The sequence below is a fragment of the Brucella pseudogrignonensis genome, from assembly GCF_031454375.1.
Taxonomy (GTDB): domain Bacteria; phylum Pseudomonadota; class Alphaproteobacteria; order Rhizobiales; family Rhizobiaceae; genus Brucella; species Brucella pseudogrignonensis_A.
Window position 1 is genome coordinate 401,837 of the sequence record NZ_JAVDQT010000001.1, and the last position, 56,381, is coordinate 458,217.

The following is a 56,381-nucleotide window of genomic DNA, read 5'->3' on the forward strand; positions in this document are numbered from 1 at the left end:
TTGAAACGATTTGCCGAGACACATCCGGGCGTCACGGTTGATGTGGTGATTGATCAAAGCACCAATCTGCGTAAGCGTCTGGACGAGCGGCGTTTGGACGTCACACTCGTTAACCTCTCTCATACTGTTCCAAGCAAAGGCGACATTGAAGTTTTGCTTGATGAGGAGCTCGTCTGGGCGGGTGCGAAATGTGGAACGGCCTATCGTCGCGATCCTTTGCCGCTTTCAATATGGGAAGAGGGCTGTGCATGGCGCGGCAATGCGTTGGAAGCACTCGAGAGTTCGGGCAGGCAGTATCGCATCGCCTACATGAGTTCGCACTCAACGGGGCAGCGTGCGGCAATACAAGCGGATCTTGCGATTGCGCCTTTTGGTAAGACGCTGCTTGGTGAAGGCATTGTCGCCCTTGGCCCTGAGCATGGCTTGCCGGAATTGGGACGCTATCAGCTCGGAATGATCATTCGTCCTGATGCAAGGCAGCATATTCAGGTTGTGGCGGATCATCTTCGCAATGTCTTTGAATCTTATCGCCGCAGCGGTCGCTTTGAAACATTGCGTTCAGGTTGGGGCAGCGTCGCAGTTGCGTGTGGTTGAGCCGCGCTCTTGTCGAGAAAAAATGCTGCGCTAGATGTCTAATATGACAGCTGTAAGAACAGCTTCACCACCAGAATTCCGAGCAGGGCGGGCCGGTTTTTTAGGAGGTTTACTCGTTACACTGCGACCTCAATGGAGAGCCCCTATGAAGCTATCTCGTATCGTTCCTGTTGCTATTGTACTTTGCGCTTTCACGCTAGCTTCCTGTGCCAATACGGTTCGCGGTGTGGGGCGCGACGTAAAAAGCACGGCACATGCTGTTCAAGAAACAGTTGAGTAAATAAAAAAGGTCCGGGTTTCCCCGGACCTTTTTTACTTTTGCAGAAAATAACTAACCGTGAGGTGTTTATCTGGTCGCGTTCGATAAATAACGGTTGTCGTGTTTACGCCGTTCTCCGGTATTGTGATTTTTGCTTGATTTATGAGGTTGGTTACGCGCTCATTCGGTGATGCATCGCCAAACCACATTATAAGCGCAGGTCTTTCAGCGTTAAACGCTCCATTTGGTGTTTCAGGATGGATCACTTGAATGGATGGTTCAAAGATTCTGAAATTTCCGGCGATTTGCGCATTGTCAGTCAGAATTGTTTTGAAGTCTCCATCGTGACGCATTTCCTGATAAAGACTCTGGTAATCCAGCTGACCATATGGCGGATTGCCCGATCCATAGATGAGATAATACGCAAGTACCGGCGGTACGATCAGCGCAAAGACAATGCTAACGGCTGAAAACTGTAAAAGTGCGCGTGAATGGCGACGGTATTCTGAAAATAAGCAGGCTATCACTGCTGGTGTGAGAAAAAGTACAGGTTGCAGCCAGCGATCTTTGATGTTGCTGACGCCCGCAACGATTACTCCAAGCAATACGATTGAGATTCCCACGATGAGAATACGCCGCATGAAAGTTTCACCCACCGTAATCGGTTGGCTTGGTACTGTGCGCTTGGCAGAATGAATGCGCGCTACGATAAAAGCTATACTGATGACCAGAACGGAGAAAAGAAATGTAGCTTCAATGAAGCTGCCAACGCCGTGTAGTCGATCAAAAAACAGATTACCAGACGCACCAATCTGAAGCTTTTCCGATCGTGCAACTACACTTGATTTATGCGCGAGCATCCAATTTGCAGTTGGGGCAAAGCAGATTGCAAATGCACCTACCGTTAGAAGAGTTATCTTCGATAGTAGCACTTTTCTGTATTCAGTTACTGAAAGTCCGGTAACGATTAGCATTAATATAAATATAGACGCATTAAATTTACCCAGGACGGCGGCAGCCATTGTAACGCCAAGCGCAACTGCAGCTAACATGCTTTTATCTCGCATATACCAAGCGAAGGTGAGAAAAGCCCAGCCGCACCCTGCTGTCCCGGCAATGGAATGTGTCAGTGCTCGCTGAGATTCCCAGCCTATTTGCGGAACGAGAAATAGTCCCAGCATTGATGCCGAAGCGACAGTTCGCGAGAAGCCTAAAAGCCGCATTGCGCCAAATACGCTTAAGAATAGGCTTGCGAGCATGCTGAACTTGACGATTTGAAGCGTCAGCATTGATGTGCCAAGTACGGACGCTGCAATATTCGTTATCCAAGTATAAAGAGGTGGCTGTGAGCCGCCATATCCCCAGTCGAGATAGCCGATATTAGCGAGTTGCTCTGCGTCGTCCAAGCCTGCGCCGTTAGAGACGAATGTCACAAGGATAGCCTGAAAGGCAAAATAGCAAATTACGAAGACAACTGCCATTGGGAAGCCAAAGAAGGATTTATCTGCGCTTTCCGCAGTTGTCGCTTTCAGGGTGGTCAAATTACTATTCCAAGATTTGATCGTACTCAGAAAATACGATGCTTAATTCGCTCATAATTGGCGCATTCGTTTGTTTCGCTTGGCGAAACGCTGCTCCAATAAAATATCTGTCACAGGATTATGGCTTGATTTCAATCTTATAACTAAAAACTGAAAGTATCATCACGTATAATTTATAAGCGGGAAAAAATGGCAAAAAACCGCGCTGCCTCGTCAGGTGCACGGTCTTGCCAAATACGCATGGCGCTTCCACCAAACAATACGCGGTGGAAGAGACTGAAGCTCCGGTACGCAGTACCAAATCCGGAGCCAGAGAAGAACTCAATCGTCTCTGGCTCCTTTTTAGCGCAACATCGTTACCGGACAGTTATCAGATACTTAAGCAAATCTAAACAACGTCAGTTTTTTGCTATTTATAGAATAAATTACTGACTTTACGCTTTTGCCGAACGTAAAAAATTGATGATTCCGGAAAAGTCTTCTCCACCATGTCCATCATTACCGAAGCGTTCGTAGATCTCCTCTGCATGAGCACCCAATGGGGTGGCTGCGCCTGTACTTTTTGCAGCTTCTTGTGAAAGCTTGAGGTCTTTGTGCATGAGTGCCGCTGCAAATCCGGGCTGGTAATCACGGTTGGCAGGCGATGTTGGCACTGGGCCGGGCACCGGGCAATAGGTTGTCAGCGACCAGCATTGACCAGAAGAAGTGGAAGCCACATCAAATAGTGCCTGATGCGACAGGCCGAGTTTTTCTGCCAGCACAAATGCTTCGCTCACGCCGATCATCGAAATGCCGAGAATCATGTTGTTGCAAATTTTTGCAGCCTGTCCTGCGCCATCACCACCGCAATGCACGATCTTACCAGCCATTGGCTGAAGAAGTGGTTCAGCCTTTACAAAGGCATTATCGCTGCCACCCGCCATAAAGGTGAGGGTGCCAGCTGTCGCGCCCCCAGTGCCGCCTGAGACTGGCGCATCGACTGAGAGGTGACCGTGATGGGCCGCGATCTCGTGTGCTTTGCGTGCCGAATCCACATCAATGGTTGAGCTATCAATGAAAAGTGAGTCTTTACGAGCCTTAGGAGCGATGTCCTCATAAACAGAAAGAACATGCTTGCCCGCAGGCAGCATGGTAATTATCGCATCGACATTGCTTGCAGCTTCTGCAGCACTTGCCGCGATTTCAAGCCCGTTGGCTTTCGCTTCTTCGAGATGTGCAGGCAGCAGATCAAAGCCTATGACCTTGTGCCCGGCCTTCACCAGATTGGCGGCCATTGGCCCGCCCATATTGCCGAGGCCGATAAAAGCGATAGTGGCCATGGTTTCCTCCCATTTTATAAATGTATCAGCGTCCGATCAGTTGGCGGGCAATGATGACGCGCATGATTTCATTAGTGCCTTCAAGAATCTGGTGAACGCGCAGATCGCGGACAAGTTTCTCGATGCCGTAATCATGAAGATAGCCATAGCCGCCCAAGAGCTGCAGCGCATCATTGGTGACGTCAAAACCGGTATCTGTCACAAAACGCTTGGCCATGGCCGACCATTTGCCTGAATCATGCGTTTTGCGGTCAAGCTTGCTCGCAGCAGTGTAAAGAAGCTGTCTTGCTGCCGAGAGCTCGGTCTCCATATCTGCGAGACGGAACTGCAAAGCCTGAAACTGATCGATTGTCTTGCCGAAAGCTTTACGCTGCCCCGTATATTCAAGCGCTTTATTGAGTGCAGATTGTGCGCCACCCAGCGAGCAGGCGGCAATATTCAGCCGTCCACCGTCAAGACCTGCCATTGCGATTTTAAAGCCAGCGCCTTCTTCTCCCAAGCGATTAGCAATTGGCACGCGGCAATTGTCGAAAATCACTGTTCGGGTGGGCTGCATATTCCAGCCCATTTTGTGCTCATTGGCGCCAAACGACAGGCCGGGCGCATCTTTAGGCACAACGATGGTAGAAATTCCTTTCGGACCGTCCTCGCCGGTACGCACCATTGTTACATAAAGATCGGTGGCGCCCGCACCGGAAATAAATTGCTTGGTGCCGTTGAGTATATAATGGTCGCCATCGCGCTCTGCGCGGGTGCGAAGTGCGGCGGCATCCGAGCCTGATCCGGGTTCGGTCAGGCAATAGCTGGCAAGCCATTCCATCGACGCGAGTTTAGGCAAAAATGTCTGACGCTGGCTTTCATCGCCAAACGTATCGATCATCCATGCTGCCATATTGTGAATGGATATAAACGCCGAAAAAGCTGGGCAAGCCTCGGCCAATGCCTCGAAAATAAGGACGGCATCTGACCGTTTGAGTGCGGATCCGCCAACGTCTTCGCGAACATAAATACCGCCCATACCGAGCGGTCCTGTTTGTTTAATGACGTCTATAGGAAAATGCTTGTCGTGATCCCATTGCAGGGCATAAGGCGCAACAAAATCCGATGCGAAGCCACGCGCCATATCTTGAATGGCGAGTTGATCTTCATTGAGTTCAAACTGGTTCTGGTCGGCAGTATCCATGGTTTCCTCCCTATGAGCACCGCGCCTCCTGATGAGACTAGATCACAATGGCGCGTAGCTGCCAACGCTCCATCGGAATAATGTTGCTTACTTTTGTAATAAACTGATGCGCATTTTTACATATAAGGTTGCCGCAACCGCTGGCGATTGCCAGTCACATGAAGTTGGGATAGGCAAGCTCGCATGACACGCGCAATCATGTTTCAGGGGACGGGTTCAGATGTCGGCAAAAGTGTTCTTGTTGCCGGACTTTGTCGCGTTGCACGCAATCGCGGACTAATAGTTCGTCCATTCAAGCCGCAAAATATGTCTAATAATGCAGCCGTTAGCGATGATGGTGGCGAGATCGGGCGCGCGCAATGGCTTCAAGCTTTGGCTTGTGGCGTGCCATCATCGGTGCATATGAATCCGGTTTTGCTAAAACCGCAAACCGATATGGGCAGTCAGGTCGTTGTTCAGGGGAAAGTGCGTGGCGAGGCGCGTGGTCGATACTATCAGCAGTTGAAGCCGCAACTGATGGCAGCGGTGATGGAATCCTTTGATATTGTCAGTGAAGGCGCCGATCTGGTGTTGATCGAAGGTGCCGGGTCGCCTGCAGAAATCAATCTGCGCACTGGCGATATCGCCAATATGGGTTTTGCCACACAGGCTAATGTTCCTGTCGTATTGGTCGGAGATATTGATCGCGGTGGGGTGATTGCTTCACTGGTCGGCACGCACACGATCTTGTCCGATGAAGATCGTGCTATGGTGCGTGGCTTCCTGATCAATAAGTTTCGCGGCGATGTTTCGCTGTTCGATGACGGGCTGGAGGCGATAACCCGCTTCACGGGCTGGCGATCATTCGGTGTTGTGCCTTGGCTGAAAGCCGTGTCGCGATTGCCTGCGGAAGATTCGGTTGTTCTGGAACGCGCTACGCGCGGCGATGCCAAAGCCTTAAAAGTAGCAGTGCCAATGCTACCGCGCATCGCAAATTTTGATGATCTCGATCCGTTGAAGGCCGAAGATCAGGTGGAAGTTGTGATGGTTCCGCCCGGACGGCCTTTGCCGCATGATGCTGGTCTTGTGGTTATACCGGGAACCAAATCCACAATCGCCGATTTGATTGCCTTCCGAGACAATGGTTGGGAGCGCGATTTGCACGCGCATGTGCGACGTGGTGGGCATGTCCTTGGGATATGCGGCGGGTTTCAAATGCTCGGAAATCGCATCAGTGATCCTCATGGCATTGAAGGGCAGGTGCGTGAGATCGATGGCTTGGGCCTACTTGATGTCGAGACTATTATGGAGCCCGAAAAAATCGTCCGCAATGTCGATGCTCATTCGCAACTCTATGATGCAGCACTTGATGGATACGAGATCCATATAGGGCGAACATATGGTCCCGACGCTATCCGCTCATTCTCGCGGATCGGCGATCACGATGACGGGGCAGTCTCGGCGAACGGTCGGGTGATGGGCACCTACCTGCATGGTGTTTTTGGTGCGGATGAGTTCCGTCGGCATTTTCTTGCAACGCTCGGCGTGAGCAGTTCAGGCGAGAATTATCGTGCTGGCATTGAAATGGCACTTGATGAGCTGGCTGACGGCTTAGAACGCTGTCTGAATATCGATGCGTTATTCGCACTCGATTGACGCCGCATTGGCGAAAGCCTAGTGTCAATTTACACAACAGGTTTTGCCGGGACGAATCCCGGCGATACCAAAAGGGAATGCGACGGACGGACCCAATCCGGGCGTCTTTATCGCAGCCGACCCCGCGACTGTAGAGCGGAGAGGGATGAGGCAAGCTGGATAACCGGCAGCCACTGGAAACTAAGCGTTTCTGGGAAGGCGCTTCAAACCCTACGACCCGTGAGCCAGGAGACCTGCCTGTAGTGTGAAGGGCATTTTGTCCGCACCCCATGGGAGGTTTTCCCTGCTGCCTACACGGAGGTTGTCATGGCTGCGCGTACCCAAAATTCTGTTCCCGACACTTTAGCTATGCCGCTCGCAACGCGTCTTGCGACTGCGGTCGTTTCGCTGCTTCTTGGTGCATTTCTGATTTACGGCGTGGGTCTCGCCCATTCCGATACGCTGCACGATTCAGCGCACGATACCCGTCATTCATATGGGTTTCCCTGCCACTAAGCCGATTAGCTTTTTGAAATAGGAAATGAGCAACGCTTGATGGTGGACGGCCATCTGCGAATAATTGCTGTTGAGGGAATAAAATGTTGATCCGTTATCTTCTGGCCACGCTTGCTGCTGGCCTGTTGGCAGGGCTTCTCGTGACGCCTGCTATGTATTTTAAAACCGTGCCGTTGATCATTCAAGCGGAAACTTATGAAGACGCTGGTGGCGGTCATAGTCATGGTGATGCAGCCGAAGCGTCTGCACCGCACGACCATGCCGCAGTTGCGGCCAGTGAAGGTGAAGAAGAGGAAGGCGCTGAGCTACCTTTTGGTCGTCTTGGCAATACATTGCTTGCCAATCTCGTAGCCGGTGCAGGCTTTGCTTTGCTTTTAGGTGGTGTTGCTCTGTTGCTCGGCCGTCGTATTACGCCGCAGAACGGCATTTTCTGGGGTGTGGCCGGTTTCTTTGCGGTCGCATTCCTGCCAGCTCTGGGGCTTTCGCCGGAACTGCCTGCGATGCCTGCCGCTGATCTGGCACAGCGTCAGCTTTGGTGGATTTCGACCGTGGTGTTAAGCGGCGTTGGCATTTATCTGCTGGTTTTGCGTGGTGAGATTATCTCAAAGATCCTTGGACTTGTGCTTATTATCGCACCACACCTTTATGGGGCGCCGCACCCTGAAGATATTGCATCGCCAATTCCGTCGCTGCTTGCCTCGCAATATGCTGTCGCATCGCTTGCAACAAATCTGTTCATGTGGGCCGTCATTGGTCTTGCGCTGGGCTGGTTCATTCAGGCTTATGCGAAGTCAGATATTGAAGGCTGATAGGCATGGCTCTGCCCCGAAATGAAAATGCAAAAATCACGTTCGTTCTTGGCGGAGCCCGCTCTGGTAAGTCGTCTTATGCAGAAAAGCTGGTTGAGGACTTAGGACTTCAGCCAGTTTATCTCGCTACCGGTCGCGCATTCGACACAGAAATGGAAAACCGTATTTCCATTCATCGCGACCGTCGCGGGAGTGAATGGCAGACGGTGGAAGAGCCGCTCGATCTTGTAGGAGCGCTTCAAAAACACGTGGGGCATGACCGTTTCGTGCTGGTCGATTGCCTGACGCTCTGGATCACCAATCTGATGATGGCAGAGCAGAATATCGCTACTGAAACTGCGACACTGATAGCGGCGCTGCGTCAGCTTTCAGGTCCGGTTGTTTTCGTTTCCAACGAAGTTGGCTTGGGCATTGTGCCGGAAAATCGGATGGCGCGGGAGTTTCGCGATCATGCCGGTTTTTTGCATCAGGCCGTAGCATCCGTGGCGGATGAAGTTTATTTCATGGCGGCAGGTCTGCCGCTCAAAATGAAAGGTTAATTTTATGCAGGGACAGAAAATTCCAGCAACGGTAATCACCGGTTTCTTAGGTTCCGGCAAAACGACGTTGATCCGCAATCTGCTGGAAAACGCCAATGGCAAGCGTATCGCGCTCATCATCAATGAGTTTGGCGATCTGGGCGTCGATGGCGGAATTCTTAAAGGCTGCGGTATTGAAAGCTGCCGTGAGGAAGACGTGATCGAACTCAACAATGGCTGCATTTGCTGCACCGTTGCCGATGATTTCATTCCGACGATGACCAAGCTTCTGGACCGTGCGGATCGTCCTGATCATATCGTGATCGAGACTTCAGGACTGGCGCTGCCACAGCCGCTGGTCGCCGCGTTCAACTGGCCTGAAATCAAGACGCAGGTAACAGTCGATGGTGTAGTGACGGTTATCGATGCCGCCGCCGTTGCTGAAGGCCGTTTTGCTGACGACCACGACAAAGTGGATGCTCAGCGCGCAGCGGATGAATCTCTTGATCATGAAAGCCCTTTAGAGGAACTTTTTGAAGATCAGATTCATGCAGCTGACCTTATTGTTTTGAACAAGGCCGATCTCATTGATCCATCGAAACTCGATGGCGTGAAGACCGATGTGGCTGCACGCTCAACGCGTCGCGTCAACATGGTGCCAGCAAGCTTTGGCAAGCTTGGTGCGGATGTCCTGCTCGGTCTTGGTGTGGGTACGGAAGATGATATTGCCAACCGCAAATCGCATCATGAAATTCATCACGCTGATGGCCACGAGCATGATCACGATGAGTTTGAAAGCTTTGTAGTGGAAGCAGGCTCGGTTGCTGATCCAAAGGCATTTACCGAGAAGCTCAAGGCTGTGATCGCGGAACATGACGTTCTGCGTCTCAAAGGCTTTGTTGATGTGCCGGGCAAGCCGATGCGTCTGGTTGTGCAGGCCGTTGGTCCGCGTATTGAGCATTATTTCGATCGCCCATGGGGCAAGGATGAAGTGCGCAATACGCGTCTTGTTGTCATTGGTCTGCATGAGATCGATGAGCAGGCAATCACCAAAGCCGTGAAAGACGCTGTCTCGTAATGCATCTTTTACTTGCCCAGAAAGGAACGATAAGCGACGGCAATGAGGCCGTCGATCTCGGCCAGACGCCGGGCGATATATTGTTCCTTTCCGCTGCCGATACGGAGCTGGCAAGCCTTGCTCAAGCACGTAAGCTTGGGCAAAGCGGGCCAAGCCTCCGACACAGTGTGCGACTGGCCAACTTTCTAAACCTCACACATCCCATGTCGGTCGATGCTTATATCGAGCGTACGGCAAAGCATGCGAAGCTTATTGTCGTGCGGATTATTGGTGGCGAGACCTATTGGCCTTATGGGCTTGAGGCGCTTAATGCCTGTGCGGTTTCACACGGCATCAAGATCGCTGTGCTGCCGGGTGATGATAAGCCCGATTATGGGCTGACAAGGTTTTCAACCGTGTCAGCGCAAGAGCGGGATGCTCTCTGGCAATATCTGATTGAGGGCGGGGCTGCCAATACGTCTCGCTTTCTCGATTATTGTTGCGCATTGATTGATGACAGCGAAAAGCCGGAAGAGGCTGCACCGCTTCTAAAAGCTGGGCTATGGTGGCCCAATATGGCCGCGCCTTCTCTTGATCTCATTCGCCAGCAATGGAAGGTCGCTGATGCGCCAGCTGCCGCAATCATTTTTTATCGTGCGCTGGTGCAGAGCGGACAGACGCAGCCAGTAGAAGCACTGATCAGTGCATTGCAGGCCAAGGGCTTGAACCCGGTTCCGGTTTTTGTTTCCAGCCTCAAGGATCGGCTTTCGGCGGCGGTTGTTGATGGCCTGTTTGAAGACTGTCAGCCGGATATCGTTCTCAATGCAACTGGCTTTGCGATTTCGTCGCCGGGTGCCGAGCGTAAACCTACTGTGCTTGATAAGCGCGGCAATATGGTTTTGCAGGTGATCTTTTCCGGTACGCCAAAAGCGACATGGCAGGCATCACAGCAGGGGCTGCTGGCGCGTGATCTTGCGATGAATGTGGCGCTGCCCGAAGTGGACGGTCGTGTGCTGTCGCGTGCGGTATCGTTCAAATCGGCAAAGCAGTTCGATAGCACCGTTGAAGCCAACATCGTTACCCACGAACCGGATGCCGGTCGCGTGGCTTTTGTCGCGGAACTGGCGGCAAACTGGGTGCGCTTGAAGCGTAAGAAGCCAGAAGAACGCCGCATTGCGTTGATCCTCGCCAATTATCCGAACCGCGATGGCAGGCTGGGTAATGGCGTTGGGCTTGATACGCCAGCCGGAACTGTGGAAGTGCTGCGGGCTATGAAAGGCGAGGGCTATCAGGTCGGCGATGTGCCTGCCGATAGTGAGGCCTTCATGCAGCTTTTGATGGCGGGTCCGACCAATGCTGCGAATGATGGGCGCGAAGTCCGCGAAGTCATTTCTCTGAATCAATACAAGACGTTTTTCAAAAAACTTCCCAATGTGATTCAGCAGGAAATTGAAACGCGCTGGGGTAGTCCGGAGAATGACCCATTCTTCGATAGTGAGCTTGAAGGTTTTGCTCTACCGCTGATGAAGCTTGGCGAAACCATTGCCGGTATTCAGCCAGCACGCGGCTATAATATCGATCCGAAAGAAACCTATCACTCACCTGATCTGGTTCCGCCGCATGGCTATATCGCGTTCTACGCTTATTTGCGTGACGTGGCCAAAATCGATGCCATCGTGCATATGGGCAAGCATGGCAATCTGGAATGGTTGCCCGGTAAAGCCTTAGCGCTATCGGAAAATTGCTATCCCGAAGCAGTCTTCGGCCCTACGCCGCATGTCTATCCGTTTATCGTCAATGATCCGGGTGAAGGCACGCAAGCGAAGCGCCGCGCGGGTGCCGTGATCATCGATCATCTTACACCTCCGCTGACGCGCGCCGAAAGCTATGGCCCGCTCAAGGATCTGGAGGCGCTGGTTGATGAATATTACGAAGCATCGGGCGTCGATCCGCGTCGCCTGTTGCGGTTGAAAGCACAGATTCTTGATCTTGTGCGCGACATTGGGCTTGATCGTGATGCGGGCATTCACGACCATGATGATGAAGATATGGCGCTGCAAAAGCTTGATGCCTATCTCTGCGATCTCAAGGAAATGCAGATCCGCGATGGGCTGCATATTTTTGGTCTAGCCCCTGAAGGGCGTTTGCTTACCGATTTGCTGGTAGCACTGGCACGCGTTCCGCGCGGCATTCCTGTTGCGCTGGGTGGTTTGTCGGGCGAACAAAGCCTGCAACGTGCTATCACAAAAGACGCAGGCCTTGGCGAAGGATTTGATCCGCTCGATTGTGCGATGGCCGATCCATGGACCGGGCCGAAGCCTGCACTGCTGGTGGCTGCAAGCCCTGCAAGCTGGCGTATTGCTGGCGATACAGTTGAGCGTATCGAATTGCTTGCCGCACAGTTTGTTGAGGGCGAAGTCGAGCTCCCTGCAGATTGGACGCAGACCAATGCTGTATTGCAATCGATCAACGATCATTTGCGCCCTATGGTGACATCCTGCGGACCTTCGGAGATTGAAGGCTTTCTGTCAGCTATTTCAGGGCGTTTTGTGCCGCCGGGACCATCGGGTGCGCCGACGCGTGGACGGCCAGACGTCTTGCCGACCGGGCGCAACTTCTTTTCATCTGACAGCCGTGCTGTGCCGACACCTGCGGCATGGGAACTGGGTCGCAAGTCGGCAGAACTGCTGATCACGCGCTATACGCAGGATCATGGCGAGTGGCCGACCTCGTTTGGTCTCACCGCATGGGGAACCTCCAACATGCGCACCGGCGGCGATGATATTGCGCAGGCTTTGGCGCTGATCGGTGTGAAGCCGGTCTGGGATATGGCTTCGCGCCGTGTCACCGGCTACGAGATCGTACCGATTGCCAAGCTTGGACGCCCGCGCGTTGATGTGACTTTGCGTATTTCTGGCTTCTTCCGTGATGCTTTCCCCGAACAGATTGCACTGTTTGACAAGGCTGTGCGTGCTGTGGCTGCGCTTGATGAAGAGGCGGAAGACAATCCAATTGCTAACCGCATTAAAGTTGAACAGGCACGGCTTATCGCAACAGGCGCTGATGCAAAGACTGCCGAACGTCGCGCGGGCTATCGTGTGTTTGGATCAAAACCCGGCGCATATGGTGCTGGATTGCAGGCGCTGATTGACGAGAATGGCTGGGCCGGTCGCAACGATCTGGCGGAAGCTTGGCTCGTCTGGGGTGGTTATGCCTATGGTGCAGGCGAAGAGGGGCAGGCAGAACGCGGGCTTCTTGAAGAGCGGCTTCGTTCTGTGCAGGCAGTGGTGCAAAATCAGGATAACCGCGAGCACGATTTGCTCGACAGCGATGATTACTACCAGTTCGAAGGTGGTATGGCCGCTACGGTTGAAAATCTGACTGGCGCGATGCCGACCGTCTATCACAATGATCATTCACGGCCCGAAAAGCCGGTTATCCGCACACTCGAAGAAGAGCTGGCGCGGGTTGTGCGCGGCCGTGCGGCGAATCCTAAGTGGATCGCTGGTGTGATGCGCCATGGCTATAAGGGCGCTGCCGAAATTGCAGCCACTGTTGATTATCTTTTCGCTTTTGCAGCAACGACTGGCAAAGTTGGCAATCATCACTTCGAGGCAGTTTATCAGGCCTATATCGCTGATAGAGCCGTGCATGATTTCATGCTTGAAAAGAACCCGGCTGCACTAAGTGAAACCGCTTCAAAGCTCAACGATGCAATTGAACGTGGCTTCTGGGTGCCACGTTCAAATTCAGCACGCTTTGAGCTCGAAAACCTTATGAAATTGAATTCCGGCGCTTGATCCCGAAAAGTTGCAGACTTTTCGGATAAGATCACGCGTTAAAAAGGAGGCATTAAATGGCTGAGAAATCTGCGAAACTTCTTTCGATGACGGAAGAGGAATTGAATGCCCGTCATGCGGATAAGATGCGCAAGAAGAAAGCCGCGCGTGACAAGATTCAGGCCACCAAGACCGACGAGAAAGGCCTTGTGATTGTCCATACGGGTAAGGGCAAGGGTAAGTCGAGCGCCGGCTTCGGTATGGTTTTCCGCGCACTTGGTCATGGTATGAAAATTGGCGTTGTTCAGTTTGTCAAAGGCTCATGGGATACTGGCGAGCGCTGGGTTCTCGAGAAGTTTCCGGAGCAGGTGACGATCTCGGCCCTTGGTGAAGGCTTTACATGGGAGACGCAGGATCGCGTGCGCGATATTGAAATGGCGCGTGATGCATGGGAACAGGCGAAGGCCCTGATCCTCGATGAAAGCTACGATATGGTTCTATGCGATGAGCTCAACATCGTGCTGCGTTATGACTATCTGCCGGTCGAGGAAATCATCGAAGTGCTTGCCGCCAAGCCTGAGATGAAACACGTCATCATAACTGGCCGCAATGCTAAGGATGAGCTGATTGAGTTTGCTGATCTTGTCACCGAGATGGAAATGATCAAACATCCCTTCCGTTCGGGCGTGAAGGCGCAAAAAGGAATCGAGTTCTGATCATGGTAGCGAGCTGGCAATTCTGGGCGTTGATGTCGGCAGTTTTCGCTGCGTTGACGGCGATATTCGCCAAGGTCGGCATCCAAGGCATCAATTCTGACTTTGCCACGTTGGTTCGTACGCTGGTGATCATCGGCGCGCTGTGTCTGTTTCTGACAGTGACGGGCCAATGGCAGAAGCCCGGTGAAATTTCTGCAAAGTCGTGGGTGTTTCTTGTGCTTTCCGGCCTTGCGACTGGCGCGTCATGGCTTGCCTATTTCCGCGCGCTGCAAATTGGCGACGCGTCACGCGTCGCCCCTGTCGATAAATTGTCAGTCGTATTGGTTGCGCTTTTCGGCGCAGCATTCCTTGGCGAGCGTATGTCTACGATCAACTGGCTTGGAATTGCACTGATCGGCTGTGGCGTCGTGCTGGTAGCGTTACGCGTTTAAAACCCGATCATCTGCCGGATAGGGTTGCTTGGCTCCAGCAGCAGCCGCACGGCAAGCGCGAGGCTCACGACAATCAGCAGGGGCTTGATGATGCGTGAGCCAATTTTCATGGCAAGGCTTGCGCCAATCTGAGCGCCGATAAACTGCGCTATTCCCATGCAGATGCCGAGTTTCCAGTTGATCGTGCCAACAAGAGCGAAAGTGGCGAAGCCGCCGATATTGGAGGCGCAATTGAGCAGCTTGGTATGAGCGGTCGCTTTCAGTACACCGTAGCCTGCAAGCGCGACGAATGCCAGCATGAAGAATGAGCCGGTGCCGGGGCCGAAAAGTCCGTCATAAAAGCCAATCAGTGGAACCAGTGTGACGCCAAATAGGAATGGTCCTATCCGCCGTGCGCGATCCACGTCGCCAAGGCTTGGCTTCACCGCAAAGTAAATGGCAATCGCGATCAGCAAAATTGGCAGAGCGGCCCGCATGATATCGACAGGCAGGACGGTTGCGAGAAGCGCACCGAGAACGGAACCGACCAGCGATGCAATGGCTTCGGGCCATTGTTCCTTGATGTTCACATGGCCTTTGCGCGCATAAGCAATTGTTGCAGAGGAAGAGCCGAACAGGCCTTGCAACTTGTTTGTGCCAAGCGCTTCGACAGGTGGCACACCTGCCAGAAGCAAGGCGGGAATTGTAATCATACCGCCTCCGCCTGCGATAGAATCGATAATGCCCGCAATGAAAGCGGCCATGGTCAGCAGAAGCGTTAATGTATCGAAAAATTCAAGCATGGAGGGGTCCGGCAAAAGTTGATGCAACATAAAGCAGACAATCGCATTGCGCCAGACGGCTATTTGCGGAACCTTATTAAGGCTGACGTTGTTTTTCGGTTCGTGCACCATTATCAATGCAGGTCTGTTCGGTATCAGGAGACAGTCATTCATGAGCGAAAGCTTTTTCGAACGTATTACTGCGTTTCTCAGCAAAAAGAGTGCTGTGCAGCGTGTTGCCGAAGACCCGGCACTCGCCTCGGAACTGCTTCTTCTGCTTCATGTGGTTTTTGCCGATGGTGATCGTCATCCAGCAGAAATTGCTGCGTTCAGGCAGATCGTTTCCGAGAATTTTGGAATTTCGGCGGAAGAGTTGCCGGAAGTGACGGAATATCTCAAAGACTTTGGTTATGAGACGACCACCAAGCAGGCGGCTTCGATGCTGGCTGAAATGGCACCTGAACGCCGTGCTTCACTGCTGCGCGATCTGGTTCGGATCGCGCGTGCGGACGATCATGTTGATCAGTCGGAAACAGCGATGATCAAGCGTATTGCAGATATTCTCGGTGTCACATCAGAAGACATCAGAGAAGCGCAGCAACCGGCGCCTCGTGCTGTCTAACTGTAATTTTGTTGCTCTTGGAATCGGCTGCTCCTCAGGCGTAAGTCTTAAGGAGCTTATTTTGCTGGCTGATAAAGTGCTGGCAAGTGCCGGAGTGGAGCGACCTGCGGTCATATCAACGATTATTACCAAGCAAGGTGACCCGGTCTGGGGTCAACTCTCTCAGCATTATGATTGCGAGCTGCGCTTCTTTGATGCTGCTCGGCTTGAACAGGAAACGCCAAATCTAAAGCACCCGTCGGACGTGGTTTTCGCTTCAGTTGGCTGCCATGGCGTTGCAGAATCTGCGGCTCTTGCGGCGGCTGGCGTTGGTGCGGAATTGGTGGTGGGAAAGACGACCGGTGAACGCGCCACCGCAGCAATTGCGGTGACGCGAAGCATATGAGCTAAGCGATCTTCACTTTGCGACGTTGCACGATATAGGTTGCAACAGTGGCAATGATCAGGAGGATTGCTGCTGCAACAATGACCGCCACATAGGCATTTTCGAATGCCTGTGATGCGAGGCTAATCAAGGCATTGGCATCAGCTGCGGGCATCGATTGTGCAGCAAGAAGTGCTTCATCAAGACTGTCGCGCACAATAGGCGGAATGTTTGAACCGGCAGGCAGGACAAAACTGGCTGTGTAGAATGCCGACAAAATGCTGCCGAAGATTGTTACACCCAGCGCATTGCCAAGCTCGAATGAAACCTCTTCGACCGAAGCGGCCATGCCAGCCTTCTCAATTGGTGCGTTGCCCATGATCGCGGAGGATGCTGCTGTCATGACTGCGCCAACGCCAAAGCCGAGAATTGTCAGGCCCGTGATGTAGAACATCGGTTCTTTTTTATAGGTCAGACTATAAATGATAATACCAGCTGCCGTAATACCCAGCGATGTCCAGAGGACCTTGCCCGCACCAAGACGTGGCAGCTGAATACCGGCAAGCGGGCCAGCCACGAAAGCTGCCAGAGGAATTGGCAGAATCATCAATCCTGCCTGTAAGGGTGATAAACCCTCGATTAATTGCAGGCGCTGACTGAAAACCAGTTCCATACCCGTTAGTGAGCCTGATGCGACCAGAGCCGCAAATACGCCGGTCGAGAATAGTCTGTTGTTAAACAGCGAAAAGTCGATCAACGGTTCATTGCTCGCAAATTGGCGTCGCACGAAGATGGTCGTTGCAATGAGACCTATAATCAGGGCTCCGGCAAAGACAGTCATTGATGCATCGCGCTTGGCCAGTTCTTTGACTGCATAGGTTAGCGCGATCAGGCCAATCATGATCTGGATCGAGCCGACCAGATCCCATTTGCGCTTAGAGCCAAGCGGACGGTTTTCGAGGTTAAAGGCTGAAAGTGCCAACGCCACCAGAACAACGGGCACGTTGATCAGGAAGACCGATCCCCACCAGAAATATTCGAGCAAAACGCCGCCCGCGACAGGGCCGATGGCAGCGCCACCCGAAGCAATTGCTGCCCAGATGCCAATGGCAAGCGAGCGTTCCTTTTCATCCGTGAAGGTCAGCCGAATGATCGACAATGTGGCAGGCATCATCATCGCTGCACCGCAAGCGAGGAGTGCGCGCGCTGCGATCAGCACTTCAGGATTTGGCGAATAGGCTGCGCACAGCGATGCAACACCAAACACCACCAGGCCATTCATGAACATGCGCTTGTGGCCGAGCTTGTCGCCCAGCGTGCCAAGACCCGGAAGAAGACCTGCCACCACCAGCGGGTAGATATTCATGATCCAGAGCTTCTCGGAAGCACTCGCCGCCAGATCATGGGTGAGGCGCGGCAGCGCTGTGTAAAGCACTGTCATATCCACAACGATCAGAAACAACGCGCTGGAAACAATTGCGAGAACGAGCCAGCGATTTTGCGGCAACATCGGATCACACCTTTTCAATACGAGCGTATTCAAACTTGTCAGGGTGGCTGACATAATATAAATCCGTCCGTATGGAAAGTAAGAAATTGCAGAAAACTGGTCGTCCACGCTCAATCGACCGTGACCATGTGCTCGACATGGCCGAGAAACTGGTTGCCGAGGGTGGTATCCTTGCGTTGACGATGGATGCGGTCGCGCAGGCCTCTGGCGTCACCAAGGGTGGCGTTCAATATTGCTTTGTTAATAAAGACGGGCTGATGAAAGCCATGATTGAGCGATGGGGCGACCGCTTCGACGATCTTGTGACGGCACGCAAACAGCATAGGCAGGATGCGATTTCGCATATTGCAGCGCATATCGCTGTCACGCGTGAGAGCGATGCCGAAGATGATTCTCGATTTGCTGCGATGATGGCGAGCCTTATTCCCAACTCGCATTATTTGGATGAAACCCGGGCCTGGTATCGCAAGCAGTGGGATGGTCTTGATGTTTCGACGCCTGAAGGCAGGCGCGCTCGGCTGGCGTTTATTGCCAATGAGGGCGCATTTCTGCTCAGAAGCTTTAACTTCTTCGAGCTGACACCGGAAGAGTGGCAGTCGATCTTCAACGATATTGAAGCGCTCTTGCCTGAAAAAGATTGACTCTTCTGCCACCTGACAGGCATTCGAAACGCCTGAACAGAGGAAGAAAACGTGACAGTTCATTTTATTGGCGCTGGTCCCGGTGCGGCCGATCTTATCACTGTGCGCGGTTTGCGACTGATCGAGAGCTGTCCTGTCTGTATTTACGCAGGATCACTGGTGCCGAAAGAAGTCGTTGCGTCTGCACCAGAAAATGCGCTGCTGATTGATAGCTCCTCGCTCACGCTTGATGAAATCATTGCGGCGATTGAGGCTGCTCATGCCAAAGGGTATGATGTTGCGCGGGTGCATTCAGGCGATCCGTCGATTTATGGCGCGATGGCCGAGCAGATGCGCAGGCTTGATGCGCTCAATATTGCTTATGATGTGACGCCAGGGGTTCCGGCTTTTGTTGCTGCTGCGGCTGCGATGAAGCAGGAGCTGACCATCCCAGAGGTTAATCAGAGCATTGTTCTGACGCGCACTTCGGTCAAATCTTCTGCCATGCCGGAAGGCGAAGAGCTTACAACCTTTGCAAAGTCGGGGGCGACGCTGGTCATCCATCTTTCCATTCGCAATCTTGCGAAGATCGAGGCAGAGCTGACGCCATTTTATGGTGCTGATTGTCCTGTGGTTGTTGCCTATCGCGTCGGCTGGCCAGATGAGCAGATTTTGCGTGGAACACTGTCTGATATTGCGGAGAAAATCGAACTTTCAGGTGTTAAACGAACTGCGATGATCTTTGTCGGGCGTGGCCTTGATCCGAAGAACTTTCGTGACTCAGCGCTTTATCATGAAGCGCACAGCCATGTTGCGCGCTCAAAATCTTAAAACGGAACGCGCATATTCGATTGCTTCGTCCACTGTAGCGACAATCGTTTTGGCCGAAACTTGCGGGCGGCTGATCATCATGACCGGGATGCCAAGATCACGGGCCGCTTTGATCTTGGCATAAGAGATGCTGCCGCCGGAATTACGGCTGACGATCAACCCGATTTTGCGTCCGCTTAGGAACTGCTTTTCGGCGTCATAATTGCCGGGCTTTGCCAAGACGATCTCGCAATCGTGCGGGAGGCTTACTTCCGGCGGGTCGATCATCCGCATAAAGAAATGCACATCGTTACGTTCGGCAAAGGGCGCAATGTGCTGTCGTCCTAGTGCGAGCAAGACGCGTTCACAGGCGGGGATAAGGTTCGCGGCTTGCGCTTCACTCACGACATCAATCCAGTTGTCGCCATTTTCCTTTTCCCATGCTGGGCGTTCAAGTCTAAGCAGAGGGATATTTGTGATTTCAGATGCTTGCACAGCATTTTGCGAAATGCGTGTTGCATAGGGATGTGTCGCGTCGATCAGGAGATCAATCTTCTCATGCGCCAGATACGTAGCAAGACCGTCTGCGCCACCAAAGCCACCTGTTCGGATTTTACCGCTGATTGACGTCGGGTTTGCCGTCCGGCCTGCAAGTGAGGTGATAGATTCAACGGGCAGGGGGACGAATGCAGAAGCAAGTTTTGCTGCTTCTGCTGTGCCGCCGAGAATGAGTATTTTAGAGACGTGCAAGGATATTGCCTTTGCGATCCGTGACGATGATTTCGACGTCAACGGGCGCGCCGCGCAAGGTTGCAAGTGCTGTTTCTTTTGCCTTTTGCGCAATGGGCGTTGCCATGTCGATGCCAAGGCCTTGAGTCAATTCAAGCACTTCGAGCGCAGTGTTCGCAAAAAGAATCCGGTCCTTAATGTCGCTTGGCGCGCCAGCTTTTTCGGCGATTTTCCAGAGGAAGCTTTTGTCGACCTGCGAGCGTGCTGAGTGGAGATCGAGTTCCCCTTGTGCAAGCTTTGTCAGTTTAGCAAAACCGCCGGCAATTGTGAGCTTGTCGATTGGATGCTCGCGAAGATATTTGAGAACGCCGCCTGCAAAGTCGCCCATATCGAGAATGGCAAAGTCCGGAAGATCATAAATGGCCTGAGCCGCATCTTCGGACGTTGAACCGGTGGCGGCGAGTACATGTTTTTGCTTTTCAGCACGTGCCACATCGATGCCGCGATGGATCGAATGAATCCATGCTGAGCAGGAGAAGGGATGCACAACGCCTGTCGTGCCTAAGATGGAAATGCCGCCGACGATGCCAAGGCGCGGGTTCCATGTTTTCTGTGCAATTTCTTCGCCACCCGGAACCGAGATCGTAATCACCAGATCAGCAGGCAGTCCATATTCAGCGCAAATCTGCTCGCAGATTTCTGTCATCATGCGACGCGGTGTTGGATTGATTGCCGCTTCGCCCGGCTGAATTTGCAGGCCGGGTCGGGTTACTGTGCCGACACCTTCACCAGCCTGAAACACAATGCCTGTGCCGGGAGGGGCCGGGAAAACCGTTGAGATGATTGTCGCGCCATGCGTTACGTCAGGGTCGTCGCCTGCATCCTTGACGATACCGGCCATTGCATAGCCTTCACCCAGTCCTTCATATTCAAGCTGAAAATAAGGAACTTCACCTTTGGGCAGGATGATGCCGACCGGATCGGGAAACTCGCCGGTAATGAGCGCAGTCAGGGCAGCCTTGGTTGCGGCGGTAGCACAGGCACCTGTCGTCCAGCCGCGACGCAACGGTTCTTGCCCGCCAATTTGCGTTTTTTCCTTGCGGGGCGTGGTTTCGTCGTTCATGGATGCCTGCGGATTTATCTGGTGACACATTACAAAATGACTGAAAATACTCAACCGAACATTACCCCATCTGGTGCTGACAGGATAGCTTTGCCTGCAATAGAGCCCGGGCATGTCTGGTTGGTTGGCGCCGGTCCCGGCGATCCGGGTTTGCTGACGCTTCATGCGGCCAATGCCTTAGGTCAAGCCGATGTGATTGTCTATGATGCTCTGGTCGATGAATCCTGCCTTTCTCTGAGAAATGCCACAGCCGTGTTGGAATATGCCGGTAAGCGCGGTGGCAAGCCTTCGCCAAAGCAGCGCGATATTTCGCTGCGTCTGGTTGAACTTGCAAAGCAGGGCAAAAAGGTTCTGCGCCTTAAAGGCGGCGATCCTTTCGTGTTCGGGCGCGGAGCCGAGGAAGCGCTGACGCTCGTAGAACATGGTGTGCCGTTTCGTATCGTACCGGGCATTACAGCGGGCATTGGTGGCCTTGCCTATGCGGGTATTGCGGCCACGCATCGCGATATCAACCAATCGGTCACATTCCTCACAGGCCATGATGCAACCGGGCTGATGCCAGATCGTATTAATTGGGAGGCGATTGCACAGTTTTCTCCGGTTATAGTGATGTATATGGCGATGAAACATATCGACCTCATCACAGAGCGCCTGATAGCTGCGGGGCGGTCACCAGATGAGCCTGTGGCGTTTGTCTGTAATGCCAGCTTGCCTGAACAGGTGGTTTTGGAGACCACGCTGTCACGTGCGGTTGCCGATGTCGAAGCATCGGGTCTTAAGCCACCGGCAATTGTGGTTGTGGGAGATGTCGTGAAGCTGCGTTCCGGGCTTGATTGGCTTGGTGCGTCTCAGGGACGTAAGCTGACAAGTGATCCGCTTCATCTCAACAAGGAGAAGCGCGCATGAATGGCTTCATGATTGCAGCACCTGCCTCCGGTTCGGGAAAGACAACTTTAACGCTTGGATTGCTGCGCGCTCTAAAGCGGCGTGGCGAGGCACTGGCACCGGCAAAAGCTGGCCCCGATTACATCGATCCTGCCTACCATAAGGCTGCGAGCGGTGTGGATTGCTTCAATCTTGATCCATGGGCCATGCGGCCAGAGCTTATAAGTGCTATTTCATCCCGTATGACTGAGGGCAACAAGCTGCTTGTTGTTGAAGGCATGATGGGGCTTTTCGACGGAGCGCTTGATGGAAAGGGTTCGTCGGCAGATTTGGCGCGTATGTTGGATCTGCCAGTCGTTCTGGTGGTCGATTGCGCCCGCCAATCCCATTCCATTGCCGCACTTATTTCAGGTTTCAGCCAGTTTCGCAAAGATGTGCTGATTGCCGGGGTCATCCTTAACCGGGTTGGTAGCGGCAGGCATGAGGCCATGCTGCGCGAAGCGATCAAGCCGCTCGGTATTGCCGTTTTGGGCGTAATTCCGCGGGATGAAGCGCTGGTTTTGCCTTCAAGGCATTTGGGTCTCGTACAGGCGGGTGAACATGCCGATCTGGAGCGTTTCCTTGAGCACGCTGCGGATGTGGTTGATGCGCATATTGATTTAAGCGCATTAGAGCATATCTGGTCGCGGCCAAAGCATCATGAGGCTATGGCGAATGTTCCTCGCCTCACGCCGCTTGGAAACCGCATTGCAGTCGCGCGAGACGATGCCTTTGCCTTTGCCTATGCGCATCTGCTCGCAGGCTGGCGCAGGCGTGGTGCGGAGTTTTCATTCTTTTCACCGCTTGCTGATGAAGCGCCCGATGAAAGCGCTGACGCCATTTATCTGCCGGGCGGTTATCCTGAGCTTTATGCCGGAAAACTGAGGCAAGCGAAGCATTTCCAGCAGGGCATGAGACGCGCTGCGGATCGTGGCGTACGCATTTACGGCGAGTGTGGCGGCTATATGGTGCTGGGTGAGACGCTGGAAGATTCGTCTGGTGTGAAGCATCCTATGCTTGGATTGCTTCCGCTTGAAACAAGCTTTGCCAAACGCAAAATGCACCTTGGCTATCGCAAACTGGAACCTTTGTCGGGTTCGCCATGGTCGTTGCCGCTTTCGGCACATGAGTTTCACTATGCCAGTATTGTGCGCGAAGGGGATGCCGAGCGCCTGTTCCGCGTCCGTGATGCGTTGAGTGAGGAGCTGGGAGAAGCGGGGCTGCGCGTCGGTTCAGTTGCTGGCTCCTTCATGCATGTGATTGATTTTTCCGGAGAGAATGCCTGAACATGACTATTGAGCATGGCGGAGGGCTGGATAAAGCTATTGCGCGCTTTGGCGGCAAGGCCGAAGACTGGCTTGATCTTTCAACGGGTATTAATCCCGAACATTTTCCTCTGCCAGAACTGGCTGCGCCCTTGTGGAACCGTTTGCCGGATGAGGGGCTATTGTTACGGGTTCTGACTGCGGCGCGTTCGTATTACGAAGCAGGTCAGAATGCGCCAATCGTTGCCAGCCCGGGCACGCAGGCGCTTATTCAGCTTATTCCGACAATGCTTGAACCTGCGACGGTCGCCATTTTGGGCCCGACCTATCAGGAACATGCGGCAGCTTTTGAAGCGGCAAACTGGAATGTGATCGAATGTGCGACGCTCGACGACATCCCAGAGGATGCGCTGGTGGTCACAATCGTCAATCCGAACAACCCGGATGGGCGGGTTGTTGCGCGGCCCGATTTGCTGGGGCTTGCGCGAAAGCTCGGCGAGCGCGGTGGTTTTCTGGTTGTGGATGAGGCTTTTTCTGATCCGCATCCGGAGGTGAGCATTGCAAGACATGCTGCAAATGCGCCGCTGGTCGTGTTGAAATCCTTTGGCAAGTTCTTTGGCCTTGCAGGAGTTCGGCTTGGATTCCTGCTTGCAAATGATGCGCTTGTGAAGCGCGTTGCAGACAGGCTCGGTCCATGGGCCGTGGCGGGGCCAACGCTCGCGATTGCACTCCATGCTTTTGAAAGCGGTGTTGAGCTTGAGGCATTTCATAGCCGCATTGATACAAGACGGGCAGAACTTGCCGCGACGCTCGCGCGGTGTCAGCTCGTGGAAGTCGGTGGCACAGCTCTGTTTTCGCTGGTGGAACAAGAAAATGCTCATCCAATTTACGATGCACTTTGTGAGCGGCATATTCTTGTCCGAAAGTTTGCCTATGCACCAAGCTGGCTGCGCATTGGACTAGCGCCTGATCAGGCGGCCCTTATGCGATTGGAACAGGCACTGCGGGATATTCTCCGCTTAAAAAAGTGATTCAGGAAAGCGCATCAAGTCCATGGAAATAAAGCTGATTATTCTTGCTTTAGCGCTTATTCTGGACCGTCTGGTGGGTGATCCGCCCCAGCTCTGGCAGAAAGTTCCGCATCCGGTGGTTCTGTTTGGCAAGGCAATCAGCTGGGGTGAAAAGCGTCTCAACGATCACAGTCTTTCCGTCAAAGCACTGCGCAGCAATGGCATGTGGCTGATAATCGGGCTGGTGATTTCCTGTGTTGTGGTGGGGTTGGCGCTAGACTATTTGCTGCCCTATCTGGGTACAGCAGGTGCGCTGGTCGAGATCGTCATCGTTGCGGTGTTTCTTGCACAGAAAAGCCTTGCTGATCATGTGCAGGCGGTGGCCTCTGGATTGCGTGAAGACGGTATTGAAGGCGGTCGCAAAGCGGTTTCGATGATTGTCGGACGTAACCCGGATCAGCTCGATGAAGGCGGGGTCAGTCGTGCGGCGATTGAAAGCCTTTCCGAGAATGCATCGGATGGCATTATTGCACCAGCATTCTGGTTTCTTGTGGGCGGATTGCCGGGGCTATTCGCCTATAAGCTCATCAATACTGCCGACTCAATGATCGGTCATCTCAATGACAGCTATCGTCATTTCGGACGCTTTGCGGCTCGTCTTGATGATGTCGCCAACTATATCCCTGCTCGATTGACCGGATTGTTCACAGCAATTGCTGCTGCATTCACGGTCGACAAAAAAGCCGGGAAAAGAACACTCAGAGTGATGTGGCGCGATGCGCCATTGCATCGTTCGCCCAATGCTGGCTGGCCGGAAGCAGCCTTTGCGGGTGCGCTTCAACTCGCACTTGCCGGACCGCGTCAGTATGGAACTGAAAAAGTGGAAGCGCCGCTGTTTTATGGCGAGGGTAAGCGCGAAGCTGATGTCACCGATATTGACGCGGCACTTTCGCTGTTCTGGTCAATGATGAGCGTGATGACAGGGCTGGTTATTGTGGCAAGTCTCATTGGACTTATCCATCGGCTGGTATGAAACTCGTGCCATCATAACGTTGCAGGCGGTTCGGATTGTCTGTTCGATTGCCATTGCCATCAAATTTCAGCGTGCCAATTGCAGTTTCAAACGAATTATTTCGTAAGATATCAATGACGGACAGCTGTTGTTCCTGCGCTTGTTTTATCGCCTTAGCTGCGAGTTCAACTGTAGCAAAGCCCATGACGGCATAGGCTTCCGGTAAAATGCCCGCCTTGCTGATGGCGTCTGTTGCAGGCTTTGCCGTTGAAAGATCCTGTGCCCTTAGCGGAGCAACCATAAGGGTTCCATCGCTTAGCTTTTGTGGGCCGGGAGCAGCATTCAGGACGCTGCCGCCTGCGATAGTCAGCGGATATTTAAGCGCCAGAGCACTCGCTCCAATGGCGGCAATATCATCACGTTCGCCGCCAACATAAACATGGGTTGCACCGGCGCGACGCAAACGAGAAACAAGTGCATTCTGGTTTTCGAGCCCGGGCCGGTAGGTATCGGTAAAGACGGGCTGCAATTGCTGATCTTTGAGACTGTTCAACACATGCGCCGCACGCTCGCGACCTTCAATGGTGCCGTCATCGATAATAGCGAAGGGCTGCGCGCGCCACAGACTGCCAAGAAAACTGCCTGTCGCTCGCGTTTCCTTGTCGAGCGACGTTGTCAGACGAAAAACAGCCATTGTTGGTAATGCGCGTTTTTCGGTCAGTGTGGGTTCGCTTACGCCTGAGGTGATGACAGGAATATTGTTTTGGGCGAGCAGAGGCAGCGCTGCTTCAAGCGCTTCGGAGCACAAAAAACCAGCAGCTATCTGCACTTTTTCCTGAATAAAACTTTCGGCTGCTTGCTTGCCGCCTTCTGCATCACAGCGATCATCTGCGATTATAAGCTGTGCATTTGCCGTTGTAGCAGCCACATTCGCGCCATCACGAAGCTGATTGCCCAATGCTGCAAAGTTGCCGCTCAAGGGTGCAGCAAAGCCGATACGTATATCGTTTGTATTGTCCTGTGCTTTGGCGCTTGCATCAAGCATTGTGCAAGCCGACAGAGCGATCAGCAGCAGCTTTAGATGCTTACGCCCATGCAGTCCGTTGCGGAAAACCGCTGTATATTTTTCTGGAAACTGCTTTGGCGTGATCACAGAGGCGGTCTTCTTCAAACATTTCATGACAAATTCAACGAAAAGTGGGTAGCGGTTTCCTCGCCTTTGTGCAATGCCCGTAAGCAGATACAGGTAAACGGAGAGACATCTGCGCTAACCTGACAGTCAATACGGATAGTTGCTCACGTGCAAATGCAAAATAATGCTTCCCCCGATGCTGTTTCTGTTGAGCCAAAGACTTATCGCGATGCGATGAGCCATTATGCTGGCGCAGTTCAGCTTGTCACGACTGCTGGTTCGGCTGGCCGCCGTGGTCTTACATTGACCGCTGCTTGCTCGGTTTCGGATAATCCGCCGACTGTGCTGGTCTGCTTGCAGAAGTCGCATCCGGAAAATCATCTTTTCATTGAAAATGGTGTTTTTGCCGTCAATACTCTCGCGGGAATCCATGAACAGCTGGCCGATGCTTTTTCCGGTCGCTTGGGGATGACGCAGGATGAGCGTTTTGAGCTTGCAGAGTGGGACGTGCTTGGAACGGGCGCACCAACATTAATTAACGCACTTGCGGTTTTTGATTGCCGCGTAACCAGCGTTCAGGAACATTCAACCCATCATGTGCTCTTTGGCGAAGTGGTCGGCTTGCGTTCAAATGCCGATGAAGAAGCGCTGATTTATCTCAATCGTCGCTATCATAAGCTGGAACTCTGAACGTGTTTGGGGGAGGGAAAATGATTAGGCACGGTGGATTGGTTGCAAGTTTGTTGCTGTTGACTGCAACATCTGCTTTCGCCCAAGGACCGATTCCTCCCTTCAAAGATGACTATTTTGCTTATCCAGGCGTGCTTAGCAGTGCCGATAATGGCGATTATAAAATCATCGATTACAATGAAATGCGCGATATTAATGGCCGCGATGCCGTACCGGAAAAGCGCGCCAAGGATGCCTATGTTTCGTTAAAAGCGCGGGCCTATCAAAAAGATATAGTCTTTCAGACTGCAGCGGGGCCAGTAAAGGCTATGGCTGCGGGCAAGCAGAAAGACGCTTCGTTCATTGTTATTTATTTGCATGGACGCGGCGGCAATCGCCTGCAGGGGATGAATGATTTTACATTCGGCGGTAACTTTAACCGCGTCAAAAATCTGGCAGCTCTTAATGGGGGGCTTTATCTGACGCCGGATTTTAAGGATTTTGCCGCAACTGGCGAAGAACAGATTGCTGGGCTCATTGAAGCTGCGAAGGCAACGTCGCCATCCGCACCACTTATTTTGGCTTGCGGGTCGCAGGGTGGGGCGCTTTGCTGGCGCATCGCCTCCAATGTAAAAGCTGGCAATCAGCTTGCAGGTCTGATCCTGATGGGTTCACTGTGGGACGAAGGTTTTTTCAAATCTCCAGCGTTTAAGAAGCGTGTGCCGGTGTTCTTTGGCCATGGCAGTCGGGATCCGGTTTTCGCAATTGATAAGCAGGAGGGCTTCTATCGGGAAATCCGCAAGCGTTCGCCCGGTTATCCTGTTCAGTTCCGTCGTTTTGAAAGTGGCAACCATGGGACGCCGATCAGAATGAGCGACTGGCGCGAGATGTTGAACTGGATATTCACGAAACAATGATGACGTCGTTGGGGATGCTCAACGAAAAACCGGCATTGTGGCCTTCCTGCCACTCGACAATCCGTCAAAAGCGAATAGTTATCTCAGTTAAAATTTTACCTAATCAGCAGATCGTAAGAGGTTGATCATGTCCGGACGCACCCGCAACGGAGCCCGTTTGTTTGTTATTGCTATGCTGGCTCCACTGGCTGCCGCTTGTACGACAACCACGCAAAATGCGACGGTTCCCGGCAAGTCGGAAGCGCCTGTTGCAGCTTCCAGCGTATCATTTCCACGTTTCGTTCCGACCTATTCGGTCGATTCATCGCTTGCGCAGCCTTGTATAACGGCTGCTGCCAACAAGTATTTCTTGCCAGAGCGTGCAATCACGGCGGTTAATTCGCGTCCGGGTGCGGGCGGCGGTACTGATGTTGATCTGAAGGTTGATCTGCGCACCGCTGTTTGTCAGCTTTCTGCAGGTGGTTCAGTTCGTTCAGTTATCGATACATCGCCTAAGAGTGCCGATCAGGTTGCAGCGGAAGCCGCTGCAGCTCAGACTGCTTCGGCTGCTCCAGCGCCGAAGAAGGCCAAGAAGAAGTGATTCAATAAAACTTCATAACTTACTAAAAAGGCAGGGATTTCCCTGCCTTTTTGTTTTTTATTTATCGGGCTTTTCGCCATACCAGCGCGGCGTGTAAACCCACTCTCCGCCTTCCGCGCGTGGAAAGCGGAGAGTGTGCGAAGAGCCGACAATCACCACAGTACGCATGTCGACATCGTCAGGTGTGAGTTGCCCGAGCGAAACAACGCGGGTTGTTTCGGCAGGCCTACCAATATCGCGACCAAGCACGACCGGCGTTTCAGCATCGCGATACTGCCGGAGGATTTCTAGTGCTCGACCAAGCTGATGCGGGCGGGCTTTGGAAATCGGATTATAGAAAGCCATGGCAAGATCGGCTTGCGCTGCCAGTGCGAGACGCTTCTCGATCACATCCCAAGGCTTGAGATTGTCCGAAAGCGAGATGATGCAGAAATCGTGCCCAAGCGGTGCACCGATGCGGGACGCCGCTGCCATTGCCGCCGAAATTCCGGGCTGGATAACCAGTTGAACGCCGTGCCACGCCACATCAGATGATTCATGCAGAGCTTCGACTATGGCTGCAGCCATGGCAAAGACACCAGGATCGCCGGAAGATACCATCACGACATTGCGGCCAGAGGCTGCAAGTTCAAAAGCATGGCGTGCGCGCTGCATTTCTTCGCGATTGTCGGTCATGTGAATGATCTGATCGTCGCGGAAGGGGCCTGCCATACGGACATAGGTTTCATAGCCGAGTACGTCTTCGGCCTGTTCCAGATCACGCTGCACGGCTGGCGTCATCAGATCGCGGGAACCGGGGCCAAGTCCAATAACCGTGAGCTTGCCACGCTTGCGACCGATAAAAAGAACATCGGCAGGTGTTGCTGCAACAGCCAGCGTTAGGTTTTCAGTCGCTATGTGTTGAACAGGGTTTTCGACAGACGCTGCTGCAAGATCGGCATCGCTTGCAACAAAGCGCAATGGCACTTTCAGTGCTTTTGCGGCCTTATGGATATGCGGTGAAGCGCAATCTTTCGCGTGAGCCAGAAGCAAAGCAAGTGAGTCTATCGAGAGGCCGGCATCGTCAAAGGCTTTCCCGATGAGGCTTGCCAGTTCTTCGGTCGGCTTTTCGATAGATACGGCAACTATCCGCGGATGATAAATCAGCTCATTTGCCTGTGGCGTGCGGGTTTCGGGCGTGATGCTGATTGTGAGCTGCCCATCGTCGGCAAATGGCAGCTTTGATGCCGTAAGCCAGCGAGAATTGCCTTTGATTTGCAGTGTCTGGCCTGCCAGCAGGTCGGACATGAAAGTCTTGGCGTTGTCCTGATTGGCGAGTGTCAGTTCTGCCGGAGGATGAAGCAGGTTGATGCCAAAGCGCAACTCGCCAGTCGTGGTGATTGCGGGCGCGACCTCCAATGCATGAGCTATTTTTCTCGCGAGATCGTTGACACCCGACAGACCGCCAAGCAATGGCACGACCGCGCTGCCATCTTCCGCGACAGCCAGAACTGGTGGTTCGATGCGCTTGTTTTGCAAAAGGGGTGCAAGGGCGCGGATGATGATGCCTGAAGCGCACAAGGCGATCACAGGCCGACCTTCTTCATAAAGTGCGCGTATAGCGTCGCCAAAATGAGCAAAGCTTTTGTCGGCGCTTTGAACGCGGTTTTCCAGTCCCAGCACTTCCGAATTTCCAAGTGCTGATTGCACTTTCCGCGCTGTGGAAATTGCAGCTTCGCTCAAGATCAGAATGGCAGGCTTCATGCGCCGTTCCATTTGCTGCCCGGAACGAGAATGATCGAGAAATATGGGCAATCGCTACCACTGACCTCGGCCACTGGCGCAATACGCTGGTTCTGCATGGTTGCACGCTCGATATAAAGCGCACGATCCATCAGCCCAAGCTCGTTGAGCACATCGCGCACCTTGTCGAGATTTTTGCCGAGTTTCATGATGGCTGCGGCCTCGGTACCAGCGAGACGTGTTTTGAGGTCTTCCGCACTCATCACGCCTGAAAGGATCGACAGGGTCTGGTTGCGGTAGACCAAAGGTGCGCCGAGTATGGCAGCAGCGCCCAGAACAGAGCAAACGCCAGGCACGACTTCCGTTTCGTATCTTTCGGCCAGTCGGTCATGGATATACATGAACGAGCCATAGAAGAACGGATCACCTTCCGCGATCACGGCCACATCGCGGCCTGAATCAAGATGGCTTGCAATCGTCGTGGTAATCTCAGCATAGAAATCGCTGACGATCTGCTCATAGTCCATGTGATCGGGCAGTTTTTCCGTTGTTACCGGATAGATGAGCGGAACCAAAGTCTGATCTGAAGACAGATAGGTTTCGATGATCGTCAGTGCGTTGCCCTTTTTGCCCTTGGCTGCGTGGTAGGCAACAACGGGAGCGGATTTGAGCAGTCGAAGCGCTTTGAGTGTGATGAGTTCGGGGTCGCCGGGGCCGACACCCAGGCCATAGAGCTTGCCTTTGAGGGCCATTATTCGCGCTCCGAAGCAAGTGCATTGACGGCAGCTGCGGTCATAGCGCTACCACCACGACGTCCACGCACAATGACGAAAGGCACGCCACGGCTGTTCCCAGCTAGCTCGTCCTTGGATTCTGCAGCACCAACAAAGCCGACCGGCATGCCGATGATAAGCGCAGGTTTGGGTGCGCCATTGTCCAGCATTTCAAATAGGCGGAAGAGGGCGGTTGGCGCGTTGCCGATGGCAACGATGCTGCCTTCAAGGTGTGGAAGCCAGAGGTCGAGGGCCGCGGCAGAGCGTGTATTGCCGATCTTTTTCGCCAGCTCCGGAACCGATGGATCGTTGAGTGTGCAGATAACATCATTATTGGCTGGGAGTCGCGAACGGGTAATGCCTTCTGCAACCATGCGTGCATCGCAAAGGATCGGTGCACCTTTGAGTAAAGCATCACGTCCGGCCTGTCCCGCGCCTTCTGAGAAGACGATGTCTTCAACGATATCAACCATGCCAGATGCGTGAGCCACGCGTACGGCGAGCTTTTCAAGATCCGCAGGTATGCGGCTCAGATCGGCCTCGGCGCGGATGATGGCGAAGGAGCGGTCATAAATGGCCTGCCCATCGCGGATGTAATCTGTCATGGCGTCCGCTTTTGCTATTTGTTCAGCAGCTTTGCTGCCTCATCAATGGTGATGTTTGACGCCAATAACCGCCCAAAGCGCGATGGTCCAGCTTTGTCTTGTAAAAATAGGTCGTAATGCATTGGGGAGCGGGCGAGAAGCGTGTGCGGCAAGGGAGAAAGTGCGGCGCAGGATTTGGTGCAGCCTGTGATGTGAATCTGTTTGGTGTCGCTTTTTAGCTTAAGAGCAAGCTTTTCACTGTCGGCCTGTGTGTCTGCAAGCGCTGAGGCACAGCCTTTCGAGCCGGAACAGGCACGAAGGCGAGTGGCAGGCGAGGCAAGCTCGGTGGAGAGGCCCAAGGTATGCAGCGCACTGATGATGCTCTTGCTATCTGTTTCCGCAATATGCGGGATCAGAATGCCTTGCCATGGGGTGAGGCGCAGTTCGCTTTTTGCAAGACCGGCGAGTTCACGCAGTTGCTGCGGTGTCAGGCGACCAAGCAGCGGCATGGCGCCGACATAAAAGTTACCATCGAGTTGGTGATTTAAGCCGAGATGGGCGTGAGCGATGGGGGCTTTGCGCTGCCAGCTTGCCGGTGCATCAAATGCGAATGGAAGTGTTTGCAGAAAATCTGCGACTGGCATCACCTCGAAGAGGTGCTTCATCCGGGCAATGCCTTTTTGGCTCGCGCCAAGGAAATGTTGCAGCAGCGCTTCGATAAAAGGCAGGGCGTGTTCGCTTGAAACTGCACCAAGCGCCTGTTTGTCGGGCGAGGAAGCCAATCCAAACGCATAGGCTTTGCCACCATCAATGGCTGAGAGCCAGATGTCGCCGGGATGCGAAATCATAGCACAATCTTCGCCACCGTCGATCTGGAGCGAGAATTTAGGCGACAGCGCGTGATAAGTTTCATTGTCCTGCAAAACGGAAAGCAGATTGCCAGCGAGGGCAGTCACATCGCTGATCTGACCATGATCGATACCAGCTGTCGGGCTGACCATGACATTACGAACATCATCAGCTGCCTTGTTTTGCGCGCCAAGCCCGGCGTCGTGAAGGGCTTCGATCACATCCGGCCAGACGTCGGGATGAATGCCGCGAAGCTGAATATTGGAGCGAATCGACAATTCAATTGCGCCCGTTTCAAATCGTTCGGCGATATCTGCGATGGCTTGAGCCTGTGCCACGCTGAGCCTTCCGAGCCGGAGCTTGATGCGGGCGATTGCGCCATCCTTGCTCATCACCATGCGCGAAAGTCCCGGACAGGCACTACGCCGGTCGGGTCTGATAGCAATGGTCTGGCTATTTTGCTGGCTCAACATATTGGTCTTATACGCCTTCGCGCTTGCACTTGCTACTGCGCCGCCATACGAACAAAGAAAAGGAGCAATGCTTATGAGCTGCTGGCTGACGGTTATCGGAATTGGTGAGGATGGGCTGGCGGGTCTTGGAAAGAACGCTCGCGACGTACTCAACCGTGCTGATGTGATTTTCGGCGGCAAGCGGCATCTAGCCTTGCTCAATCCTGACGTTCAAGCCGAGCAGATTTCATGGCCGTCACCGTTCGATAATGCATTTCCTATGATTGAAGCCCAACGCGGCAGGCAGGTGGTTGTGCTGGCAAGCGGTGATCCGATGTTCTTTGGCATGGGCGCATCTCTGAGCCGTTATTTTTCGACACAGGACATGCAGATCATCCCGTTTCCATCGTCCTTGTCGCTGGCTGCAAGCCGAATGGCGTGGCCTTTGCAGGAGGTACGTACGGTTAGCGTGCATGGTCGCCCGTTTGAACTGCTGTCACCGCATATCCTGCCGGGCGAGAAGATCCTCGTATTGAGCAATGATGGTACGACGCCTGCGAAAGTCGCAACCCTACTCAAAGCTAAAGGCTTTGGCCAAAGTCGTTTGACGGTGCTTGAACATCTCGGTGGAACAAAGGAAAAATCGATCAGTGGCAGTGCTGATAGCTGGTCACATGAAAACTGTGCCGATCTCAATGTTTTGGCAATTGAATGCATTGCGGCGCCAGATGCGGCTGTTTTTTCGCCTGTTAGCGGATTGCCAGACCATGCTTTTGAAAATGACGGTCAGCTTACGAAGCGCGATGTACGCGCAGTGACACTGTCACGGTTGCAGCCGCTGCCGCATGAGCTATTATGGGATGTGGGTGCAGGTTGCGGCTCGATTGGTATCGAATGGATGCGTGTTCATCCTTTTTGTCGGGCTATCGCAGTCGAAGCTGATGAAACGCGGCAAGCTATCATTGAGCGCAATGCGCGTGCTTTGGGCGTGCCCGGTTTGCAGCTTGTGAAAGGTGAAGCGCCGGAGGCGTTGAGTGGTCTCGAAGCACCGGATGCGATTTTCATTGGCGGTGGCGTTACGGATTCGGGCGTGATCGAAGCTTGCTGGAAAGCCCTAAAGCCCGGAGGGCGCTTGGTTGCCAACGCCGTCACGTTGCAAAGCGAAATGCAGCTTTTCAACTGGCGTAAGCAGCATGGCGGCGAGCTAACAAAGTTGCAAGTTGCACAGGCAGGCGCGCTTGGTTCCTTCGATGCATGGCGTCAGGCACTACCCGTCACAATTTATTGCGGTATCAAAACAAAATGATGACTTGAATAGTCATATTATGTTCGGTTAAGGCTTGATCGTTATTTCTGATGAGGAGACAGGCATGTCCGAATTGAGCCTGAACGCTAACGCCCGTATTGCACTCGATAACCCTGATCGTATCGTTAATCAGCTGCTGGATCATTTTGATGAGCATGGCGATGTTGAGCGGAACGAAAGCAGTGCAAAGCTGGTGCTAAGTTTCGGTCAGGCCGATGTGCGCTGGAATGACGAAGCTGTCGATGTCGATGTGCGCAGCGACGATGATACCGGCCTCGCCTATATGAAGCTGTCGATTACTTCGCACATTTTAGAGTTTTTGGACAAAGACGAAACGGCACCTAAAATACGCTGGATTGGTGATGGTGCAGCGGGAGAGTTGCTGCCTTATTTCCGCGAGATGAAAGTCGTTTCGGTTTCTGATGTCACGCCCCATATGCGCCGCGTGCGTTTGCAGGGCAATGATCTCAAACGTTTTTCGCAGCATGGTTTGCATATCCGGCTACTTTTCCCGCAGAAGGCACTGGCTCAACCGCAATGGCCTGTCATGGGTGAAGATGGTCGTCCGGTATGGCCTGAAGGTGACGCGCAGATCGTTGCGCGTGTTTACACTATTCGCCAGCTGGATGCTGACGCAGGCTGGGTAGATATCGACATGGTCATCCACGGCGATGATTGCGATGCCCCGGGTTCTGGCTGGGCTATGAGCGTGAAGCCGGGTGATATTGTCGGTATGACTGGCCCGGGCGGCGGCGATGCTGCACAAGACGCAAAGTGGTATTTGCTGGCAGGCGACGAAACAGCACTGCCCGCAATCGGTCGTATTTTGGAGCGTCTCCCAGAGGGGGCGAAAGCTGTCGTTCGTGTTGAGATTGACAGTGCGGCAGAAGAACAGATCATTCAGACCAAAGCTGATGTTGATCTTCGATGGCTGCATCGGAATGGGCAGGAAGCTGGTACGACCACGCTTTTACAAGATGCTGTTAAGGCAGTCGAGTTGCCTGAAAACGAAGAGAATATTTACGTCTGGGCAGGATGTGAGTTCAATGCGTTTCGCGCCATCCGCACTTATATGCGCAAAGAGCGCAATGTGCCTAAGGACAAGCAACTGATTGTTGCCTATTGGCGGCGTGGTAAGGACGGGGATAATGCCCGTCGCGGATCAGATGACTAAACAGATAAGGGCCTTATGGTCCTTATTTTTTGCACTATTTTTGAATTTACTCTTTAGATAAAAAACAAAGGGCCGCATATGATGCGGCCCTTTGTACAAACATTATTGGCAGAGTTTAGAAGCGATAATTCACGCCTGCCTTAATGGAATGATTCTTGAGGTTGTTGGTCTGGCTAACGCCGTTCACCTTGGATTTTACGTCACCGAAGCGCTGGAAGTCATATTCTGCTTTTACGGAGATCGGGCCAGAAATTGCCTGTTCAACGCCAGCGCCGATCAATGCGCCACCTTCCCAGCCAGGTGCTGAGGTGGTTGCATCCTTAGCCTTAAACTTGGTTACGCCGTAACCAGCAGTGCCGTAAACGAGGGTTTTGTCAAAAGCATAACCCACTTTGCCCTTGGCATTTGCGTTCCATGATTGCTGGAGGCTGCCGCCGTGGCCAATGCGGTGTTCAGCTTCAGCAAAATTGCCTTCCAACTCACCACCAAAAACGATGTTGCCGCTCTGCATGTTTTTGCCAACAACTGCGCCACCGAGAAAGCCTGTGCGATTGGTGAATGGGCCAGGAACTTTCGATGAAGAAGCACCAATCTGTGCACCAACATAGTTGCCCGACCAGTCATGTGGACCGGATGCGACAGGTTCGTTGTACGTGTAGTCGTTGTTGTCCATCATATCAGCAGCGATGGATGGGCCAGCAAAGGCAACGAGTGCGGCACCGAACGCCGCGGCGATGTAGGAACGCTTCAACATTTTTACTCCAGTTTTCCCGCCTAAAACGCTGACGGAAAATATGCGTGATCTATTCTGAAGGGCCGATTCCGGTTGTCTTCAATCTGAATATGTCCTCGCTTGTGATTGTGTCCAAATTTAAGAAAATTCGAGCTAAATCGAGGAGGAGGCGCCTTGTTTCAGGTGCTATGCTTAATGAAGGGTGAACGCGCTACTCATTCGATTTAGATGAGTTTGAGGCCACGCATACTGGCATGTCCATGTTTTCCAACGATGATATGGTCGTGGACTGAAATGCCTAAAGCCTTCGCAGCCTCGACCAAAAGCTTCGTCATGTCGATGTCGGCACGAGACGGTGTTGGATCACCTGATGGATGATTGTGGACGAGAATAATTGCTGTCGCCGAAAGCTCCAGTGCGCGCCGTACTACTTCGCGCGGATAGACAGGCGTGTGATCGACCGTTCCCTGTTGTTGCACCTCGTCTGCAATGAGGCGGTTCTTTTTATCAAGGAAAAGAATGCGGAATTGCTCCCGCGTTTCATAAGCCATTGCAGTGGTGCAGTAAGCGATGACTTGGCTCCAAGAACCAAGAACTTCGCGCTCCATCACTGTGCTGCGTGCGGAGCGCTTTGAAATTGCCTCAACGATTTTTAGTTCGAGCGCGATTGAGGGGCCGATGCCGGGTGTTTCCGCTAAAAGCTTTTCAGGCGCGCCTAATACTTCCGCAACGCTCCCAAAGCGGCTTAACAACGACTTTGCAAGCGGCTTTGTATCCGCTCGCTGGATAACTCTGAATAGCAAAAGCTCGAGGAGTTCATAATCGGCGAGTGCATCCGGTGCGGTCTTGAAGCGCAGTCGTAACCGATCTCTGTGGCCCAGGTGATGTGGCTTTTCGAGGGAAGCCTGAACACGTATGCCCTCGTTGAAGCCGGGAAAGTCGAAACTTCCCGGACTTTTGTTTTTTGGTGCCATTCTGTTTAAACCCCCGCAGAAACAGTCGACAATTTTAAGTTAGCTTACCGCATGGATGGCGGACCGAAAACGTTTTTCGGTGAAAGCGTAAAGATTTCGCAGCCGTCTTTGGTGACGCCAACGGTATGCTCATATTGTGCAGTCAATGAACGGTCGCGTGTAACGGCCGTCCAGCCATCCGAAAGAACCTTAACGCCGGGCTTGCCAAGATTAATCATCGGCTCAATCGTGAAGATCATGCCTTCTTTAATCTCAACGCCTTCGTTGACTGTACCGTAATGAAGAATATTTGGTGCATCGTGGAAAAGCTGACCAACGCCATGACCGCAGAAATCGCGTACCACTGAGCAGCGTTCGCCTTCTGCATAGGTCTGAATGGCAGCACCAATGGCACCTGTTTTCACGCCGGGCTTTACAACTTCAATGCCACGCAACAAGCTTTCATAGGTCACTTCAAGCAAGCGCTCGGCTGCGCGCTTGATTTCGCCAACAGCATACATGCGGCTTGAATCGCCATGCCAGCCATCGAGCAAATAGGTCACGTCGATATTGACAATATCGCCGTCACGCAGAGGCTTGTCATCTGGAATACCGTGGCAAACGACGTGGTTGATCGATGTGCAGGTGGACTTTGTGTAGCCGCGATAGTTTAGCGTCGCTGGAAAAGCGCCATTATCCATGCCGAATTCAAAAACGAACCGGTCGATTTCATTGGTGGTGACGCCAGGCTTTACAATGTCATTCAACGCATCAAGGCAACGAGCGGTAAGATTGCAGACTTTGCGCATGCCCTCAAAGGCGTCTGGGCCATAAAGCCTGATCTGCCCGGTATATTTCATCGGTGCGCTCGTTGCTTCGATATAAGTCACCATCTCGGTCCGTCTTTCTAATATTCTATAGGCACGACTGTTTCAGCACTGATGCCGTTTTCTGTTATGTGGCATCGAATAGCCCAAGCCTCAACCCCGGCTGCGCGTGCGCGGTCAAATGCGCGCGCATAAGTCGGATCAAGATCGCCTGAGATGCTGAATCTGTCGCAATCGTTTCGCTGGATAATAAACACCATCACGCCCCGATAGCCAGCAGATACGACATCGATTAACTCATCAAGGTGTTTCGCGCCGCGGGCAGTCACTGTGTCGGGAAATTCTGCAAGTGAAGGGGTGCGGATGAAATGAACGTTTTTGACTTCCACATAGGCACGTGGCTTTTCACCTTCATCAAGCAATATGTCGATGCGTGAGTTTTTACCGTATTTTTGTTCGCGCTTGAGAAGACCGTAATTCTTCAAGTCTGGAATCATGCCTGCAAGAATGGCTTCTTCGGCGATTCTATTTGGCAGGCCCGTATTGACTCCGACCAGTGTATTGTCTGCTTCAACAATTTGCAGAGTGTGCCGATATTTCCGGTGAGGGGCATCCGAAACGCTCAACCAAACGCGAGACCCCGGCGTTGTGAGGCCGAGCATTGATCCTGTGTTGGGAACGGAAGCCGTTATAAACTGTCCGTCGTCGAGCGTAACATCGGCCAAAAAGCGTTTATAACGGCGCTCGAGGCGACCTGTCACAAGAGGAGGGTTGAAAAGCATGGTTCGATTTAGGCGGATGTATGCTCTGATGCAAGCTTCTGTGACTTTAGAAGAGCGCTGCGAAGACTTCTGCCCAACGCATATCAGCACTCAGTACGAGCATAGCTGCGATAAGGCCAGCGCCGAGTAGGGTGAGTGTTGTTTTAGTTTCGCTGGTAATCACGGTCGCCACCATATTGCTTATGAACTGGTGGAAACTTCACGCTTAATTTAGCCCGCAATATGATGCGAAAATGTTTATTCGCGGCATTTTGCGGGCAAATTGTGAGGGCCAATAAGGGTTATTCTTTTACCCAGTTGAAAGCCAATTCCTCACGGAATGCAAATCGAATGATGTGGCTTGCGACAACGTCTTCCATCTGTGACAGAGCCTCTTGCGGAGCTTCAACGATTGCGGTGAGTTTTTCCGAATCTGCATCAAGAGTAACGATGCGATTCTCACCGAGATCAATTCGCCCGTGTTCCGGGGTGAATTCGATGGAAAATTTATGGGCCCAGTGTTTGCAGAGCTGCTGCAAATAACGGCTGGCGTGGGCAGTTGGTACGATAGCGGTCGTTTTAGCCATAATCTTGCTGTCCAATCTCAAGTTTTATGGACAGTGCCTAGCATTGCTATCTGAGGAATGTCACTCAGCAAGATATCAATTTTTCGGGAGAATAAAAAAACCAGCAAGTGGTACGCCCAAGGGGAATCGAACCCCTGTCTGCGCCGTGAAAGGGCGCTGTCCTAACCGCTAGACGATGGGCGCCTGTTGCTGGTGTGAGTGGGCTTATATGCAGGAAATTTCCGATGCGCAAGTCCTTTTTAGAAAAAATCCAAGAAAATTTTATTTGGAGATTTTTATGCGCGGGGCTTTTGAAAACAATGAGATAGAGCGGCAAGCTGAAGTCATGCTTGCGCAGCAAAACGTGCTTGCAACAAGACGCTTTGAGTAGATCGATCACTTGTCTGGAAAAAGAAAAACCAGCAAGTGGTACGCCCAAGGGGAATCGAACCCCTGTCTGCGCCGTGAAAGGGCGCTGTCCTAACCGCTAGACGATGGGCGCCTGTTGCTGGTGTGAGTGGGCTTATATGCAGGAAGATTGTGACTCGCAAGCCCTTAATTCGACTTTTTCATAAAAATATCATTCAAGGCTAATTTTCGGGGTTTGAGCCTTGTGGATAAAAGAGCTATCTGACTGAAATGCAAAGAAAAAGCCGGGCAATTCGGCCCGGCTTTTATCTTGTTTATCGCTTGCAGCTCCAGTTCCAGTCGCGCTCCGGACCGATATCCACATGCACTGAGGTTGTATGGCAATACGTACCAACACCGCCGCGATTGGACATGTTGCGAGCGTAGCGTGCGATTTCATGTTTCGACACGCCGTCGATTTGAATGTCAGCCGCAGCGCAAATCATATGCAGTGATTTGCGGGCGCCATTCACTTTGCGATTGTATGACGGGCTACGGTAGCCAGAAGTGACCATGACTGGCTTGCGGAAGTGCCGTTCCATAGTCTTGAGCATGGAAACAAGCTGAGGCTTCAGGCAGGCGACATCCACAGTCTCGCGCTGAACTTTCAGGCCATTGGGCGCAAGGCGCGCTAGACCAGGCGCGGACGCAAGCTGTACGGATGCGTAATCATCATATTCGTTCGCATCAATGTCGCTGTCATCATAAATGCTTTTGCGGTGCTTGATTTCAAAGCCGCCATTGGCGCGCACACCGGGAAGGGCATAATTATATTCTTGCGTTGATTTTTTTGTTGGGCGCACAACAGCAAGTTTCTTGTTTTCTGCTTTGCTTTGCCCATTAGCATTGTCTTCGTTGAAGAGACGAGCAATGCTTCCCTGACCAGTTGTCGCTGGGCGCTGTGGAGCGACATAAGCATTAACGTTCTTCGCTGACCCAAAAAGCGACGTAACCTGTGTTGGTTTTTCCGGCTCAACGGGTTTTGCAGCTTCAGTTGCCGGAGCTGCTTCCGGTTCAGGCTTTGATTGAGGTGCCGCTGTCGTGGTTTGTTCTTCAGGCTTTTGAGTGTCCGCCGCTTGCTCTGGTGCTTCAGGAGCTGCTTCAACTGGCTTTTTGCCAAACATACCAAACAATGAACTGGATTTTGTCTCTGAGGCGAGGGCTGCAACCTGAACAGGGGCTTCCTGTTTCGGTGCGCCTTCTGCAGATGCAGTCGCTGTTGGATTTGTTTTTGTGTTTTCGGTGGGAACTGTTTTTTCAGCCGCCGCTGGCTTTGTTGATTCTTTGGCGGTTTCAGCTGCTACCGTTTGGTCAGCTGCGCTTTGAAGAGTTTCAGCAATGACGGAACCATCCGGGTCATTGGTCATTTGTAATGGTGAGGTGCCATTACTGGTCGATGTGCAAGATGTAAGAACGAGCGCGAGCAAGGCTACGCTACCAGAAAGTAGTCTTCTTGTTGTCGTGTGCGTTGCTACTGCGAATTTCAATATCTGCTCCAGCTCGATGTCCCAAACATATGGGTTTGACCATTTTAACGAGCCGGAAAAATCCTGATCTCGTTTGGTTTGGGGAGATCGGCTTCCCCATGTGAGTCGCGCTAAAGCATTTTCAAGCAGCTTTACTCACAAAAACCGGCAATGAAGGCCAGCTTAGATAGTTCAATTTTTTCAGTGCTTTATTACAAATGCATCGTGAATGCAGTTGGCCTAAAGCATGAGTAGACAAATTATCGAATGATAAGTTGTAACCAATTTTTAGGGTTTTTAACTGCCAAACGCAACTATTGAAAGCGATCAGTGTTTGAATAAATCGCATTTTAATTTTGTTTTACGTAAAAATAACGCAATATTACTAATTGTAACTTTTGGTTATACTTATTGTATGGGTGCGCTTTTGAAGTGGCCGGATTGTGCCGGATCGCAACTCGGTTGTTGACATGACGTAGCGAGTTGGTGCTATCCACTTTCCGATATATTATCTGCGTCGGGCGAGTTATAGATTTCGCAAGAACAGACATTAGTGCAGAACATCAGGATTGGAACCCGACATATGACCAAGAGCACGCGGACGTTTGCCAATATCATGCTGGCAGCAACAGCCGTGGCGCTTCTCGCGGGTTGTGCTGGCGGTCCTGAATTTCAGGGTACGCCGCAGGAAGGTGCGAAGCGCACCGATACCTATCCGACCTTTGGACGTATGCCGAAAGCCGCCACAGTCCAGATTACGCCGGAAGAAAAGGCGCAGATGATGTCTGGCCTTGATTCTGATCGCACACGACTGGCGGCCACACGCTCGTCCGCAAGTACGCTCACTCCTGCTCAAGCTGCCGCATTGCGTAAGCAAGCGCAGGATGAAGCTGCCGCTACACTGAAGCAGATCGAAGCCGGGGAATAAGAGGCTTTTCGTCAATAAAAGCTTCGTCGCAGAACTGTAACAAGTCTCGACCCGATTCGATAACAGGTGTATAGCTCCAAACGCGGCGCATGCGCGCCGTTTCATTCAACTCCCTTCTGGAACAGGATCATGTCGGAAGAATTTCATAAAGTCCGTCGTTTGCCACCTTATGTCTTTGAACAGGTTAACCGCCTGAAGGCATCGGCGCGAGCGGGCGGAGCCGACATCATTGATCTCGGAATGGGTAATCCTGATCTGCCAACACCGAAGAACATTGTCGATAAGCTTTGCGAAGCAGTGCAGGACCCGCGCGCGCATCGCTATTCGTCGTCAAAGGGTATTCCCGGTCTTCGTCGTGCGCAGGCACAATATTATGCGCGCCGTTTCGGCGTGAAGCTCAACCCGGATACGCAGGTTGTGGCTACGCTTGGCTCCAAGGAAGGCTTTGCCAATATGGCGCAGGCAATCACTGCGCCCGGCGATGTTGTGCTTTGCCCGGATCCAACCTATCCAATTCATTCGTTCGGCTTCATCATGTCGGGTGGTGTGATCCGTTCGATCCCTGCAAAGCCGGATGAAGAATTCATTCGCGCACTGGATCGTGCGGTGAAGCATTCGATTCCAAAGCCGCTTGCGCTTATTCTTAACTTCCCGTCGAACCCGACTGCCTATGTCGCGACCCTTGATTTCTATAAGGATGTGGTCGATTTCGCGCGTAAGAATGATCTGATCATTCTTTCTGATCTGGCCTATTCGGAAATTTACTTCGACGATAACAACCCTCCGCCATCGGTTCTTGAAGTGCCGGGTGCTATGGATGTTGCTGTTGAATTCACCTCGATGTCGAAGACATTCTCGATGCCGGGTTGGCGTATGGGCTTTGCGGTCGGCAATGAACGTCTGATTGCAGCACTGACGCGCGTTAAATCCTATCTGGACTACGGTGCGTTCACGCCTATTCAGGTTGCAGCAACCGCAGCGCTCAATGGCGATGGCTCGGACATTGCTTATGTCCGTAACGTTTATAAGCAGCGTCGCGATGTACTGGTCGACAGCTTTGGTCGTGCGGGCTGGGATGTTCCTCCGCCAGCGGCGACCATGTTTGCATGGGTTCCGATTCCAGAGCGTTTCCGCGCGCTGGGTTCGCTTGAATTTTCCAAGCTGCTGGTTGAAATGGCCGACGTGGCTGTTGCTCCGGGCGTAGGCTTTGGCGAACATGGCGATGACTATGTTCGTATCGCACTGGTTGAAAACGAGCATCGCATTCGTCAGGCTGCTCGCAACATCAAGCGCTTCCTGTCCGCTAAGGATGAGAATGTGCAGAACATCATTCCGCTTGAAGGTCGCCGTTAACAGCCTTTAAGATAAAGCGAGGGCCGTCTTCTGGTCGGCCCTTGTTTCCCACCACATACAAATTCAACAATTCAGAAAGACAGAACAATGAGTGATGCATTGCGGATCGGCGTTGCCGGACTGGGCACCGTTGGTGCTTCGGTGTTGCGTATTCTACGTGACAAGGCCGAAATGCTCACTCGTCAATGCGGCAAGCAGGTTGTTGTCACAGCGGTGAGCGCTCGTGACCGCTCGCGCGATCGCGGTGTCGATCTTTCTGGTATTGAATGGTTTGATGATTCAGTCGAACTCGCGAAAAGCGCCAATATCGATGTTTTTGTTGAACTGATTGGCGGCGACGAAGGCCCGGCCAGATCGGCTGTTGAAGCTGCATTGCGTGCAGGTCATCATGTGGTGACTGCCAATAAGGCGCTTCTTGCCAAGCACGGCGTTTCGCTTGCCAAGATTGCCGAAGAAAAAGGTGTGCTTCTTAACTTTGAAGCAGCCGTTGCAGGCGGTATTCCAGTCATTAAGGCAATGCGTGAATCATTGACCGGCAACACGGTTTCGCGCGTTTACGGCATTATGAACGGCACTTGTAACTATATCCTCACCCGGATGTGGGAAGAGGGTATTTCGTTTGAGGATTGTCTCGCGGATGCACAGCGCCTTGGATATGCCGAAGCTGATCCGACTTTTGATATTGAAGGCAATGACACGGCGCACAAGCTTGCGCTGCTGACAAGCCTTGCATTCGGCACCCAGATTGCCGCCGATGATATTTACCTCGAAGGCATCAGCAATATTTCGCTTGCCGATATTCGTGCAGCGGATGAGCTAGGTTATCGCATCAAGTTGCTCGGCGTTGCACAGAAGACCGATACTGGCATTGAACAGCGCGTGCATCCGACCATGGTGCCGACATCTTCGGTCATCGCACAGGTGCATGGTGTGACCAATGCGGTTGCAATCGAAACCGATCTTTTGGGTGAGTTGCTACTTTCTGGCCCTGGTGCTGGCGGTAATGCCACTGCTTCGGCGGTGATTGGCGATATTGCTGATATTGCGAAAAGCCGTCCCGGCTTCCAGCATGGCCCTGTTTTCGGCACACCTGCTAAAGCCTTGCAGCCATATAAGCGGGCTAAAATGCGCAAGCATGCTGGCGGCTACTTCATCCGCCTGACGGTTTATGATCGAATTGGTGCCTTTGCCGCTATCGCTAAGCGCATGGCCGAAAATGACATTTCGCTTGAGTCGATTGTTCAGCGCCCGCTGATGGATAGCGATGTCAGCGACGGTATCAAGACAGTCATTCTTGTTACCCATGAAACGACCGAATCTGCTGTTAAAAAAGCGCTTGAGGCGATTCTCAAGGATGATCATCTGGTCAACAAGCCGCAGATGATCCGCATCGAACGGGCTGGCTGATTGCTGGCTAAGGCTGCCGCTCTTGATGGGCGGCAGCGTTTTTGCTAAGAAGACTGCATCGGAATAGTCCGATAGAGAGACACAATGGAAAAGGAGGGCTGTAATATGGATGTGACGCGTCACGACCGTCATCGTCAGTATGGCCCTGATTTTGCCCTGCAACAGTAAATTGTGCAGGGCCGATTAAGACTTAAACAACAGTCTTTTTCTGCCTTTTCTGAAGGCGCAGCTTTATTTGCTGTAGCCGAAAATTTGCAAGCACATTGATTGAAGCTGTTTGAGAACTGCTCGTCAGTGCTTGGCCAAATTGGGCCTATTGCCATGTCTCTTATATCTGTTCAGAATCTTTCGCTTACCCTTCATCAGACCTTGTTCGCTAACCTCGATTTTGTCGTGGGTGAGGGCGAACGTTTGGGTATTGTTGCCGCTAATGGTCGTGGAAAGACCAGCCTTTTACGATTGATTGTCGGAGAGGGTGAGCCGACCAGCGGTGTGATTACCCGCTCGCGTGGGCTGAAAATTGGTTATGTCAGCCAGTATGTTTCCGCTGATCTGATGGACCTCTCTTTTTACGATCTGGTTCTTAGTGGACTGGATGATGATGCGCGCGACTATGAAAGCTGGCGCGCAGACATAGTGCTTGATGATCTGAATGTTCCGGCAGAACTGCGTGGCCTCGCTGTTCGGCAATTAAGCGGCGGCTGGCAACGGCTTGCGCTTCTGGCGCGTACATGGGTTTCTGAACCTGATATGCTTCTATTGGACGAGCCGACCAATCACCTTGATCTTGAAAAAGTGCGCTTGCTGGAAAAATGGCTTGATGCACTGCCGCGTTCGGTGGCCGTTGTCGTTTGCAGCCATGATCGTGCTTTTCTCGATGTGGTGACGAAACGCACACTCTTCCTGCGTGCAGAAAAGTCGTTCGTCTTTGCGTTGCCCTATAGCCAAGCGCGTGTGGCGCTTGAAGAGATTGACGCGGCTGATGCGCGCCAGTTTGAAAAGGACATGAAAACTGTCCAGCAATTGCGCAGACAGGCCGCGAAGCTCAACAATATTGGAATCAATTCGGGCAGTGATTTGTTGGTGGTGAAAACCAAGCAATTGCGTGCACGTGCCGAGAAAATTGAGGAAAGCGCGAAAGCAGCGCATGTTGAGCGCTCTGCTGGCAAGATCAAGCTTGATGGGCGAGGTAGTCATGCCAAAGCGCTGATCGTGATTGATCCGGCCGAGATTGCGACGCCTGACGGTCGGGCGCTCTATAAAACCGGTCAGTTTTGGATAAATCCGGGTGATAGAATCGTACTGCTTGGCGCGAACGGAACCGGCAAGACACGGCTTCTTACACTGGTTCGGGAAGCTATAGTTCAACCGGAACAATCGCTTGCGGGCATTAAAGCGACACCGTCGCTTGTGCTGGGCTATAGCGATCAGGCTTTGTCTGAGTTGAATGGTGACTGGACGCCGTTTGAAACGATCATGAAGCGTTTTGACGTTGGCGATCAACGCGCACGGTCATTGTTGGCTGGTGCTGGCATGACGCTGGATATGCAGGCGAAGCCCTTGTCGCGGCTTTCGGGCGGACAAAAGTCACGCCTTGCTATGTTGGTTCTGCGACTGACAAAGCCAAACTTCTACATTCTTGATGAGCCGACCAATCATCTCGACATTGACGGGCAGGAAGCGCTGGAAGCAGAGCTGCTAAGCGATGAAACCGCGAGCCTGATTGTTTCACATGATCGCAGTTTTGTGCGCAATATTGGCAATCGTTTCTGGGTTATTGATCGAAAAAAGCTGATCGAAGTGGAAAGTCCCGAAGCTTTCTTCGACGGTGCGACAGGCTGAAATATCGGGCCTTTTGCGCTAAATCGATTAAGAGTTAGAGCGGAAAATGTTTTTGCCGCTCTTTCCCTTGCAGGTAGGCAGGGACTTTGACAAAACATTTGCACAATGTCGCTATAGATGGCGAAACACACATTTCATATGAATTCAGGACTTTGTTCACATGGCCAAGACTTCAGAACAGCAACAGCAACGACCAGCGCAGGGACTTGATCGTATTCTGACGCTTGAGCTGGTTCGCGTTGCCGAACGGGCAGCGGTTGCGGCGGCGCGTCTGCGTGGACGTGGCGATGAAATGGCCGCTGATCAGGCGGCTGTTGATGCCATGCGTCAGGAACTCAATCGTTTGCCAATTGCCGGAACAGTCGTGATTGGCGAAGGCGAACGCGATGAGGCGCCGATGCTGTATATCGGCGAAGAAGTTGGCACTAAGCAGGGACCGGATGTCGATATTGCGCTAGATCCGCTGGAAGGCACCACGATCTGCGCCAAGAATCTGCCGAACTCGTTGGCGGTGATCGCTATCGCGGAGAAGGGCAATCTGCTCTATGCGCCCGACGTTTACATGGAAAAGATTGCTGTAGGACCGGGCTATCCGAAAGGCGTTGTCGATCTTGACGCGACAGCCACTGATAACATCCACGCTATTGCGAAAGCAAAAGGTGTGCAGCCGCATGAAATCACAGCTTGCATTATGGACCGTCCGCGTCATGCGCGCCTGATCGAAGAAGTACGGGCAACAGGAGCTTCCATTCGTTTGATCGGCGATGGTGACGTTGCGGGTGTGATGCACACGACGAACCCGGACGAAACCGGCATTGATATTTATATCGGTATCGGTGGTGCGCCGGAGGGTGTGTTGGCTGCGGCGGCTCTGCGCTGCATTGGTGGTCAGATGCAGGGACGTTTGCAGCTTAACTCCGATGAAAAGATCGCACGCGCCGCCAAGATGGGTATTTCGGACCCTAAGAAAATCTACACCATGGAAGAGATGGCAAAGGGCGACGTGCTGTTTGCTGCAACCGGCGTGACCGATGGCAATATGCTTTCAGGCGTTAAGTTCGCCCGTGATTATATCCAGACTCACACAATCGTCATGCGTTCAAGCTCACAAACGGTTCGTGAAATTAAGGCGAGACATCAGGATCTGTCGAAGTTCTGACATAACTAACCTCGGGTTGTTTAAAAGGCGGCATTGCAAAAATGCCGCCTTTTGTGTCTTTAAGAAACCATGACAACAGAACGCTTTTTTCTTGGTATCCGCAAATCTGTCACCGGCCAAAAATGGATGGACCGGCTCGGCCCGCGTGAGGCCAATACAGCGCTTGCAATCGCGCAGCATCACGGCATTTCCGATCTGGTTTCGCGGGTGCTGGCAGGGCGCGGCGTGAGCGTTGAAGGTGCGCCAGAATTTATTGATCCGAGCCTGCGTAATCTTATGCCCGATCCGGCGATGTTGACCGATATGGATAAAGCCGCAAACCGGATTGCAGATGCCATTATGCGTCGCGAAACCGTTGCGATTTTCGGCGACTATGATGTGGATGGTGCATGTTCGTCTGCATTGATGGCACGATTTTTGAAGCACTATGGCATTACCCATTCGATCTATATTCCGGATCGCATTTTTGAGGGCTATGGTCCGAACCCTGATGCCATGCGTGAACTGGTTGCAAAGGGCGCATCGCTTATCGTGACAGTGGATTGCGGCACTAACAGCGCCCCATCGATTACCGCTGCCAAAGAAGCAGGTGCTGATGTTGTTGTGCTGGATCACCATCAGGTCGGCGGCGATCTGCCTGACGATGCTGTGGCAATCGTCAATCCGAATCGCGAAGATGATATTTCACAGCAGGAGCATCTGTGTGCGGCGGGCGTTGTTTTTCTGACGCTTGTTCAGGTGACAAAAGTTCTGCGTGAGCGGGGCAAAGGCGCAGGGCCTGATTTGCTTTCGCTGCTCGATCTGGTCGCACTTGCAACTGTTTGCGACGTGGTACCGCTCAAAGGCGTAAATCGCGCCTTTGTGGTCAAAGGCTTGCTGGTTGCGCGTAGCCAGAGCAATGCCGGACTTGCAGCACTGGGGCGCGTCGCACGCATTGGCGAACCGTTGAATGTCTTCCACCTCGGTTATCTGATTGGTCCGCGTATCAATGCCGGTGGGCGCATTGGTGATGCGGGCTTGGGTGCTCGCTTGCTGACACTGGATGATTCCACTGCCGCGGATCCTATTGCGGTTGAGCTTGACCGGCTCAATCAGGAGCGGCAGGCAATGGAAGCTGAAATGCTGATTGAAGCAGAAGCAGAAGCGTCGCTGGAGCTTTCGGGTGGAGCTGGCGCCTCTGTCATTGTGACGGCAAGTGATCGCTGGCATCCCGGTATTGTCGGGCTTCTGGCCTCACGGCTCAAAGAAAAAGCACGTCGTCCAGCCTTTGCAATTTCGTTCAACGCCAATGGTATTGGCTCCGGCTCGGGACGCTCCATTTCCGGGCTTGATCTTGGCAAGCTTGTGCGCGGGGCGACGGAACGCGGATTGTTGGTAAAAGGTGGCGGTCATGCGATGGCGGCTGGCATCACAATTGAGCGTGCTAAGCTTGGCGCGCTGCGGGCATATCTTGAAGAAGAATCGGCTGATACGGTCGCAAGACTTCGTGAAAATCAGAGCCTTTCGATTGATGGTGCGGTGGCTGCATCGGGTGCAACCGTTTCGCTCTACGAATCTTTGCAGAAGGCCGGGCCTTTTGGCTCTGCGCATCCGCAGCCGGTGCTGGCACTTCCGCATCACGTTCTCGCGGATGTACGAACGGTCGGGCGTGATCATGTCCGCGTTGTCTTACGTGGTGCCGATGGAAAGCGTGTGAATGCGATTGCGTTTCGTGTTGCTGAAGGCGATCTGGGGCGATTTTTGTTCAATAATATCGGCCAGAGCGTGCATATTGTTGGCAATCTGTCGCTTAATCACTGGAACGGTTCTGTCACACCTCAGATACAGATTCTGGATGCGGCTGTGCCTGTTTGAATTTTCTCAACTTTTTTGTCTTCACGCTCTTGTGAAAGTGGGGGGTGAATTCCCATATGATCACGGAATAAAATAATCTGTGATGACTCTATTGGGAGATACTTATGCCGGGTTCCGGAAACCGCCTGACCAAACTGACCGCTGCAATGGTCCTTGGGCTTATCGCCTCTTTTGCCGCTGTCGATTTCGCCGAGGCTCGCCGTGCAGGCGGGGGCGGTTTTGGTAGCCGTGGTGCGCGTACTTATCAGGCGCCAGCACCAACACGGACTGCGCCGAATAATGCGGCGCCTGTTGAGCGTTCGATGACGCCAAATACAGGTGCACAACAGACCAATCGTCCGGGTGCTGCTGCTGGCACGCAAAATGCAGCCGCACGTTCGGGTGGAATGTTCGGCAATTTTGGTCGTTCGATGCTCGGTGGCCTTCTCGTTGGTGGTCTGATTGGCATGCTGCTGGGTAACGGCCTTGGCGGTATGGCTGGCATGTTCGGCCTCCTCTTGCAGGTTGCGGTCATCGCTCTGATTGCAATGTTCGTTATGCGCATGATTGCAAACCGTCGTCAGACGGCAGCAGCGGGCGCAGGCAATGCAGGTGCTCAACCCTTTAATGCTTCGCAGGTCTTTGGTTCTGCAAAGACTGCCGCACCGCAGTCAAACACAGCAAGCCGTACGCCTTCGGTTAATCCATTTGCCAACAAGCAGGCAGAAGCTCCAGCTGCGCCTGTTGTTGAAGAAGAGCCAATGGATGTAGGTCAGGAAGAGCTTGATCGTTTTGAGCAGATGCTTTCTGAAATCCAGACCGCTTACGGCCGTGAGGATTATGCAGCGCTGCGTAAGCTCGCAACACCGGAAGCCATGTCCTATCTCGCAGAAGAGCTTGGCGAAATCGCTTCGAGCGGCATGCGCAATGAAGTGAAGGACGTGAAGCTGCTTCAGGGTGACGTTTCCGAAGCATGGCGCGAAGGCAATGTAGACTATGCGACTGTGGCTATTCGCTACTCGGCAATCGACGTGATGCTTGATCGCAACACGGGTGCTGTTGTTGAAGGCAACCCGGATGAGCCAGTAGAAAGCGTCGAAGTCTGGACGTTTACCCGCGTCGATGGCGGTGATTGGTTGCTTGCAGCCATTCAGGGCACTGAATAATAAAATAAAGCCCGGTCGTGAGACCGGGCTTTATTTTTACCAGCTGCCGATATTTTCGGCGGAAGCCCAAGGCTCTTGGGGAGCAAGACGTTCACCTTTCTGGATCAATTCAATCGAAATGCCATCTGGTGATTTGATAAATGCCATGTGACCATCGCGTGGCGGACGGTTGATGGTGACACCTGCTTCTTTCAGCTTCTGGCAGGTTTCGTAGATATTATCGACCGCATAGGCGAGATGACCGAAATTACGTCCACCCGTATAGGTTTCCGGATCCCAGTTATAGGTTAGTTCCAGTTCGGGAGCGCGTTCTGCCTTGGCCTTATCCTTGTCCGCTGGGGCCGCAAGGAAGATCAGCGTGAAGCGGCCTTTTTCATTTTCAGTGCGGCGAATCTCTTCGAGGCCGAACTTGTTCACATAAAAGTCCAGCGATTCATCAATATCGCGAACGCGAACCATGGTGTGCAGATAGCGCATCGTCTTCTCCTGTTTTGCAGATAGGCGGGACACGAACTCAACGCTTTCCCGAAAGAATGGTTCAGTACGTTTCTCGTGCCCGCTTGAAAGAACTGTTAACGTGGATAAGTGGCCCGCATAAAAACGCAAGTAACAAGTTGTCGAACGCCCACGCTGCCTTATGTTTTCGGCAGGCCGTTTTTGTTTGAGAAATTTAGGAATTAACGATCAGCGCATAAAGCCTGTGGTCATCTTCAATTGAACAAAAGATAGGGCTTGCCGCCTACGGTTAAGGAAGTGTTATTCTTTGGGCAAGAATCACGTCAGAATCGCAACGGAACAAAAGAGGAGGGACGAGCGCATGGCAGACAAATCTGTGTCAAATGACCAGTTTCGCAGTCAGGCCTCCTCAGAAGAGATTGGCGAACTCGTTGAACTCTCGGGCCATATCAAATGGTTCGACGTTGCAAAAGGTTACGGCTTTATCGTTCCTGATCAGCCGGGCTTTACTGATATTCTGCTTCACGTCACAACACTGCGCCGCGACGGTTTCCAGACGGCGCTTGAAGGCGCACGGATCGTCTGTGAAGTGCGCAATGGTGATCGTGGTATGCAATGCTTCCGCGTTCTTTCCATGGATACATCGACAGCGGTGCACCCCGCACAGATGCCGCCGCAGCGCACGCATGTGACTGTGACGCCATCGAGTGGTTTGGAGCGTGTGATCGTTAAGTGGTTCAACCGCACCAAAGGCTTTGGCTTTTTGACGCGCGGCGAGGGCACCGAAGATATTTTCATCCATATGGAAACGCTGCGTCGTTTCGGAATGATGGAATTGCGTCCCGGTCAGGTCGTCCTGATCCGCTTTGGCGACGGTGACAAAGGCCTGATGGCTGCCGAAATCCATCCGGATATTGGAACAGCGATTCCTTTCTCGCACTGATCTTACAGCATCTCATGATGTAACAAGGCTGTGAGTGGCTCTTGTGATGCCACCACCTCATTGATATTGTCCCCAGCTCAATTCCATCATTGTTCATTTCCTGACATTCGGGGATGAGCGCCAAGATGCAGGGCAAGAGCACTTCATGGGCCGCATTCTTTTCGCATTCGCTTTTCTGTTCTTTGCGGTTTCTGCACAGGCGCAGGAAACCAAACCCATGCTGCTGCCTTTGGATAAAGAGCCACTGACTTTCGTCACCTCAGGCGGTGAAGCATCTTTTGCATTGGAAATTGCTGACACTGATGAAGCGCGTATGCGTGGATTAATGTGGCGCACTGATTTCCCAAAAGATCGGGCAATGCTTTTTGTTTTTGGCCAGATGCGCGATGTGATGATGTGGATGCAGAATACGCCATCGCCACTTGATATGGTGTTTCTCGATGATAGCGGCCATGTGTCAGCGATCCACGAAAACGCTGTTCCTTTTTCGGAAGATATTATTTCTTCTCAGGGTCCGGCGGCCTATGTGGTTGAACTTCTGGCCGGGACTGTTAAACGGACCGGTATCAAGCGTGGTGACAGAGCAGTCCACAAAGCGATCTGCGGCGACTGCCGTAGTTAGAGCGCCCGCTCCAACTATTTATTTTTAACATGTCGTTATCGGAAAACCGGTTCCCACTTTTCCGCGACATGTTTTAGCTCTCTCATAAAACCCGCATCTGAAATTCAAAAGGAATAAAAAATTGAGCGCGCTCGACATCGAATATTTCGAACATGATGGTTTGCGTCTGGCTTATCGTCAGGATGGCGAGGGTGATCCGATCCTGCTTATTCATGGTTTTGCTTCGTCAAGTCTGGTCAACTGGGTGTCGCCGGGTTGGTTTCGCACGCTAACCGAGGCTGGTTATCGCGTGATAGCGATTGATAATCGTGGCCACGGCTTTTCTGCCAAGAGCCATGATGCCGCTGATTATACGCCAAGCGCTATGGCAGGTGATGCGGCTGCTCTGCTTGATCATCTTGGCATCGAAAAAGCGCATGTCATGGGGTATTCGATGGGTGCGCGGATCACCGCGTTTTTAGCCGTTGAGCATCCTGAGCGTGTGCATAGCGCTGTTTTCGGTGGCCTCGGTATAGGCATGGTTACGGGTGCTGGCGATTGGGAACCAATTGGTGAAGCGCTTCTTGCGGAAGATCCATCAACCATCACGCATCCGCGTGGATTGATGTTCCGTAAGTTTGCTGATCAGACCAAAAGTGATCGTATTGCGCTTGCAGCTTGTGTCATTACCTCGAAGGAACTGGTTTCCGCCGAGGCAATTGCGCGCATCATGCAGCCTGTTCTTGTCGCCGTGGGTACGACTGACGATATAGCCGGCAGTGCGCAGGAACTGGCCGATATGTTACCAAATGGACAGGCGCTTGACATACCTGATCGTGATCACATGTTGGCGGTAGGCGATAAGGTCTATAAGAAAGGCGTTCTGGCGTTTCTGGAAGAGAACCCTCTATAAGTTTCGACCAAAGCATCAACGAGATTTACGCAGTGTCAACGCGCAGCATTTTGAGATATGTTAACGGCTGAACGCGCATTGCGGTGCAAGTATAGAGCAACGGGAATGCTCAGTGCTTGCGATAAGCAAAATTGGAGTATGCATAATGTCCGTTCGTTCGAACGCAAAATTGTCCCCTTCGCTGGGGCAGGTAGATCCGATCTGGCATTCCATTCGCGCTGAAGCGGAGGAAGCTGCCAAGAATGATCCCGTGCTTGGAACGTTTCTTTACGCGACGATACTCAACCAGACGACGTTGGAAGATGCGGTTATGCATCGCATCGCGGAGCGTCTTGGACATGCTGACTTAAGCGCTGATATTTTGCGTCAGACATTTGACGCGATGTTTGAGGCCACTCCCGATTGGTCTCATATCGTGCGGGTTGATATTCAGGCTTTCTATGATCGCGATCCGGCTTATAGCCGTTTCATGGATTCCATTCTTTATTTGAAGGGATTCCACGCCATCCAGACGCATCGTTTGGCGCATTGGCTTTATAAGGAAGGCCGAAAAGACTTTGCTTATTATCTGCAAAGCCGCTCATCATCGATTTTCCAGACCGACATTCATCCTGCCGCACAATTTGGTAGTGGTCTTTTCCTGGATCATGCGACCGGGCTTGTGGTTGGCGAAACAGCTGTCATCGAAGACAATGTGTCGATTCTGCATGGAGTAACACTCGGTGGTACCGGTAAGGCCAGCGGTGATCGTCATCCAAAGATTCGCCATGGCGTGCTGATTGGCGCGGGCGCGAAGATTCTCGGTAATATCGAAGTTGGTCATTGCTCCAAGATTGCCGCCGGTTCTGTGGTACTCAAGCCAGTGCCGAACAATGCGACGGTAGCTGGTGTTCCTGCAAAGGTTGTCGGCGAGAGTGGGTGTTCTGAGCCATCTCGCGTCATGGACCAGATGCTCAGCGAAGCTGCGTTTGGCGAACATATGTATGGCGAAGGCATATAGGCTTAATCGTTCCGGAATATCATAAAACTGACTGCTTCTGGCTTTTTAACCAGAGCGGACTATATGTCTGAAAAGCTATTCCAACTAACGGTGCATGCGTTCATTCGCGCGTGCGTTAGTGCTTTACATCAAACAATGCCGGGTGCATTACACCGGCCTTAATTCAATATCAGGAGAAGCCGGTTGAAACCCGAAGAACTCAAGAAACTCGACGCATATTTCAAGCGGACTTTTAACAATCCTGGCCTTCAGATTAAGGCACGTCCACGTAAGGACGATTCCGCTGAAGTCTATCTGGATGATGAGTTCCTGGGTCTTGTCTATAAGGATGAAGACGAAGGCGAACTCTCTTATAATTTCTCGATGGCTATTCTCGACGTCGATCTCTGAGATTTTTTGCAATTAGATTAGACGCCCTTTCTGCCTTGCAGAGAGGGCGTTTTTTATTGAAATTCGCATTCCGTTCTTGGGATAAATAGCGCATTCTGCTGCGAAATATCGCAATGGAGGGAAGCTGATGCCAATCTACGTGTATAACGGCCACAAGCCAGAGTTTGCAGACCGTGCGAGTAATTGGATTGCGCCGGACGCGACGCTGATTGGTAAGGTTCTCGTTGGTGAGAATGCTGGCTTCTGGTTTGGTTCCGTTCTGCGCGGCGACAATGAGCCGATTACCGTGGGCGCGAATACCAATGTGCAGGAACATACCATTATGCACACCGATATTGGATTTCCTCTGAGCATTGGAGAAGGCTGCACAATTGGCCATCGTGCGATTCTGCACGGTTGTACGATTGGCAATAATACACTGATCGGGATGGGGGCGATTATTCTGAACGGTGCGAAGATTGGCAATAATTGCCTTATCGGTGCGGGAGCGCTTGTGACCGAAGGCAAGGAGTTTCCAGATAACTCGCTGATTGTTGGCTCGCCAGCACGCGTTATTCGGGAGCTTGATTTTGCGGCGGTGGAAAAACTGAAGCTATCTGCAAAGCATTATGTTGAAAAAGGCCAGTCTTTTATGCGTGGTCTGGAACCGGCATAAAAAAGGAAGGGGAATGACACCCTTCCATTTTTCACAGGGGTATTTCAGCAGGATTAGTTGCGAATGCTGCTGACGAAAGTATCGCCACCATCTTTAATCGACACCCATACGCCGGTGTTCGTTGTCGACTGGCGTTTGAGGTAGGTATAGTCGGTGTCATTCCAGATTCGCACCCGCTGATCGAGATTATCGAGAATGAAGTCACCGCGATCCGTGCGAATCGTCAGAACCGCATGGCCTTCACCATTTGGCTGGCGCACAACTGTCATGAGTAATGTGTTAGCCGGAATACCGAGCGCAATCAGTTCGCGGCGCTTGAGCAGCATATAGTCATCGCAATCACCGGCAGTCGTTGGGTATTCCCAATATTCTTCGTGGCCCCAGACTTCCATGTCAGTGCGCGGAGCGATTCGTTCATTGATGCTGGCGTTGATCGTGACGATCCCCTGCCAAACCTTCTGATTGAGCGTCAGTGGCGCGCTAGTCTTATTCAATATGCTGCATTCAGCAGGATGACGCTCACAAAATTCATAGTGGCCAATCGGCTGCGACGTGCGCTCGCCGGTTGGCATCCAATGCGATTTAGACGCGGGGTTGGCTGCTTGTGCAAAGGCAGTTCCCAGCATCAGCATCAGGACTGCGATGATTGTCTGCTTTGTCATTCTTTTGTCTCCCTGTTGGAAACAAGAATGCGTGCAAGACTTTGAGAGTGGGAAAATTCAGACGCGAAAATGCGAATCTAATTTGAATAAAACTGAACTGAACGCAGCAAGGTTT

57 protein-coding genes, 2 tRNA genes and 1 riboswitch (1 of these 60 cut by a window edge) are annotated in these 56,381 nt (G+C 52.5%); of the genes, 37 read left to right on the plus strand and 22 right to left on the minus strand.

All coding sequences use genetic code 11. From position 1 onward, the window contains the following. Positions 1-594 carry the 3' portion of a LysR substrate-binding domain-containing protein gene (locus J2782_RS01885; protein WP_250038927.1) on the plus strand. 354 nt of this gene lie to the left of the window's left edge, so the window shows 594 of its 948 coding nt (coding positions 355-948); its start codon lies beyond the left edge, outside the window; the stop codon is at positions 592-594. A gap of 145 nt (positions 595-739) precedes the next feature. After that, the gene (locus tag J2782_RS01890; protein ID WP_094539832.1) at positions 740-874 is read left to right on the plus strand and encodes an entericidin A/B family lipoprotein; all 135 of its coding nucleotides are present in this window, start codon (positions 740-742) and stop codon (positions 872-874) included. A gap of 32 nt (positions 875-906) precedes the next feature. Here J2782_RS01890 and J2782_RS01895 read toward each other — a convergent pair whose 3' ends face one another. From J2782_RS01895 to J2782_RS01905, 3 genes are all read right to left on the minus strand, one after another. Further along, complete coding sequence (locus J2782_RS01895; RefSeq protein WP_310009903.1) at positions 907-2,394, minus strand: ArnT family glycosyltransferase; 1,488 nt, start codon at positions 2,392-2,394, stop codon at positions 907-909. Between the two features lie 434 nt (positions 2,395-2,828). Next, positions 2,829-3,713, minus strand: a complete 885-nt coding sequence (gene mmsB, locus J2782_RS01900; RefSeq protein ID WP_310009904.1) for a 3-hydroxyisobutyrate dehydrogenase — start codon at positions 3,711-3,713, stop codon at positions 2,829-2,831. A 25-nt stretch (positions 3,714-3,738) separates the two neighbouring features. After that, on the minus strand, positions 3,739-4,896 hold the full coding sequence (locus J2782_RS01905; RefSeq protein ID WP_310009905.1) for an isobutyryl-CoA dehydrogenase: 1,158 nt from the start codon (positions 4,894-4,896) through the stop codon (positions 3,739-3,741). Positions 4,897-5,079: 183 nt separating this feature from the next. Between J2782_RS01905 and J2782_RS01910 the strand changes: the two genes are divergently transcribed. From J2782_RS01910 to J2782_RS01945, 8 genes are all read left to right on the plus strand, one after another. Beyond that, positions 5,080-6,531, plus strand: coding sequence for a cobyric acid synthase (locus tag J2782_RS01910; protein WP_310009906.1), 1,452 nt, complete (start codon positions 5,080-5,082; stop codon positions 6,529-6,531). Between the two features lie 21 nt (positions 6,532-6,552). After that, a riboswitch (cobalamin riboswitch) is annotated at positions 6,553-6,786 on the plus strand. Positions 6,787-6,837: 51 nt separating this feature from the next. Further along, positions 6,838-7,026: a CbtB domain-containing protein gene (locus J2782_RS01915; RefSeq protein ID WP_310009907.1), complete on the plus strand. Its 189-nt coding sequence runs from the start codon at positions 6,838-6,840 to the stop codon at positions 7,024-7,026. Positions 7,027-7,109: 83 nt separating this feature from the next. Next, positions 7,110-7,835 (plus strand): CbtA family protein, encoded by a 726-nt coding sequence (locus J2782_RS01920; protein ID WP_310009908.1) that lies wholly within the window; start codon positions 7,110-7,112, stop codon positions 7,833-7,835. Between the two features lie 5 nt (positions 7,836-7,840). Then, positions 7,841-8,374 carry a bifunctional adenosylcobinamide kinase/adenosylcobinamide-phosphate guanylyltransferase gene (gene cobU / locus J2782_RS01925; RefSeq protein ID WP_310009909.1) on the plus strand — a complete coding sequence of 178 codons (534 nt, stop codon included), beginning with the start codon at positions 7,841-7,843 and terminating at the stop codon, positions 8,372-8,374. Between the two features lie 4 nt (positions 8,375-8,378). Continuing rightward, positions 8,379-9,431 (plus strand): cobalamin biosynthesis protein CobW, encoded by a 1,053-nt coding sequence (gene cobW, locus J2782_RS01930; RefSeq protein ID WP_310009910.1) that lies wholly within the window; start codon positions 8,379-8,381, stop codon positions 9,429-9,431. Next, positions 9,431-13,210 (plus strand): cobaltochelatase subunit CobN, encoded by a 3,780-nt coding sequence (cobN, locus tag J2782_RS01935; protein ID WP_310009911.1) that lies wholly within the window; start codon positions 9,431-9,433, stop codon positions 13,208-13,210. The genes cobW and cobN overlap by 1 nt, the downstream gene beginning before the upstream one ends. A 56-nt stretch (positions 13,211-13,266) precedes the next feature. Then, a complete protein-coding gene (gene cobO / locus J2782_RS01940) occupies positions 13,267-13,905 on the plus strand; it encodes a cob(I)yrinic acid a,c-diamide adenosyltransferase (protein WP_310009912.1) in 639 nt (212 codons plus the stop codon). 2 nt (positions 13,906-13,907) lie between these two features. Beyond that, on the plus strand, positions 13,908-14,336 hold the full coding sequence (locus tag J2782_RS01945) for an EamA family transporter (protein WP_310009913.1): 429 nt from the start codon (positions 13,908-13,910) through the stop codon (positions 14,334-14,336). Here the strand turns inward: J2782_RS01945 and J2782_RS01950 are convergent. Beyond that, positions 14,333-15,118 (minus strand): TSUP family transporter, encoded by a 786-nt coding sequence (locus tag J2782_RS01950; RefSeq protein WP_310009914.1) that lies wholly within the window; start codon positions 15,116-15,118, stop codon positions 14,333-14,335. The genes J2782_RS01945 and J2782_RS01950 overlap by 4 nt on opposite strands. Before the next feature lie 151 nt (positions 15,119-15,269). Between J2782_RS01950 and J2782_RS01955 the strand changes: the two genes are divergently transcribed. Beyond that, positions 15,270-15,719 carry a tellurite resistance TerB family protein gene (locus tag J2782_RS01955; protein WP_250038940.1) on the plus strand — a complete coding sequence of 150 codons (450 nt, stop codon included), beginning with the start codon at positions 15,270-15,272 and terminating at the stop codon, positions 15,717-15,719. Then, positions 15,712-16,104, plus strand: a complete 393-nt coding sequence (locus J2782_RS01960; protein WP_310011039.1) for a cobalamin biosynthesis protein — start codon at positions 15,712-15,714, stop codon at positions 16,102-16,104. Before J2782_RS01955 ends, J2782_RS01960 begins: the two co-directional genes overlap by 8 nt. A gap of 1 nt (position 16,105) precedes the next feature. On the opposite strand, the gene J2782_RS01965 is transcribed toward J2782_RS01960, so the two are convergent. After that, the gene (locus tag J2782_RS01965) at positions 16,106-17,647 is read right to left on the minus strand and encodes an MFS transporter (RefSeq protein WP_310009915.1); all 1,542 of its coding nucleotides are present in this window, start codon (positions 17,645-17,647) and stop codon (positions 16,106-16,108) included. Positions 17,648-17,679: 32 nt separating this feature from the next. Here J2782_RS01965 and J2782_RS01970 point away from each other — a divergent pair, with 32 nt between their 5' ends. Together J2782_RS01970 and cobM are read left to right on the plus strand one after the other, a co-directional pair. Further along, positions 17,680-18,234, plus strand: a complete 555-nt coding sequence (locus J2782_RS01970; RefSeq protein WP_310009916.1) for a TetR/AcrR family transcriptional regulator — start codon at positions 17,680-17,682, stop codon at positions 18,232-18,234. A gap of 51 nt (positions 18,235-18,285) precedes the next feature. Next, positions 18,286-19,044: a precorrin-4 C(11)-methyltransferase gene (gene cobM / locus J2782_RS01975; protein ID WP_310009917.1), complete on the plus strand. Its 759-nt coding sequence runs from the start codon at positions 18,286-18,288 to the stop codon at positions 19,042-19,044. On the opposite strand, the gene J2782_RS01980 is transcribed toward cobM, so the two are convergent. Next, the gene (locus J2782_RS01980) at positions 19,033-19,773 is read right to left on the minus strand and encodes a cobalt-precorrin-6A reductase (protein WP_310009918.1); all 741 of its coding nucleotides are present in this window, start codon (positions 19,771-19,773) and stop codon (positions 19,033-19,035) included. The two genes, cobM and J2782_RS01980, sit on opposite strands and share 12 nt — an antisense overlap. Beyond that, on the minus strand, positions 19,760-20,875 hold the full coding sequence (locus J2782_RS01985; protein ID WP_310009920.1) for a cobalt-precorrin-5B (C(1))-methyltransferase: 1,116 nt from the start codon (positions 20,873-20,875) through the stop codon (positions 19,760-19,762). Before J2782_RS01985 ends, J2782_RS01980 begins: the two co-directional genes overlap by 14 nt. A 36-nt stretch (positions 20,876-20,911) precedes the next feature. Between J2782_RS01985 and cobA the strand changes: the two genes are divergently transcribed. From cobA to cbiB, 4 genes are read left to right on the plus strand one after another with little or no spacing between them, the layout of a single operon-like run. Further along, a complete protein-coding gene (gene cobA, locus J2782_RS01990; RefSeq protein ID WP_310009922.1) occupies positions 20,912-21,781 on the plus strand; it encodes a uroporphyrinogen-III C-methyltransferase in 870 nt (289 codons plus the stop codon). After that, positions 21,778-23,085: a cobyrinic acid a,c-diamide synthase CobB gene (locus J2782_RS01995; protein ID WP_310009924.1), complete on the plus strand. Its 1,308-nt coding sequence runs from the start codon at positions 21,778-21,780 to the stop codon at positions 23,083-23,085. The genes cobA and J2782_RS01995 overlap by 4 nt, the downstream gene beginning before the upstream one ends. Then, complete coding sequence (gene cobD, locus J2782_RS02000) at positions 23,082-24,095, plus strand: threonine-phosphate decarboxylase CobD (protein ID WP_310011040.1); 1,014 nt, start codon at positions 23,082-23,084, stop codon at positions 24,093-24,095. Before J2782_RS01995 ends, cobD begins: the two co-directional genes overlap by 4 nt. Before the next feature lie 22 nt (positions 24,096-24,117). Next, positions 24,118-25,107: an adenosylcobinamide-phosphate synthase CbiB gene (gene cbiB, locus J2782_RS02005; RefSeq protein ID WP_310009925.1), complete on the plus strand. Its 990-nt coding sequence runs from the start codon at positions 24,118-24,120 to the stop codon at positions 25,105-25,107. Here the strand turns inward: cbiB and J2782_RS02010 are convergent. Next, positions 25,088-26,131, minus strand: a complete 1,044-nt coding sequence (locus J2782_RS02010; protein WP_310011041.1) for a branched-chain amino acid ABC transporter substrate-binding protein — start codon at positions 26,129-26,131, stop codon at positions 25,088-25,090. The genes cbiB and J2782_RS02010 overlap by 20 nt on opposite strands. 261 nt (positions 26,132-26,392) lie before the next feature. Here J2782_RS02010 and J2782_RS02015 point away from each other — a divergent pair, with 261 nt between their 5' ends. The 3 genes from J2782_RS02015 to J2782_RS02025 all read left to right on the plus strand — a co-directional run bounded on the left by J2782_RS02015 (position 26,393) and on the right by J2782_RS02025 (position 28,384). Continuing rightward, positions 26,393-26,908 (plus strand): flavin reductase, encoded by a 516-nt coding sequence (locus tag J2782_RS02015; RefSeq protein WP_310011042.1) that lies wholly within the window; start codon positions 26,393-26,395, stop codon positions 26,906-26,908. Positions 26,909-26,928: 20 nt separating this feature from the next. Further along, positions 26,929-27,804 carry an alpha/beta hydrolase gene (locus tag J2782_RS02020; RefSeq protein ID WP_310009927.1) on the plus strand — a complete coding sequence of 292 codons (876 nt, stop codon included), beginning with the start codon at positions 26,929-26,931 and terminating at the stop codon, positions 27,802-27,804. A gap of 127 nt (positions 27,805-27,931) precedes the next feature. Next, positions 27,932-28,384 carry a hypothetical protein gene (locus tag J2782_RS02025; protein ID WP_250038950.1) on the plus strand — a complete coding sequence of 151 codons (453 nt, stop codon included), beginning with the start codon at positions 27,932-27,934 and terminating at the stop codon, positions 28,382-28,384. Between the two features lie 57 nt (positions 28,385-28,441). Here J2782_RS02025 and cobJ read toward each other — a convergent pair whose 3' ends face one another. From cobJ to cobG, 4 genes are read right to left on the minus strand one after another with little or no spacing between them, the layout of a single operon-like run. Continuing rightward, positions 28,442-30,127 (minus strand): precorrin-3B C(17)-methyltransferase, encoded by a 1,686-nt coding sequence (cobJ, locus tag J2782_RS02030; protein WP_310009929.1) that lies wholly within the window; start codon positions 30,125-30,127, stop codon positions 28,442-28,444. Beyond that, on the minus strand, positions 30,124-30,858 hold the full coding sequence (locus tag J2782_RS02035) for a precorrin-2 C(20)-methyltransferase (RefSeq protein WP_310009930.1): 735 nt from the start codon (positions 30,856-30,858) through the stop codon (positions 30,124-30,126). Before J2782_RS02035 ends, cobJ begins: the two co-directional genes overlap by 4 nt. Further along, the gene (locus tag J2782_RS02040; RefSeq protein ID WP_310009931.1) at positions 30,858-31,484 is read right to left on the minus strand and encodes a precorrin-8X methylmutase; all 627 of its coding nucleotides are present in this window, start codon (positions 31,482-31,484) and stop codon (positions 30,858-30,860) included. The genes J2782_RS02035 and J2782_RS02040 overlap by 1 nt, the downstream gene beginning before the upstream one ends. A gap of 14 nt (positions 31,485-31,498) precedes the next feature. Further along, positions 31,499-32,785, minus strand: a complete 1,287-nt coding sequence (gene cobG / locus J2782_RS02045) for a precorrin-3B synthase (protein WP_310009932.1) — start codon at positions 32,783-32,785, stop codon at positions 31,499-31,501. Positions 32,786-32,858: 73 nt separating this feature from the next. On the opposite strand from cobG, the gene cbiE reads away from it, so the two are divergent. Both cbiE and J2782_RS02055 read left to right on the plus strand, forming a co-directional pair. Next, positions 32,859-34,070: a precorrin-6y C5,15-methyltransferase (decarboxylating) subunit CbiE gene (gene cbiE, locus J2782_RS02050; RefSeq protein WP_310009933.1), complete on the plus strand. Its 1,212-nt coding sequence runs from the start codon at positions 32,859-32,861 to the stop codon at positions 34,068-34,070. A 64-nt stretch (positions 34,071-34,134) separates the two neighbouring features. Then, positions 34,135-35,244 carry a DUF2218 domain-containing protein gene (locus J2782_RS02055; RefSeq protein WP_310009934.1) on the plus strand — a complete coding sequence of 370 codons (1,110 nt, stop codon included), beginning with the start codon at positions 34,135-34,137 and terminating at the stop codon, positions 35,242-35,244. 115 nt (positions 35,245-35,359) lie between these two features. On the opposite strand, the gene J2782_RS02060 is transcribed toward J2782_RS02055, so the two are convergent. The 6 genes from J2782_RS02060 to J2782_RS02085 all read right to left on the minus strand — a co-directional run bounded on the left by J2782_RS02060 (position 35,360) and on the right by J2782_RS02085 (position 39,288). Beyond that, entirely contained in the window at positions 35,360-35,998 is a 639-nt protein-coding gene (locus J2782_RS02060) for an outer membrane protein (RefSeq protein ID WP_310009935.1), read from the minus strand. Between the two features lie 203 nt (positions 35,999-36,201). After that, positions 36,202-36,951, minus strand: coding sequence for a RadC family protein (radC, locus tag J2782_RS02065; RefSeq protein ID WP_310009936.1), 750 nt, complete (start codon positions 36,949-36,951; stop codon positions 36,202-36,204). 44 nt (positions 36,952-36,995) lie between these two features. Beyond that, the gene (gene map / locus J2782_RS02070) at positions 36,996-37,823 is read right to left on the minus strand and encodes a type I methionyl aminopeptidase (RefSeq protein WP_250044559.1); all 828 of its coding nucleotides are present in this window, start codon (positions 37,821-37,823) and stop codon (positions 36,996-36,998) included. Positions 37,824-37,837: 14 nt separating this feature from the next. Continuing rightward, entirely contained in the window at positions 37,838-38,539 is a 702-nt protein-coding gene (gene sfsA, locus J2782_RS02075) for a DNA/RNA nuclease SfsA (RefSeq protein WP_310009937.1), read from the minus strand. Between the two features lie 281 nt (positions 38,540-38,820). After that, positions 38,821-39,105, minus strand: a complete 285-nt coding sequence (locus tag J2782_RS02080; RefSeq protein WP_310009938.1) for a DUF2218 domain-containing protein — start codon at positions 39,103-39,105, stop codon at positions 38,821-38,823. Positions 39,106-39,213: 108 nt separating this feature from the next. Next, positions 39,214-39,288, minus strand: a tRNA-Glu gene (locus J2782_RS02085). 25 nt (positions 39,289-39,313) lie between these two features. Between J2782_RS02085 and J2782_RS02090 the strand changes: the two genes are divergently transcribed. Next, positions 39,314-39,475: a hypothetical protein gene (locus tag J2782_RS02090; RefSeq protein ID WP_310009939.1), complete on the plus strand. Its 162-nt coding sequence runs from the start codon at positions 39,314-39,316 to the stop codon at positions 39,473-39,475. Positions 39,476-39,511: 36 nt separating this feature from the next. On the opposite strand, the gene J2782_RS02095 is transcribed toward J2782_RS02090, so the two are convergent. Together J2782_RS02095 and J2782_RS02100 are read right to left on the minus strand one after the other, a co-directional pair. Further along, a tRNA-Glu gene (locus J2782_RS02095) sits at positions 39,512-39,586 on the minus strand. 181 nt (positions 39,587-39,767) lie between these two features. Beyond that, entirely contained in the window at positions 39,768-40,979 is a 1,212-nt protein-coding gene (locus J2782_RS02100; protein WP_310009940.1) for a D-Ala-D-Ala carboxypeptidase family metallohydrolase, read from the minus strand. Positions 40,980-41,541: 562 nt separating this feature from the next. Between J2782_RS02100 and J2782_RS02105 the strand changes: the two genes are divergently transcribed. The 7 genes from J2782_RS02105 to J2782_RS02135 all read left to right on the plus strand — a co-directional run bounded on the left by J2782_RS02105 (position 41,542) and on the right by J2782_RS02135 (position 50,646). Next, positions 41,542-41,886, plus strand: coding sequence for a hypothetical protein (locus J2782_RS02105; RefSeq protein ID WP_250044567.1), 345 nt, complete (start codon positions 41,542-41,544; stop codon positions 41,884-41,886). A gap of 129 nt (positions 41,887-42,015) precedes the next feature. Further along, complete coding sequence (locus J2782_RS02110; protein ID WP_310009942.1) at positions 42,016-43,239, plus strand: LL-diaminopimelate aminotransferase; 1,224 nt, start codon at positions 42,016-42,018, stop codon at positions 43,237-43,239. Positions 43,240-43,326: 87 nt separating this feature from the next. Further along, entirely contained in the window at positions 43,327-44,646 is a 1,320-nt protein-coding gene (locus J2782_RS02115; protein WP_310009943.1) for a homoserine dehydrogenase, read from the plus strand. Between the two features lie 321 nt (positions 44,647-44,967). Beyond that, positions 44,968-46,488 carry an ABC-F family ATP-binding cassette domain-containing protein gene (locus tag J2782_RS02120; protein ID WP_310009944.1) on the plus strand — a complete coding sequence of 507 codons (1,521 nt, stop codon included), beginning with the start codon at positions 44,968-44,970 and terminating at the stop codon, positions 46,486-46,488. A 160-nt stretch (positions 46,489-46,648) separates the two neighbouring features. Next, complete coding sequence (gene glpX, locus J2782_RS02125) at positions 46,649-47,647, plus strand: class II fructose-bisphosphatase (RefSeq protein WP_310009945.1); 999 nt, start codon at positions 46,649-46,651, stop codon at positions 47,645-47,647. A gap of 69 nt (positions 47,648-47,716) precedes the next feature. Then, the gene (gene recJ, locus J2782_RS02130) at positions 47,717-49,501 is read left to right on the plus strand and encodes a single-stranded-DNA-specific exonuclease RecJ (protein WP_310009946.1); all 1,785 of its coding nucleotides are present in this window, start codon (positions 47,717-47,719) and stop codon (positions 49,499-49,501) included. A 104-nt stretch (positions 49,502-49,605) separates the two neighbouring features. Continuing rightward, entirely contained in the window at positions 49,606-50,646 is a 1,041-nt protein-coding gene (locus J2782_RS02135) for a Tim44 domain-containing protein (RefSeq protein WP_310009947.1), read from the plus strand. 36 nt (positions 50,647-50,682) lie between these two features. On the opposite strand, the gene gloA is transcribed toward J2782_RS02135, so the two are convergent. Continuing rightward, positions 50,683-51,123, minus strand: a complete 441-nt coding sequence (gene gloA, locus J2782_RS02140) for a lactoylglutathione lyase (RefSeq protein ID WP_310009948.1) — start codon at positions 51,121-51,123, stop codon at positions 50,683-50,685. A gap of 340 nt (positions 51,124-51,463) precedes the next feature. Between gloA and J2782_RS02145 the strand changes: the two genes are divergently transcribed. From J2782_RS02145 to J2782_RS02170, 6 genes are all read left to right on the plus strand, one after another. Then, positions 51,464-52,045: a cold-shock protein gene (locus J2782_RS02145; protein ID WP_250044582.1), complete on the plus strand. Its 582-nt coding sequence runs from the start codon at positions 51,464-51,466 to the stop codon at positions 52,043-52,045. A gap of 145 nt (positions 52,046-52,190) precedes the next feature. Beyond that, positions 52,191-52,667, plus strand: a complete 477-nt coding sequence (locus J2782_RS02150; RefSeq protein WP_310009949.1) for a DUF192 domain-containing protein — start codon at positions 52,191-52,193, stop codon at positions 52,665-52,667. Between the two features lie 121 nt (positions 52,668-52,788). Next, a complete protein-coding gene (locus J2782_RS02155; protein WP_310009950.1) occupies positions 52,789-53,559 on the plus strand; it encodes an alpha/beta fold hydrolase in 771 nt (256 codons plus the stop codon). A 145-nt stretch (positions 53,560-53,704) separates the two neighbouring features. After that, positions 53,705-54,559, plus strand: coding sequence for a serine O-acetyltransferase (cysE, locus tag J2782_RS02160; RefSeq protein ID WP_310009951.1), 855 nt, complete (start codon positions 53,705-53,707; stop codon positions 54,557-54,559). Between the two features lie 183 nt (positions 54,560-54,742). After that, positions 54,743-54,949, plus strand: coding sequence for a DUF3126 family protein (locus J2782_RS02165; RefSeq protein WP_095446832.1), 207 nt, complete (start codon positions 54,743-54,745; stop codon positions 54,947-54,949). Between the two features lie 127 nt (positions 54,950-55,076). Next, a complete protein-coding gene (locus J2782_RS02170; RefSeq protein WP_250044590.1) occupies positions 55,077-55,604 on the plus strand; it encodes a gamma carbonic anhydrase family protein in 528 nt (175 codons plus the stop codon). A 53-nt stretch (positions 55,605-55,657) separates the two neighbouring features. Here the strand turns inward: J2782_RS02170 and J2782_RS02175 are convergent, their stop codons facing one another. Next, positions 55,658-56,266, minus strand: coding sequence for a transglutaminase-like cysteine peptidase (locus J2782_RS02175; protein WP_310009952.1), 609 nt, complete (start codon positions 56,264-56,266; stop codon positions 55,658-55,660). Positions 56,267-56,381: the final 115 nt, after the last annotated feature.

Excerpts from the sequence above, each read along its gene's own strand:
- J2782_RS01890 (WP_094539832.1), top strand. The coding sequence starts at position 740 with ATGAAGCTATCTCGTATCGTTCCTGTTGCTATTGTACTTTGCGCTTTC.
- mmsB (WP_310009904.1), bottom strand. The coding sequence starts at position 3,713 with ATGGCCACTATCGCTTTTATCGGCCTCGGCAATATGGGCGGGCCAATG.
- J2782_RS01905 (WP_310009905.1), bottom strand. The coding sequence starts at position 4,896 with ATGGATACTGCCGACCAGAACCAGTTTGAACTCAATGAAGATCAACTC.
- J2782_RS01910 (WP_310009906.1), top strand. The coding sequence starts at position 5,080 with ATGACACGCGCAATCATGTTTCAGGGGACGGGTTCAGATGTCGGCAAA.
- J2782_RS01915 (WP_310009907.1), top strand. The coding sequence starts at position 6,838 with ATGGCTGCGCGTACCCAAAATTCTGTTCCCGACACTTTAGCTATGCCG.
- J2782_RS01920 (WP_310009908.1), top strand. The coding sequence starts at position 7,110 with ATGTTGATCCGTTATCTTCTGGCCACGCTTGCTGCTGGCCTGTTGGCA.
- cobU (WP_310009909.1), top strand. The coding sequence starts at position 7,841 with ATGGCTCTGCCCCGAAATGAAAATGCAAAAATCACGTTCGTTCTTGGC.
- cobW (WP_310009910.1), top strand. The coding sequence starts at position 8,379 with ATGCAGGGACAGAAAATTCCAGCAACGGTAATCACCGGTTTCTTAGGT.
- cobN (WP_310009911.1), top strand. The coding sequence starts at position 9,431 with ATGCATCTTTTACTTGCCCAGAAAGGAACGATAAGCGACGGCAATGAG.
- cobO (WP_310009912.1), top strand. The coding sequence starts at position 13,267 with ATGGCTGAGAAATCTGCGAAACTTCTTTCGATGACGGAAGAGGAATTG.
- J2782_RS01945 (WP_310009913.1), top strand. The coding sequence starts at position 13,908 with ATGGTAGCGAGCTGGCAATTCTGGGCGTTGATGTCGGCAGTTTTCGCT.
- J2782_RS01950 (WP_310009914.1), bottom strand. The coding sequence starts at position 15,118 with ATGCTTGAATTTTTCGATACATTAACGCTTCTGCTGACCATGGCCGCT.
- J2782_RS01955 (WP_250038940.1), top strand. The coding sequence starts at position 15,270 with ATGAGCGAAAGCTTTTTCGAACGTATTACTGCGTTTCTCAGCAAAAAG.
- J2782_RS01965 (WP_310009915.1), bottom strand. The coding sequence starts at position 17,647 with ATGTCAGCCACCCTGACAAGTTTGAATACGCTCGTATTGAAAAGGTGT.
- J2782_RS01985 (WP_310009920.1), bottom strand. The coding sequence starts at position 20,875 with ATGAACGACGAAACCACGCCCCGCAAGGAAAAAACGCAAATTGGCGGG.
- cobA (WP_310009922.1), top strand. The coding sequence starts at position 20,912 with ATGACTGAAAATACTCAACCGAACATTACCCCATCTGGTGCTGACAGG.
- J2782_RS01995 (WP_310009924.1), top strand. The coding sequence starts at position 21,778 with ATGAATGGCTTCATGATTGCAGCACCTGCCTCCGGTTCGGGAAAGACA.
- cbiB (WP_310009925.1), top strand. The coding sequence starts at position 24,118 with ATGGAAATAAAGCTGATTATTCTTGCTTTAGCGCTTATTCTGGACCGT.
- J2782_RS02010 (WP_310011041.1), bottom strand. The coding sequence starts at position 26,131 with ATGCTTGATGCAAGCGCCAAAGCACAGGACAATACAAACGATATACGT.
- J2782_RS02015 (WP_310011042.1), top strand. The coding sequence starts at position 26,393 with ATGCAAAATAATGCTTCCCCCGATGCTGTTTCTGTTGAGCCAAAGACT.
- J2782_RS02020 (WP_310009927.1), top strand. The coding sequence starts at position 26,929 with ATGATTAGGCACGGTGGATTGGTTGCAAGTTTGTTGCTGTTGACTGCA.
- J2782_RS02025 (WP_250038950.1), top strand. The coding sequence starts at position 27,932 with ATGTCCGGACGCACCCGCAACGGAGCCCGTTTGTTTGTTATTGCTATG.
- cobJ (WP_310009929.1), bottom strand. The coding sequence starts at position 30,127 with ATGAAGCCTGCCATTCTGATCTTGAGCGAAGCTGCAATTTCCACAGCG.
- J2782_RS02035 (WP_310009930.1), bottom strand. The coding sequence starts at position 30,858 with ATGGCCCTCAAAGGCAAGCTCTATGGCCTGGGTGTCGGCCCCGGCGAC.
- J2782_RS02040 (WP_310009931.1), bottom strand. The coding sequence starts at position 31,484 with ATGACAGATTACATCCGCGATGGGCAGGCCATTTATGACCGCTCCTTC.
- cobG (WP_310009932.1), bottom strand. The coding sequence starts at position 32,785 with ATGTTGAGCCAGCAAAATAGCCAGACCATTGCTATCAGACCCGACCGG.
- cbiE (WP_310009933.1), top strand. The coding sequence starts at position 32,859 with ATGAGCTGCTGGCTGACGGTTATCGGAATTGGTGAGGATGGGCTGGCG.
- J2782_RS02055 (WP_310009934.1), top strand. The coding sequence starts at position 34,135 with ATGTCCGAATTGAGCCTGAACGCTAACGCCCGTATTGCACTCGATAAC.
- J2782_RS02060 (WP_310009935.1), bottom strand. The coding sequence starts at position 35,998 with ATGTTGAAGCGTTCCTACATCGCCGCGGCGTTCGGTGCCGCACTCGTT.
- radC (WP_310009936.1), bottom strand. The coding sequence starts at position 36,951 with ATGGCACCAAAAAACAAAAGTCCGGGAAGTTTCGACTTTCCCGGCTTC.
- map (WP_250044559.1), bottom strand. The coding sequence starts at position 37,823 with ATGGTGACTTATATCGAAGCAACGAGCGCACCGATGAAATATACCGGG.
- sfsA (WP_310009937.1), bottom strand. The coding sequence starts at position 38,539 with ATGCTTTTCAACCCTCCTCTTGTGACAGGTCGCCTCGAGCGCCGTTAT.
- J2782_RS02080 (WP_310009938.1), bottom strand. The coding sequence starts at position 39,105 with ATGGCTAAAACGACCGCTATCGTACCAACTGCCCACGCCAGCCGTTAT.
- J2782_RS02090 (WP_310009939.1), top strand. The coding sequence starts at position 39,314 with ATGCAGGAAATTTCCGATGCGCAAGTCCTTTTTAGAAAAAATCCAAGA.
- J2782_RS02105 (WP_250044567.1), top strand. The coding sequence starts at position 41,542 with ATGACCAAGAGCACGCGGACGTTTGCCAATATCATGCTGGCAGCAACA.
- J2782_RS02110 (WP_310009942.1), top strand. The coding sequence starts at position 42,016 with ATGTCGGAAGAATTTCATAAAGTCCGTCGTTTGCCACCTTATGTCTTT.
- J2782_RS02115 (WP_310009943.1), top strand. The coding sequence starts at position 43,327 with ATGAGTGATGCATTGCGGATCGGCGTTGCCGGACTGGGCACCGTTGGT.
- J2782_RS02120 (WP_310009944.1), top strand. The coding sequence starts at position 44,968 with ATGTCTCTTATATCTGTTCAGAATCTTTCGCTTACCCTTCATCAGACC.
- glpX (WP_310009945.1), top strand. The coding sequence starts at position 46,649 with ATGGCCAAGACTTCAGAACAGCAACAGCAACGACCAGCGCAGGGACTT.
- recJ (WP_310009946.1), top strand. The coding sequence starts at position 47,717 with ATGACAACAGAACGCTTTTTTCTTGGTATCCGCAAATCTGTCACCGGC.
- J2782_RS02135 (WP_310009947.1), top strand. The coding sequence starts at position 49,606 with ATGCCGGGTTCCGGAAACCGCCTGACCAAACTGACCGCTGCAATGGTC.
- gloA (WP_310009948.1), bottom strand. The coding sequence starts at position 51,123 with ATGCGCTATCTGCACACCATGGTTCGCGTTCGCGATATTGATGAATCG.
- J2782_RS02145 (WP_250044582.1), top strand. The coding sequence starts at position 51,464 with ATGGCAGACAAATCTGTGTCAAATGACCAGTTTCGCAGTCAGGCCTCC.
- J2782_RS02150 (WP_310009949.1), top strand. The coding sequence starts at position 52,191 with ATGGGCCGCATTCTTTTCGCATTCGCTTTTCTGTTCTTTGCGGTTTCT.
- cysE (WP_310009951.1), top strand. The coding sequence starts at position 53,705 with ATGTCCGTTCGTTCGAACGCAAAATTGTCCCCTTCGCTGGGGCAGGTA.
- J2782_RS02170 (WP_250044590.1), top strand. The coding sequence starts at position 55,077 with ATGCCAATCTACGTGTATAACGGCCACAAGCCAGAGTTTGCAGACCGT.
- J2782_RS02175 (WP_310009952.1), bottom strand. The coding sequence starts at position 56,266 with ATGACAAAGCAGACAATCATCGCAGTCCTGATGCTGATGCTGGGAACT.